Source organism: Bacillota bacterium (assembly GCA_013178415.1).
GTDB lineage: Bacteria > Bacillota > SHA-98 > Ch115 > Ch115 > Ch115.
This window is the reverse complement of record JABLXA010000004.1, coordinates 57,672-115,342: the sequence shown is the minus strand read 5'-3', so window position 1 is coordinate 115,342 and position 57,671 is coordinate 57,672. Positions and strand designations below refer to the sequence as shown.

General features: G+C 51.7%; 50 protein-coding genes, 2 pseudogenes and 1 other annotated feature (2 of these 53 cut by a window edge). Of the genes and pseudogenes, 29 read left to right on the top strand and 23 right to left on the bottom strand.

What is annotated here, in order from left to right; all coding sequences use genetic code 11:
• On the bottom strand, positions 1 to 917 hold the beginning of the coding sequence (locus HPY52_04670; GenBank protein ID NPV79557.1) for a cation-translocating P-type ATPase. 1,972 nt of this gene lie to the left of the window's left edge; only the first 917 of its 2,889 coding nucleotides appear in the window; it begins with the start codon at positions 915 to 917; the stop codon falls past the left edge of the window.
• A gap of 671 nt (positions 918 to 1,588) precedes the next feature.
• Here HPY52_04670 and HPY52_04665 point away from each other — a divergent pair.
• From HPY52_04665 to HPY52_04620, 10 genes and pseudogenes are all read left to right on the top strand, one after another.
• A complete protein-coding gene (locus HPY52_04665; GenBank protein NPV79556.1) occupies positions 1,589 to 3,475 on the top strand; it encodes a family 20 glycosylhydrolase in 1,887 nt (628 codons plus the stop codon).
• A 154-nt stretch (positions 3,476 to 3,629) separates the two neighbouring features.
• On the top strand, positions 3,630 to 3,878 hold the full coding sequence (locus HPY52_04660) for a toxin-antitoxin system protein (GenBank protein NPV79555.1): 249 nt from the start codon (positions 3,630 to 3,632) through the stop codon (positions 3,876 to 3,878).
• Positions 3,872 to 4,225 (top strand): type II toxin-antitoxin system PemK/MazF family toxin, encoded by a 354-nt coding sequence (locus HPY52_04655; protein NPV79554.1) that lies wholly within the window; start codon positions 3,872 to 3,874, stop codon positions 4,223 to 4,225. The genes HPY52_04660 and HPY52_04655 overlap by 7 nt, the downstream gene beginning before the upstream one ends.
• Before the next feature lie 156 nt (positions 4,226 to 4,381).
• Positions 4,382 to 4,746: a binding site (T-box leader), on the top strand.
• Positions 4,747 to 5,351: 605 nt separating this feature from the next.
• Positions 5,352 to 6,572: an anthranilate synthase component I family protein gene (locus HPY52_04650; protein ID NPV79553.1), complete on the top strand. Its 1,221-nt coding sequence runs from the start codon at positions 5,352 to 5,354 to the stop codon at positions 6,570 to 6,572.
• Positions 6,553 to 7,173 carry an aminodeoxychorismate/anthranilate synthase component II gene (locus HPY52_04645; GenBank protein ID NPV79552.1) on the top strand — a complete coding sequence of 207 codons (621 nt, stop codon included), beginning with the start codon at positions 6,553 to 6,555 and terminating at the stop codon, positions 7,171 to 7,173. Before HPY52_04650 ends, HPY52_04645 begins: the two co-directional genes overlap by 20 nt.
• A complete protein-coding gene (trpD, locus tag HPY52_04640; protein NPV79551.1) occupies positions 7,170 to 8,219 on the top strand; it encodes an anthranilate phosphoribosyltransferase in 1,050 nt (349 codons plus the stop codon). Before HPY52_04645 ends, trpD begins: the two co-directional genes overlap by 4 nt.
• 132 nt (positions 8,220 to 8,351) lie before the next feature.
• Complete coding sequence (gene trpC / locus HPY52_04635) at positions 8,352 to 9,173, top strand: indole-3-glycerol phosphate synthase TrpC (protein ID NPV79550.1); 822 nt, start codon at positions 8,352 to 8,354, stop codon at positions 9,171 to 9,173.
• 358 nt (positions 9,174 to 9,531) lie between these two features.
• Positions 9,532 to 10,128 carry a hypothetical protein gene (locus HPY52_04630; GenBank protein ID NPV79549.1) on the top strand — a complete coding sequence of 199 codons (597 nt, stop codon included), beginning with the start codon at positions 9,532 to 9,534 and terminating at the stop codon, positions 10,126 to 10,128.
• Positions 10,091 to 11,296 (top strand): annotated as a pseudogene (gene trpB / locus HPY52_04625) (tryptophan synthase subunit beta). Before HPY52_04630 ends, trpB begins: the two are co-directional and overlap by 38 nt.
• A gap of 3 nt (positions 11,297 to 11,299) precedes the next feature.
• Positions 11,300 to 12,313 carry a tryptophan synthase subunit alpha gene (locus HPY52_04620; protein ID NPV79548.1) on the top strand — a complete coding sequence of 338 codons (1,014 nt, stop codon included), beginning with the start codon at positions 11,300 to 11,302 and terminating at the stop codon, positions 12,311 to 12,313.
• 93 nt (positions 12,314 to 12,406) lie between these two features.
• On the opposite strand, the gene HPY52_04615 is transcribed toward HPY52_04620, so the two are convergent.
• Entirely contained in the window at positions 12,407 to 12,808 is a 402-nt protein-coding gene (locus HPY52_04615) for a divergent PAP2 family protein (GenBank protein NPV79547.1), read from the bottom strand.
• Between the two features lie 352 nt (positions 12,809 to 13,160).
• Between HPY52_04615 and HPY52_04610 the strand changes: the two genes are divergently transcribed.
• Complete coding sequence (locus HPY52_04610) at positions 13,161 to 14,495, top strand: MFS transporter (protein NPV79546.1); 1,335 nt, start codon at positions 13,161 to 13,163, stop codon at positions 14,493 to 14,495.
• On the opposite strand, the gene HPY52_04605 is transcribed toward HPY52_04610, so the two are convergent.
• From HPY52_04605 to HPY52_04580, 6 genes are all read right to left on the bottom strand, one after another.
• Positions 14,443 to 15,393, bottom strand: coding sequence for a hypothetical protein (locus HPY52_04605; GenBank protein NPV79545.1), 951 nt, complete (start codon positions 15,391 to 15,393; stop codon positions 14,443 to 14,445). The two genes, HPY52_04610 and HPY52_04605, sit on opposite strands and share 53 nt — an antisense overlap.
• Before the next feature lie 101 nt (positions 15,394 to 15,494).
• On the bottom strand, positions 15,495 to 16,466 hold the full coding sequence (locus tag HPY52_04600; protein NPV79544.1) for a transketolase family protein: 972 nt from the start codon (positions 16,464 to 16,466) through the stop codon (positions 15,495 to 15,497).
• Between the two features lie 2 nt (positions 16,467 to 16,468).
• Entirely contained in the window at positions 16,469 to 17,296 is an 828-nt protein-coding gene (locus HPY52_04595; protein NPV79543.1) for a transketolase, read from the bottom strand.
• A gap of 8 nt (positions 17,297 to 17,304) precedes the next feature.
• Positions 17,305 to 18,654: a DUF2088 domain-containing protein gene (locus HPY52_04590; GenBank protein ID NPV79542.1), complete on the bottom strand. Its 1,350-nt coding sequence runs from the start codon at positions 18,652 to 18,654 to the stop codon at positions 17,305 to 17,307.
• Between the two features lie 49 nt (positions 18,655 to 18,703).
• Positions 18,704 to 19,735: a zinc-binding dehydrogenase gene (locus HPY52_04585; GenBank protein ID NPV79541.1), complete on the bottom strand. Its 1,032-nt coding sequence runs from the start codon at positions 19,733 to 19,735 to the stop codon at positions 18,704 to 18,706.
• A 71-nt stretch (positions 19,736 to 19,806) separates the two neighbouring features.
• A complete protein-coding gene (locus HPY52_04580; protein ID NPV79540.1) occupies positions 19,807 to 22,161 on the bottom strand; it encodes a DEAD/DEAH box helicase in 2,355 nt (784 codons plus the stop codon).
• Between the two features lie 304 nt (positions 22,162 to 22,465).
• Here HPY52_04580 and HPY52_04575 point away from each other — a divergent pair, with 304 nt between their 5' ends.
• Both HPY52_04575 and HPY52_04570 read left to right on the top strand, forming a co-directional pair.
• Positions 22,466 to 23,521, top strand: a complete 1,056-nt coding sequence (locus HPY52_04575) for a hypothetical protein (GenBank protein ID NPV79539.1) — start codon at positions 22,466 to 22,468, stop codon at positions 23,519 to 23,521.
• A gap of 304 nt (positions 23,522 to 23,825) precedes the next feature.
• Positions 23,826 to 25,406: a bifunctional metallophosphatase/5'-nucleotidase gene (locus HPY52_04570; protein NPV79538.1), complete on the top strand. Its 1,581-nt coding sequence runs from the start codon at positions 23,826 to 23,828 to the stop codon at positions 25,404 to 25,406.
• A 1,945-nt stretch (positions 25,407 to 27,351) separates the two neighbouring features.
• On the opposite strand, the gene HPY52_04565 is transcribed toward HPY52_04570, so the two are convergent.
• A complete protein-coding gene (locus tag HPY52_04565) occupies positions 27,352 to 27,891 on the bottom strand; it encodes an ECF transporter S component (GenBank protein NPV79537.1) in 540 nt (179 codons plus the stop codon).
• A gap of 223 nt (positions 27,892 to 28,114) precedes the next feature.
• On the bottom strand, positions 28,115 to 28,534 hold the full coding sequence (locus tag HPY52_04560) for a DUF3842 family protein (protein ID NPV79536.1): 420 nt from the start codon (positions 28,532 to 28,534) through the stop codon (positions 28,115 to 28,117).
• A 591-nt stretch (positions 28,535 to 29,125) separates the two neighbouring features.
• Between HPY52_04560 and HPY52_04555 the strand changes: the two genes are divergently transcribed.
• From HPY52_04555 to HPY52_04490, 14 genes are all read left to right on the top strand, one after another.
• Positions 29,126 to 30,574: a DUF1015 domain-containing protein gene (locus tag HPY52_04555; protein ID NPV79535.1), complete on the top strand. Its 1,449-nt coding sequence runs from the start codon at positions 29,126 to 29,128 to the stop codon at positions 30,572 to 30,574.
• Between the two features lie 386 nt (positions 30,575 to 30,960).
• Complete coding sequence (locus HPY52_04550) at positions 30,961 to 31,851, top strand: LysM peptidoglycan-binding domain-containing protein (protein ID NPV79534.1); 891 nt, start codon at positions 30,961 to 30,963, stop codon at positions 31,849 to 31,851.
• Between the two features lie 194 nt (positions 31,852 to 32,045).
• Positions 32,046 to 32,270, top strand: a complete 225-nt coding sequence (locus HPY52_04545; protein NPV79533.1) for a NifU family protein — start codon at positions 32,046 to 32,048, stop codon at positions 32,268 to 32,270.
• A gap of 213 nt (positions 32,271 to 32,483) precedes the next feature.
• Positions 32,484 to 32,750 carry an RNA-binding protein gene (locus tag HPY52_04540; protein ID NPV79532.1) on the top strand — a complete coding sequence of 89 codons (267 nt, stop codon included), beginning with the start codon at positions 32,484 to 32,486 and terminating at the stop codon, positions 32,748 to 32,750.
• A gap of 453 nt (positions 32,751 to 33,203) precedes the next feature.
• On the top strand, positions 33,204 to 33,773 hold the full coding sequence (locus HPY52_04535) for a hypothetical protein (protein NPV79531.1): 570 nt from the start codon (positions 33,204 to 33,206) through the stop codon (positions 33,771 to 33,773).
• Positions 33,774 to 33,910: 137 nt separating this feature from the next.
• On the top strand, positions 33,911 to 34,249 hold the full coding sequence (locus HPY52_04530; protein NPV79530.1) for a helix-turn-helix domain-containing protein: 339 nt from the start codon (positions 33,911 to 33,913) through the stop codon (positions 34,247 to 34,249).
• 249 nt (positions 34,250 to 34,498) lie between these two features.
• Positions 34,499 to 35,479 (top strand): hypothetical protein, encoded by a 981-nt coding sequence (locus HPY52_04525; GenBank protein NPV79529.1) that lies wholly within the window; start codon positions 34,499 to 34,501, stop codon positions 35,477 to 35,479.
• A 2-nt stretch (positions 35,480 to 35,481) separates the two neighbouring features.
• On the top strand, positions 35,482 to 36,309 hold the full coding sequence (locus HPY52_04520; protein NPV79528.1) for an ATP phosphoribosyltransferase: 828 nt from the start codon (positions 35,482 to 35,484) through the stop codon (positions 36,307 to 36,309).
• Positions 36,309 to 37,736, top strand: a complete 1,428-nt coding sequence (hisD, locus tag HPY52_04515; protein NPV79527.1) for a histidinol dehydrogenase — start codon at positions 36,309 to 36,311, stop codon at positions 37,734 to 37,736. The genes HPY52_04520 and hisD overlap by 1 nt, the downstream gene beginning before the upstream one ends.
• Before the next feature lies 1 nt (position 37,737).
• The gene (hisC, locus tag HPY52_04510) at positions 37,738 to 38,865 is read left to right on the top strand and encodes a histidinol-phosphate transaminase (GenBank protein ID NPV79526.1); all 1,128 of its coding nucleotides are present in this window, start codon (positions 37,738 to 37,740) and stop codon (positions 38,863 to 38,865) included.
• Positions 38,866 to 39,009: 144 nt separating this feature from the next.
• The gene (hisB, locus tag HPY52_04505; GenBank protein ID NPV79525.1) at positions 39,010 to 39,603 is read left to right on the top strand and encodes an imidazoleglycerol-phosphate dehydratase HisB; all 594 of its coding nucleotides are present in this window, start codon (positions 39,010 to 39,012) and stop codon (positions 39,601 to 39,603) included.
• A 32-nt stretch (positions 39,604 to 39,635) separates the two neighbouring features.
• Positions 39,636 to 41,366: an imidazole glycerol phosphate synthase subunit HisH gene (hisH, locus tag HPY52_04500; GenBank protein ID NPV79524.1), complete on the top strand. Its 1,731-nt coding sequence runs from the start codon at positions 39,636 to 39,638 to the stop codon at positions 41,364 to 41,366.
• A gap of 172 nt (positions 41,367 to 41,538) precedes the next feature.
• Positions 41,539 to 42,294 (top strand): imidazole glycerol phosphate synthase subunit HisF, encoded by a 756-nt coding sequence (gene hisF, locus HPY52_04495; GenBank protein ID NPV79523.1) that lies wholly within the window; start codon positions 41,539 to 41,541, stop codon positions 42,292 to 42,294.
• A 39-nt stretch (positions 42,295 to 42,333) separates the two neighbouring features.
• The gene (locus HPY52_04490) at positions 42,334 to 43,059 is read left to right on the top strand and encodes a bifunctional phosphoribosyl-AMP cyclohydrolase/phosphoribosyl-ATP diphosphatase HisIE (protein NPV79522.1); all 726 of its coding nucleotides are present in this window, start codon (positions 42,334 to 42,336) and stop codon (positions 43,057 to 43,059) included.
• 104 nt (positions 43,060 to 43,163) lie between these two features.
• Here the strand turns inward: HPY52_04490 and HPY52_04485 are convergent, their stop codons facing one another.
• The 5 genes from HPY52_04485 to HPY52_04465 all read right to left on the bottom strand — a co-directional run bounded on the left by HPY52_04485 (position 43,164) and on the right by HPY52_04465 (position 46,254).
• Positions 43,164 to 43,358 carry a hypothetical protein gene (locus tag HPY52_04485; GenBank protein NPV79521.1) on the bottom strand — a complete coding sequence of 65 codons (195 nt, stop codon included), beginning with the start codon at positions 43,356 to 43,358 and terminating at the stop codon, positions 43,164 to 43,166.
• Positions 43,355 to 43,600 carry a hypothetical protein gene (locus tag HPY52_04480; protein NPV79520.1) on the bottom strand — a complete coding sequence of 82 codons (246 nt, stop codon included), beginning with the start codon at positions 43,598 to 43,600 and terminating at the stop codon, positions 43,355 to 43,357. Before HPY52_04480 ends, HPY52_04485 begins: the two co-directional genes overlap by 4 nt.
• Positions 43,601 to 43,706: 106 nt before the next feature.
• Positions 43,707 to 44,711, bottom strand: coding sequence for an ABC transporter ATP-binding protein (locus HPY52_04475; protein ID NPV79519.1), 1,005 nt, complete (start codon positions 44,709 to 44,711; stop codon positions 43,707 to 43,709).
• Positions 44,711 to 45,694: an ABC transporter ATP-binding protein gene (locus HPY52_04470; GenBank protein ID NPV79518.1), complete on the bottom strand. Its 984-nt coding sequence runs from the start codon at positions 45,692 to 45,694 to the stop codon at positions 44,711 to 44,713. Before HPY52_04470 ends, HPY52_04475 begins: the two co-directional genes overlap by 1 nt.
• Positions 45,695 to 45,729: 35 nt before the next feature.
• Positions 45,730 to 46,254, bottom strand: a complete 525-nt coding sequence (locus HPY52_04465; protein NPV79517.1) for an ABC transporter permease — start codon at positions 46,252 to 46,254, stop codon at positions 45,730 to 45,732.
• A gap of 1,607 nt (positions 46,255 to 47,861) precedes the next feature.
• Here HPY52_04465 and HPY52_04460 point away from each other — a divergent pair.
• Complete coding sequence (locus HPY52_04460) at positions 47,862 to 48,041, top strand: hypothetical protein (protein NPV79516.1); 180 nt, start codon at positions 47,862 to 47,864, stop codon at positions 48,039 to 48,041.
• 311 nt (positions 48,042 to 48,352) lie between these two features.
• On the opposite strand, the gene HPY52_04455 is transcribed toward HPY52_04460, so the two are convergent.
• The 4 genes from HPY52_04455 to HPY52_04440 all read right to left on the bottom strand — a co-directional run bounded on the left by HPY52_04455 (position 48,353) and on the right by HPY52_04440 (position 50,617).
• A complete protein-coding gene (locus HPY52_04455; GenBank protein NPV79515.1) occupies positions 48,353 to 48,787 on the bottom strand; it encodes a fused MFS/spermidine synthase in 435 nt (144 codons plus the stop codon).
• 332 nt (positions 48,788 to 49,119) lie between these two features.
• Positions 49,120 to 49,515, bottom strand: a complete 396-nt coding sequence (locus HPY52_04450; protein NPV79514.1) for a PIN domain-containing protein — start codon at positions 49,513 to 49,515, stop codon at positions 49,120 to 49,122.
• Positions 49,503 to 49,775: an AbrB/MazE/SpoVT family DNA-binding domain-containing protein gene (locus HPY52_04445; protein ID NPV79513.1), complete on the bottom strand. Its 273-nt coding sequence runs from the start codon at positions 49,773 to 49,775 to the stop codon at positions 49,503 to 49,505. Before HPY52_04445 ends, HPY52_04450 begins: the two co-directional genes overlap by 13 nt.
• 257 nt (positions 49,776 to 50,032) lie before the next feature.
• Positions 50,033 to 50,617 (bottom strand): Spy/CpxP family protein refolding chaperone, encoded by a 585-nt coding sequence (locus tag HPY52_04440; protein ID NPV79512.1) that lies wholly within the window; start codon positions 50,615 to 50,617, stop codon positions 50,033 to 50,035.
• Between the two features lie 1,270 nt (positions 50,618 to 51,887).
• Here HPY52_04440 and HPY52_04435 point away from each other — a divergent pair.
• Positions 51,888 to 52,184: a hypothetical protein gene (locus HPY52_04435; GenBank protein ID NPV79511.1), complete on the top strand. Its 297-nt coding sequence runs from the start codon at positions 51,888 to 51,890 to the stop codon at positions 52,182 to 52,184.
• A gap of 647 nt (positions 52,185 to 52,831) precedes the next feature.
• On the opposite strand, the pseudogene HPY52_04430 reads toward HPY52_04435, so the two are convergent.
• The 4 genes and pseudogenes from HPY52_04430 to HPY52_04415 form a co-directional block, all read right to left on the bottom strand.
• Positions 52,832 to 54,112 (bottom strand): annotated as a pseudogene (locus HPY52_04430) (IS256 family transposase).
• A gap of 363 nt (positions 54,113 to 54,475) precedes the next feature.
• Positions 54,476 to 56,257 carry a glycoside hydrolase family 2 gene (locus HPY52_04425; protein ID NPV79510.1) on the bottom strand — a complete coding sequence of 594 codons (1,782 nt, stop codon included), beginning with the start codon at positions 56,255 to 56,257 and terminating at the stop codon, positions 54,476 to 54,478.
• 72 nt (positions 56,258 to 56,329) lie between these two features.
• Positions 56,330 to 57,439, bottom strand: coding sequence for a TolC family protein (locus HPY52_04420; protein ID NPV79509.1), 1,110 nt, complete (start codon positions 57,437 to 57,439; stop codon positions 56,330 to 56,332).
• A 15-nt stretch (positions 57,440 to 57,454) separates the two neighbouring features.
• Positions 57,455 to 57,671: the end of a TolC family protein gene (locus HPY52_04415; protein NPV79508.1), read on the bottom strand. The gene runs 1,142 nt beyond the window's last position; the window shows 217 of its 1,359 coding nt (coding positions 1,143–1,359); its start codon lies off the right edge, out of view — the gene reads right to left on this strand; its stop codon occupies positions 57,455 to 57,457.

Sequence of the window (57,671 nt, the reverse complement as noted above, 5' to 3'; positions counted from 1 at the left end):
GCTACCGCGAGGCTTACGGCTGTCATGAACATCTCAAAAGGCGCCTCGCCCCTGAGGAGCCCAAGGCTAAACACCAGCGCGCAGATGGCAAGACAGGCTACCCCAAGCCACTTGCCGAAGGCCCCGAGTTTTCGCTGGAGAGGAGTTTCTTCCTGCTCATAGGTTGAAATAAGCTTTGCTATCTTGCCGATCTCAGTGGCCATACCTATGGAGGTGACAATCCCACTGCCACGGCCGTAGGTTACTACAGTCCCCATATACGCCATGTTGATCCTATCGCCCAGCGGGCTCTTAGGCTCGAGCAACGCCCTTGCGTCTTTTTCAACCGGCACCGATTCCCCTGTCAATGGCGCTTCGTCGACTTTCAAGTTGACTGCCTCAAAAAGACGAATATCTGCGGGGATCAAATCACCGGCCTGCAACACCACCACATCGCCCGGCGTGAGATCCGCCGCGGGGACCTTCAGCGTTTTCCCATCCCTAATCACTGTGGCTATGGGGGCGGCCATCTTCTTAAGGGCGCTCAAAGCCCTCTCTGCCCTTCTCTCCTGCACGAGTCCCATTATGGCATTTAGTATAACTATCACCAGAATGACCCCGGCATCCAGGATCTCCCCGAGCAGGGCGGCAATAAAAGTGGAAGCTATAAGGATCAAAACTAAAAAATCCTTGAACTGCTCAAAAAGCATTTCAAGGATGCTTCTGGGCTTTTCCTCCTGAAGAGCATTCGGCCCATACCTGGCCAGTCTCTTGGCAGCTTCTTCGGAGGGAAGCCCATGCTCGAGATTCACCCCCATAATTCGCGCAACTTCCTCAAACTCCATTGTATGCGCCTCAGCCAGAGATCGCTCCCTATCTCTTGCGTCATATGGTTCGACCTCGGCGCCGATGCCTGATATAGCCCTGACACCTGACAACAAAGACACCCTCCTGATCTTGAAGATAGGCCCTCTGAATGGTTACTAGACCAATCAATCAAAGTATTCACCAAGTCGCCAGAATTCTTCCGCGCCCCACACTTCTGCCCATATTGCTGCCTGGCATGGGATTCAGCGAAATAAACTCTAGCAGGGCAAAACCCTGTGGCAACAAAACCCTGTGGCAAAAGATTGGCCCGGCTAGCCAGGAGATCCTATCTGGCAAAAATAGAATCCAATCCCTAGACTACCCAAACTAGGGTGAATAGTCAAGGTTGCGCTTACTGGAATATCGGCAGATTTTACCCCTGAAATCCATCCCGTAATCACCTATTCACCCATACATAAGTGTCACCCTGTGACCATCCATGCGCAGCCTCAAGCTGTCACGCCATGACACTTTGCTCTTTGCGCACAATTGTCATTGTGTGACAATCCACCCATGATCTCAACCTATCATATTTTAACAATCTGCTTTCCGACCTCAGTTGTCACCCCGTGATAATATGTTCACAACCTGAACCCGTCACGCCGTGACAATCTGCCATCTGCAAACAGTTGTTACGTCGTGACCACTCACATAAAACTTTAACTTGTCGCACCATTGCAAGAGGAATCCTCGTCCCTTCGTAGAAAATCTGCTTCGGATAGAGAAATAGGAGGTGTTATCTGTGGAGGAGATCTTGTTGGCCCCTTTCCCCAGGAAAATCCAGCGTCTAGAAGGAACCGCAGACCTGAGCCCTGTGACGTTCATACTGATACCATACGAAATATCCAAGGAGATGCTTTTTATCGCAAACCGGTTGAAATGCGCTTTATCAGAATATACCAACGTGACAGGCAAGATCGTGATAAACGACTATGGGGCCGCAAATGGACCTCGGATCAGGCTTGTGCTGGATCCCGAGATCTCTTGCGGCAAAACGGGAAGCTACAGATTGGCTATCAAACCCGAAGAAATAGCCATAATATCAAATCTACCGGAAGGAATCTTCTATGGAGTTGCAACATTGAAGCAACTTCTCATGCAATTCAAAGCCACTCTGCCATGCCTCGATATTTCCGATGAGCCAGATTTCCCCAATCGCGGAGTCATGCTGGATATAAGCAGGGGCAAGGTCCCCAAGATGGATACATTGTTCGCCTTGGTTGACTGGTTCGCGGATCTGAAGATAAACCAGATCCAGCTATACACTGAACACACCTTTGAATACCTCCGGCATCCGATTCCCTGGCGCGGAGCCTCTCCCTTCACCGGCGAAGAAATACTCGCGCTGGATGCATTCTGCAAGGAAAGGTTCATTGAATTGGTACCGAACCAGAACTCCTTCGCTCACCTCACCCCATGGCTCAAACATCCAGAATACATTCACATGGCCGAATGCCCTGAGGGTTTTGATACCCCATGGGGAGGCAGGCACGATGAGCCATTCTCATTGAGCCCCGCGGTTCCCGATAGTCTAGAATTCCTAGACAGCTTGTATGACGAATTCCTTCCCTATTTCTCAAGCAAGCAGTTCAATGTTGGCTGTGATGAAACATTTGAGTTGGGACAAGGGAGGAGCAAAGCACTGGTTGAATCCAAAGGCAAGCATCGGGTATATTTCGACTTCCTGATGAAAATCCATGAACTGGTGGTAAAGCATAATCGCATAATGATGTTCTGGGGCGATATCATAATGGAAGCGCCAGAGCTTATCCCAGAGCTTCCGAAGGATGTCATCGCCCTCGAATGGGGATATGAGGCCGGACATCCTTTCGATGCGCATGGCGAGAAATTCGCCAAATCTGGCCTCCCCTTCTATGTTTGTCCCGGAACGTCTGCATGGAACACAATTGGAGGGCGCACTGAAAACGCCCTGGGAAATCTGAGAAATGCCGCGGAGAATGGGAAAAAACATGGGGCTATGGGATATCTGAATACTGATTGGGGAGATAATGGGCATATCAATTACCAGCCGGTCAGCTATCTCGGCTTCCTTTACGGCGCTGCTGTATCCTGGAATTACGAAAACAATAAGGACCTGGATGTCGCAAAGGCCCTCTCGCGCTTCGCTTTCCAGGATGATACTGGACTTTCTGGCAAGGCGTTCTATGATCTGGGAAATGTCTACAAGGCTGTCGGGCTAACCACAGCCAATGCCAGCGTCCTGGCGAGGATTCTCATGGAGGATCTTGACAAGACGCGGTTTGTCGAAGGAATCGAACCGGAGGGATTCGATGCGGCCGTGGCGGCTATAAGAAGCGCAGTGGACACTTTCAGAAACAGCCAGCCGTTGTGCAAGGATGCAGATATCATAAGACGAGAATTCTATAATGCAGCGAGGTTGCTCCTTCATGCATGCAAACTGGGCAAGATAAAGCTTCATCTCTCCTCAGAGCATGGGGGCCCGACCCCCGAAGTCAGGCGCAAGATGAGGGAGCTATCTTTGGATCTCGCAGAGATCATTGACGAACATCGAGAGCTCTGGCTTGCGCGCAATCGCGTCGGCGGACTGGAGGACGTGAGCCTCAGGAACTTGAACAAGCTTTACGCCGCTTATCGGAAATTATCCTGATACCGGCGGGACGGCGGCGCGCAAAAAAAAGCTGTACGACAGAAGAAGGTTGCGCGGTATAAGGGGATCGGATTTCCGGCAGAGACCATTGACATTGGAGTATACTATTTGGTATACTAAATTGTAGAATTCGCAAGACAAGGAGGGTATTTTTGTGCCGGGCACAACAGTCAGAATCAATTATGAAACCTGGAAGGCCCTCAAAGAGCTTGCAACTCGCACTGGGGAATCAATGCAATCCCTTCTTGATAAGGCGATTGAGGAGTATAGGACCAAATGCTTCCTGGAAGAAGCTAACAGGGCTTTTGCTGCGCTAAAGGAAGATTCGGAAGCTTGGAAGGCTGAGATTGAGGAACGCAAGGCATGGGATATTGCCTCAACCGACGGACTGGAGAGATGGTAGTCATGCCTGAGCCTTCCCGGGGCGATATATGGCTCGTTGACCTAGATCCTGCTCGAGGTCACGAGCAGGCAGGCAAGAGGCCGGGCCTCGTTGTCTCTGTAGATCCTTTCAATTATGGTCCGGCGGAGCTTGTCGTTGTCTTGCCAATAACCACAAGAAAAAAGGACATCCCTTTCCACGTTGAGGTCAACCCTCCAGAAGGGGGCCTGAAGGAAAAGAGCTTTGTAAAATGTGAAGATATCCGATCTATGGCGAAGGAAAGGCTCACAGCGCGACTAGGCGCAGTATCTCCATCCACTATGGCGGCAGTAGAATATAGACTTCGCATTCTTTTAGGGTTAAGGTAGGGATCGAGACATCAAAGAAGCCCGTCTTATCCTCTCGGGCCAGGGCCTGGAGGCTTACGGCGGCCATTGATGGGCAGATGCGAAGATTCGAAAAAGGCTATTGACACCGCGCGCTCGCCCTGATATATTAGATTTCAAACATACGGCATATGGCTAGATAAACCGGTGATGGGGAGAAGTAGCCACCCTGCCGCCTGCAAGAGAGCCGGCGCCTGGTGTGAGTCCGGTCAGGACGCGGATGGTGAATGGGCCCCTGAGGGTGGATCTGAGGGCGATAGCGCCGGTAGGATTCAACGGATTTCTCCGCCGTTAACAGGAGAGGGTATCGGCAGAAATATAGCCTCACTGCCTGTACCTTATGACGAGTGGAGGATTGTATCCTCTAGTTGGGTGGCACCACGGAAGTTTACCTTTCGTCCCAGTTGGGATGAAAGGTTTTTTGTTTCATGATGGTGTGGCTGAGGATATGAGGATATTGATCCTCAAATTGGGTGGCACCGCGGAATACTCCCGTCCCATGTGGGGCGGGTTTTTTGTTATGTAGATATGGTCTCTCGCGGTCAAACAAAGCAGAGCATCCTGTAAAGGGTAATACAGGGAGGAAACCCCAATGGAAATAGTGACAGTTCAACGTAGATTCTTGGCCGATTATGAAACCCCTACGAGCGCATTTCAAAAGCTGAAGGCTGAGGGGGCCTGTTACCTCCTGGAAAGCGCTGAGGATCCCAGGGGCTCGGGAAGGTATTCGTTCCTCGGCGTGGGTCCTAGAGTGATAGTATCATCCAGCAACGAGGGGATTTTCCTCTATAGAAAGGGCCCATCCCCACATCCTCTAAAGGGCGACGATAGATCCTCTGGGCATCGCGGGCTGGCTCTTGCCGAGTCGCCATGCGCGGCATCATCGTGGCCCTGGGACATGTCAACTCTCTGGTCCAGGACGCGGCTTGACGCCAGGTCTCCTCTCCAGGCTCTAAGCCAGATCATGGGCGGCTATCGCATTGCCGGGCTCCAGGCATCTGATGCCCCGAGATTCACCGGCGGGGCTGTTGGTTATCTCTCATATGATGTCGTACGATACATAGAAAGGCTCCCATCGCGCCCCCCTGATGCCTTAGGTCTGCCTGAAATGCTCTTTGTCATCACTGATGTGGTGGTGATCTTCGACCATTTGAGACATACCATCACCATTATATCTTTCGGCCTCGATGAGGTCGATGTGAAGGCGGCCAGGTCCAGATGTCATGAACAGGTGGAGCGCATCGCATCAATACTGGCCCGTCCACTGGATGATGGTCTCACTTCGCCGCGATTCATTCCCGGGGGTGAATTCAATCCCGCGCAGTCTCCAGGAAGGAAGGAATCCGCAGGTCCAGCGCAATACGCAGATGTAACGCAATCCGCAGGCGCAGCGCAATCCGCAGGTAAGGTGCGACACGCAGCTAAGACGCAGGGCGCAGATGTGCCACAACTTCCAAGAGATGAGCAAAACTGCGAGACCGCAAGCCTTGATGAAGCACAGTTCTGTCGTGCCGTAGAAATCGCCAAATCGTACATTGAGAAGGGGGACATCTTCCAGGTAGTCTTATCCCGCCGGGTTACATGCCCGCTAGATGTTGAACCCTTTGAAGTCTATCGAGCTCTGAGAAGTCTAAACCCATCCCCATACCTTTATTACCTGGACTTCGGATGTCTGCAAGTCATCGGTTCCTCTCCTGAGACGCTGGTGCGCGCGGAAAATGGCATTGTGGAAACACGACCGATCGCCGGGACACGCCCGCGCGGGCATAGTGAATCCGAAGATAAGAGACTAGCGCAGGATCTTCTTTCTGATGAAAAGGAGCGCGCTGAACATGTTATGCTCGTAGATCTTGCCAGAAATGACATAGGGCGCGTCGCCGCTCCAGGCACTGTCACTGTCCCCACATTCATGGAGATTCAATGCTATAGCGATGTGATGCACATCGTCTCTACTGTGCGGGGGAAATTGCGAGACGGGTATGACGCTTTTGACGTGCTAGCCGCATGTTTCCCTGCAGGCACCGTAAGTGGCGCTCCCAAGGTGAGGGCAATGGAGATAATCGACGAGCTAGAGCCTGTTGCCCGCGGGATTTACGCAGGAGCTGTAGGCTACTTTGGCTTCAATGGCAATATGGACATGGCCATCGCGATTCGCACCCTAGTGACGGCAAACGGCCAGGCCCATGTGCAGGCGGGCGCCGGAATAGTGGCCGATTCGGTGCCCGAGCGTGAATTCCTGGAAAGCCAGCATAAGGCCCGTGCCATATTCAGAGCCATGAAGCTGGCGAGAGGAAGGGAGGAATGCGACTTTGTGGCTGCTGCTCGATAATTACGATTCCTTTACTTACAATCTAGCCCAATATCTTGAAGAGCTTGACCTCGATGTGAAAGTGGTCAGGAACGACGCAATAACCATATCCGACATATACGACATGGCTCCTGAGGCGATAGTCATCTCCCCGGGGCCTGGAAGGCCCGAGCAGTCTGGGATCTCGCTTCCAACGATCGACGAATTTGGGGCCAGGATACCCATTCTGGGGGTATGTTTGGGCCACCAAGCCATCGCCGCCGCTTACGGGGGCAAGATCATCCAGGCGCCCATGCTCATGCATGGCAAAGTATCTTCCATATACCATGAGGGACATCCGCTGTTCCATGGTGTGCCAAATCCATTCTCAGCCACCAGGTACCATTCCCTTATCGTAAGAAGAGAATCTATGCCAAAATGCCTGAATGTCATAGCTCAGACCTCGGATGGTCTAATCATGGCTATAGCCCATTCCGTCTATCCAGTCTTTGGAGTTCAGTTCCATCCGGAATCAGCGCTCACACGTGACGGAAAGACGATCTTGAGCAATTTCAAGAGCCTTGTAGAAGAGATACAAGAGAAAAGAGCCGGAAGGCCGAGACAGGAGGTTACCAAACAATGACAACAGTGGCACATGAAACCGGTCCTTTCTTCAAGGAGTTGATCGGAAGGATATTGAGCCGTGAAAATCTTATGCCGGAGCAGGCATATCAGGCCATGATCTCTATCATGACCGGCCAGGTCAGCGAAGTGCAAACAGCAGGTTTTTTGATAGCCTTGAGGGCAAAAGGTGAAACGCCCCATGAAATCGAAGGTTGCGCCCGGGCCATGAGAGACCTAGCAACTCCTGTAAAATCACGATATTCACTTCTGGTTGACACATGCGGCACAGGAGGGGATGGCAAGTCTACTTTCAACATCTCCACTACAGCCGCCTTCGTAGTCGCCGGGGCCGGGGTTCCGGTGGCGAAACACGGCAATCGTTCGGTATCCAGTCGATGCGGCAGCGCCGATGTTCTTGAGGCGCTCGGCGTGAAGGTGGATCTTGGCCCTGCGGAGGTAGAAAGGTGCCTTGATACTGTAGGAATTGCATTCCTGTTCGCGCCTCGCTTCCATCCATCCATGAGAAACGCCGCAAAGGTTCGCAAGGATCTGGGGGTCAGGACGATATTCAATATCTTGGGTCCCCTAACGAATCCAGCATTCACAAAAGCTCAGGTCGTAGGCGTATACCAACCGGAGCTCACCCCCATCCTGGCACAAGTATTATCAGCTTTGGGCACGAAAAGATCCCTGGTTGTGCATGGGCATGGAGGAGTGGATGAATTCTCGATAACTGGGCCGACTCAGGTGACTGAGGTAGAAGATGGGATAATAAGGAATTACCAAGTCCACCCGCAAGACCTGGGGTTCGCCCTTGGGAAGCCAGAGGATGTAGCCGGGAGCACGCCTGAGGAAAACGCGATGATAACAAGGTCGATCCTTTCAGGCGAAAAGGGCCCAAGGCGTGATGTGGTATTACTCAATGCCGCGGCAGCTCTCCTTGCGGCGGGGGCTGTAAGGGATCTAAAGGACGGAGTAAGGCTTGCGGCAGAGTCAATCGACTCGCGGAAGGCCCTTGCGACACTGGACGCCTTGGTTGAGACCACATTGGCTCTGGCAAGCTAGGCGGAACCTCCCGGCGGCCAGCCATTATCATCAGGTTTTCCCCAGCTGCCGCCGGGGATGCGCCTGAAGTCACAGCATCTCTGGAAGGAGGGAGCGGCGGCGCAACAGCTGCTGCTGCCGCCGCAAGCATCGTTGATACTGGATGATATTGTAAAAAAGCGTAAAGTACGCATTGAAGAGAAGAAAAGCCATGTCTCGCTTGAGGAAATAATGGAGCGCGTGGCAAGAAGTGCTCCTCCCGCACGGGATTTTAAGGCCTCCCTGAGGCACAAAGGCCGGGTTTCCTTGATCGCCGAGATCAAGCCCGCCTCACCTGTCAAGGGAAAAATGCGGGAAAACTTTGATCCCATGGCTATCGCGGGGGCTTATGAGGAGGGTGGAGCTTCAGCATTGTCGGTGCTCACTGAGCCTGATTTCTTCCTGGGCAGCACGGCAACCCTGCAGGAACTCCGCCAAAAGTCATCGCTTCCCCTGCTCTGCAAAGATTTCTTCATAGATCCATATCAAGTCTACGAGGCTAGGGCTCTTGGCGCTGACGCAATTCTCCTGATCGCGGCCATCCTTGATGACAGATCGCTCAACGAGCTTCTGGAACTCAGTCACCAGCTCGGTATGACCGCCCTTGTGGAAGTACATAACCAGGATGAGCTTGCAAGAGCGATATCAGCCGGCGCCGGACTCATAGGGATAAACAACAGAAACCTCAGGACCTTTCATACTGACATCTCCACCACAATGGAACTCATGCCCATGGTCCCGCCGGGGGCGACCATCGTATCTGAAAGCGGCATAAAGTGCGGTCATGATATGAAGGTGTTGAGGGAATTGGGAGTTCATGCCGCCCTCGTAGGAGAAGCCCTGGTAACGAGTCCTGATATCGTTGCCAAAACAAGGGAACTGGTCGCCGGAGGCAATGCCGGAGTTATAGATCAAAGAATTATTGCTCAGGGATGAAGCGACGATTTTTCATGTAACCCCCCATGCTGCTGTCGCAGCGCCATCAGATGGAATAAACTCCCACAAAGAGGGCGCTACTATTTTGGGGGTAGATGAGCGGGCATATGGATGGTGAATATTCATGTGGATCAAGATCTGTGGGATCAGAGACGTTGTCGCTCTGGAGGCTGCCCTTGAAGCCGGAGTGAATGCAATAGGATTTGTCATGGTTCCGAATAGCCGCCGCTATGTGACGCCTTCCAAAGTGAAAGAACTCTCGTCTGATATACCCACGGGAATATGGAAGGTGGGGGTTTTCCGCGGGCAACCGGAGGAGGAGATATTGGAAGCCCTTGAAGAGTCTCATCTAGATACCATTCAACTTCATGATTATGGGGATCTTGACCTATGCCGCAGGCTCCGGGCCTCGGGTTTCAGAGTGATCAGGTCATTTGGGATTCCCTCGGGGTCTGAGCCCTATAGTCAGATCGTATCTAACGGAGCCTTGGCGCGGGCCATCGAAGAATTCGCTGCGACGCCATGTTTTCTGCGCTCCCCAGGGACGCGAGCTTCCTGGGGCCGCGGATCTGGCTCAGGATCTAGTTCAGGATCTGGTGCGTCAGGATCTGGTGCGGATAACGAGGGAATTCTGATTCTCCTTGATACATGGAGCCCGGCTGGAAGCGGAGGGCTTGGCATTTCAGCCGATCACGACATAGCCGCTACAATCGTAAGAAGGTTTCATGACAAAAAGATCATCCTGGCAGGCGGCCTTAAACCTTCTAATGTAGCGGATGCTATAGCAAAGGTGAAGCCTTGGGGCGTGGATGTATCCTCGGGGGTGGAAATAGACGGGCGCAAAGATCCCGGCTTGATACGGGATTTTGTTGCGACGGCGAAAAAAGCGTTTAAAGATCTTGAAGGAGAGAATGAAAATGGCAATACCCAAGATGAAGACTGCTGTTCCCGATAGTTCGGGACGTTTTGGACCCTACGGGGGAAGATTTGTGCCGGAGACATTGATGGCGGCACTGGCGGAATTAGAGGCCGCCTATGAAAAGGCAATCAATGATCCTGATTTCCAGCAGCAACTCCGTGTGTATGAGCAGGATTATAGCGGCCGCCCGACTCCCCTCTATCATGCTCGCCGGCTAGGGGAACGTCTAGGGCTGAAAAACGTGTATCTCAAGAGAGAAGATCTGAATCATACCGGTGCTCATAAGATCAACAATGCCCTAGGTCAGGTGTTGCTTGCAGTGAGGATGGGAAAGAAGCGCATAATCGCAGAAACTGGCGCAGGACAACACGGAGTCGCAGTGGCAACGGTTGCCGCGGCCTTTGGGCTCAAATGCAGGGTATATATGGGAGAAGAAGATATGAAGCGTCAATCTCTCAATGTCTTCAGGATGCGCCTCCTGGGGGCTGAGGTGACGCCGGTCTCTTCAGGTTCGAAGACCCTCAAGGATGCCACCAACGAAGCGATCCGCGATTGGGTTACCAATGTGGAAACCACCCATTATGTAATAGGTTCAGTTGTAGGGCCGCACCCCTATCCACGTATGGTCAGGGATTTTCAATCGGTGATCGGAATAGAGGCGCGGGAACAGATCTTGAAAGAGAGAGGATGTCTGCCTGACTACCTCGTGGCTTGCGTTGGCGGAGGGTCCAATGCGATAGGCTTGTTCTACCCATTCTTGCATGACGAGGGCGTGCAGATGATCGGAGTGGAAGCAGCGGGTGAAGGAATAGACACAAAGAGACATGCTGCGAGCCTCACCGCCGGGACAAAGGGAATTCTCCATGGTTCCCTTTCATTTCTGCTGCAAGATGATGACGGCCAGGTACAGATTGCCCATTCGATTTCAGCAGGCCTGGACTATCCCGGGGTAGGGCCGGAACATGCATATCTCAAAGAGACAGGGCGCGCCCAATATGTAGCTGTCACCGATGAAGAGGCTCTCATGGCATTTCGCTTGCTTACAGAGACGGAGGGAATCATACCGGCTCTGGAGAGCGCGCATGCACTGGCCTACCTTCCCGGACTCGCAAGGTATATCGATAAGAACGCCATCATAATCGTCAACCTGTCAGGGCGCGGAGATAAGGATGTCGAGACAGTGGCTGCGATCCTGGAGAGAAAAGAAATGGACCGACTCGGGTCCTCCCAGGGGGCTTCGGGAGCTGTGGGGGCTTCGGGGGCTTCAGGGGCTTTCCAACTCTCCGGCGGAGCCGTCCCGACGGCATGGACGTCCGCCCCATATACCTCGATCTCTCGCATAACCAGTCCCCCTGCTTCACTCGAAAAGCCGGAAGAATCGCGGATTGCGACAGCCTCACATTCATCTGATCTTCCTGGGGCGAGGCTAGAAAGGCACCTGCGTAAACTCAGGGAAACCGGTGGCAAGGGAGTGATCCCATTCATCACAGCAGGAGATCCTGATCCTTCCACCACCATCGCGGTTGCGGTGGCCGTTGCAAATGCTGGTGCAGATGCCATCGAAATTGGCTTCCCATTCTCCGACCCCCTGGCAGATGGCCCTGTTATCCAAGCTGCGAGCCAGAGAGCCCTGGCAGGCGGGTTTCACATTGAACAAGCATGGGAGATAGGACGCGCAATACGGCAAAAAGCCGATGTTCCCCTTATAGCGTTCACCTACTATAATCCCGTATTCCACCGGGGAATTGCCAAATTCGCCAAGGAGGCGGCGGATTCAGGATATAATGGGATCTTGGTGCCCGATCTTCCGAGGGAAGAGGCGGGTGAACTCTTGGATATGTGCGAAATATACGGACTTGCCTGGATACCTCTTGTGGCGCCTACGACGCCGGAAATGCGGCTGGCCCTGGCTCTTTCCGGCGGAAGCGGTTTTGTTTACTGCATAAGCGTAACAGGGGTGACCGGCGCACGGGCTCAATTATCTGATGGATTGATCCCGCTGGTGGAGCGAGTGAGGAAACATACAGACCTTCCACTCGCGGTAGGGTTCGGGATCTCCAATCCTGACCAAGCTCGGGAAGTAGCCCGATTTGCAGATGCGGTCATAATGGGAAGCGCCCTCATCAGTCAACTGGCGAAGGCAAATGGTTCGGGTGAAGCTGCACAGAGAGCGGCAGAGATCATCTCCGAGTTGAAAGAAGCGGTAAACGCATATAAGTAACGCGTCATGACGCCTTATTGCGGGACGGCATACCTGGAATCAGGCCTGCATTGATGCATGGTGACGATGTTAGACCACCATGCAGGAAACTCCTCACCCGATAGGCCAGATAAAGGCTATCGCCGTCCCCAGCGCCATCCCGACAAATACCTCTAGCGGGGTATGGCCCAGGAGCTCCCGAAGTCTCTCTTCACTAAAGCTTCGCTTTTTATAAAAATCGTCTACAATCTTGTTTATCGCCCGGGCTTGCTTGCCAGCTGCGCGCCGGATGCCAGCCGCATCGTAAAGAACGATCATAGAAAGAATGGCCGCTACGGCAAAGATGTCTGAGTCCCAGCCGGCAGTCCTCCCTATAGCTACGGACATGCACGAAACCAGAGTCGAATGCGAGCTTGGCATGCCGCCAGGATTCACGAGGCGGGTAAAGTCGGGTCTGCCATGCTCCACGTAAGCTATGATAAACTTGATTAGTTGGGCGAAGACCCAGGCAACCATGGGTGCAATCAGAGGCTCATTATGCCAGACCAACTGTGTCACCTCTCAGGGATGTTTCCGAGATACCTGCATGAATTATACAGGTCCGGACCATAAAGCGCAATATCCATAATAGCCTGAGGGTCGAGGACCACTGAGCAGCCCCGCAGCAAGGCTGCGTCCGACGGGAGGAGTATCCATTCCCCTGGCTATGCTGCGCCCATCAGAGGGGGATCGCTGGCCTCTCATCAGGCCTGATGATGAGACTTATGGGTGATACATATGGCTTTAGCCATGAGAGGATGTCAGAATCAGTAGAAAATGTTAGAATCAGTACTTGGTGCGACTCGGTTATATCCACAGAATCTTTAATGTGGTGACTATAAAGAAGCGAGGCGGGATTGCATTGAATCGTACACAGGTCTCGATAGGTCCTAAGGATGTCAGGCGCAATTATCTGCTCATGATGATTGATTCCATCGGCTTTCCCCTGGGAATCAGCTTCCTTTCATTTACTACGATTCTGCCGATGTTCCTGAGGCAGCTCACTGCATCCGACGTATTAGTTGGACTGATCCCAGCGATAAACAACCTGGGAGTCTTTCTTCCCCAGATTATCATAGCGCCAATGATAAGCCGCCTGCGGGTAACCAAATACTACGTGGTGACAGTGGGTATGTTCGAAAGAGGACCCATCCTCCTGCTCGCCATCGCCGCATGGATCTGGGGCGGATCCAATAAGCCCCTGGTCCTGTGGCTATTTTTCCTGTTCTTTGCGATCCATAGCCTATCCATGGGGCTTAACATGCCCGCTTACTATTCGCTTCTGTCTAAGGCCCTTCCTTCAGAACGACGTGGAAGCCTCTTTGGAGTAGGCGGATGCATCGGAGGAATCCTCGGAGTCCTGGGCGCTACCATGGCAGGGAGGGTGCTCTCATCCTACCCTTTCCCCATTGGCTATGTTTTCTGTTTCACCATTGGCTTTATAATCCTGACGATAAGTGTCATGCCGCTGGCCATGGTAAGAGAATACGCGCAGGAGGTCCAAACTAACAAAACAACTCTCGAGGCCCTGCGGGAGCTCCCGTCCGTCCTCCGCAAGGACAAGATCTTCCTCAACTTCATTCTGAGCCAAATCCTGTGGGCCATCGGGGCAATGGCTCAGGCGTTCTTTACGGTATATGCCATCAACAGGTTGTCTGCCAGCGCGTCCGATGTAGCCGTCTTCACCGGCATCACCATGGGCGGTGGAGCGCTGGCAAACCTGGTCATCGGATATATCGCAGACCGCGACGGACACAAGATCATCCTTGAGGCAACTGCCATTCTCGGCGCACTTGCCTCATTTGCGCCCCTTATTTCCCCAACCATACCCGCAATGTGGCTCACCTTTGCCCTGACGGCCATATGGGCTGCGGGCTATGGGGTGAGCAGCGGGAATATAATCCTGGATTTCGCGCCAACAGAAGATGTCCCCAAATATGTAGGGCTTGTGAGCATTCTCACAGTTCCATTTCGCACCTTGACCCCAATCCTTGCCGGCCTCATGATAGCCAGGTGGGGTTACTACCCCGTTTTCGCTGCATCAGGAATCTCCATGCTCCTAGCTTGGGCTATTCTGAGGCGTGGGGTTCCCGAACCCCGGAGATTCCGCGCTACCGGCCTTCAACCACAGGCAAGATCGTGCTCTGAACGATCTCTTCCGTGATAGATCGGGAATCATCAGGCAGACCTATATCTTTGTGTAGGCTCCAGACTTCCACATGCTCTACCGTGTCGCCCGGGTCAAGGAGAACCATCGGGCTTAAAGTCTCGAGCTCGAGCATCCGGTCATTGGCGTACATCTCAACGGAAGCCCCACCATCAGGGTACAGGGCTTCGTCCATATATTCGAAGCTCTTCACGAAGAGATGCCCTTTGTTGGCATAGGCCGCCCAACCGTCAGTTACGGATGCGCCAATTTTGCAGGGCTGTGCGGCGGAGCTATCCTGCCTCAAGAAGATGAACCTCTTCCCAAGATATAGCCTTGAATCAGTGAGGTCTGTGTAAGGCCAAACCACCAGCCATCTATTGGGGAGCAGTCCCTCGGGATCAGCTTCCGTCGTCTGCGGAGCGATTCCCACGCCACCCGGAGCCATAACGCTAAGGCCCCACGCTGCAAGCTCCACCGGCCAGACCCCATCGTTGGTCATCTTATGAGTTACGATCACCTGTCCCCCGCTGCCATCAACCTCAGCATTCTCACCGGCAAAGACAATCTCGATACACTTGGCTATGTGCGTGGTAGGTTCTGTATATTGTCTGAGCCTGATGCCGCCCTCGATCTCTTCGATGTGTATCGGCCGGTTGTCAGGATAGTAGCTCCTCGCCCTCGATTCAGGACTATGCCAAAGCCTATGTCCACCATAGATCCTCCACTCATCTCCGCCAATTTTTCCCATCTGTTCGGTGAATTCGCAGAACTCATTAGGCCCCCCGACGAAACCGAAACGAATGATTCGAGGGCCAACATCGGTGGTGGCGATAAACTCAATTGTTCCATCAGATACCCTGTAACAATTAGGCCATCCTCCATAATTTACCTTTAATATGGAAACCTGAGCCATTTGCTCACCCCCATAGAGGAACTTCTAGATTCGCCCATATGCCCGTGATTACCCGGGCCTGCCCCAGACCACGAGATTATTCGCGCCTGACATAGGCAATTCTATCGCGCGACATGCTCCCTCTTTCTCTCCATTACATTTTTCACTGCCTGGTAAACATTATCGCTTGTAAGGCCGTACTTCTTCAGAAGGTCCGAATACTTTCCGGACTCAGCAAAGGTATCATTGATTCCCACCCTTTCCATTGGAACAGGGTAAGTCTTGCTCAAAGCTTCAGCTACGGCGCCGCCCAGGCCTCCATATATGTTGTGCTCTTCTACTGTCACAATGGCCCCCGTCTCCCTGGCAGCCCTTTCGATCATCTCTTCGTCCAGAGGCTTTATGGTATGCATGTTGATAACCCTTGCACCGATCCCTTCAGTGGATAGTCTCTCGGCAGCATCGAGGGCAGCGCTCAGCATGGTCCCGGTGGAGATGATAGAGACATCCTTGCCATCCCTCGCAATATTGGCACGTCCAAGAACAAAGGGGGTATCTTCGTCGGTCACGATTGGCACCTCGGCGCGGCTGAGCCGGAGATATACAGGTCCATCATGCCTGGCGACGGCAAACACGGCCTTCTTTGTCTCAACGGCATCTGCGGGCGCAACTACCATCATGTTGGGCATCGCGCGCATAACAGCTATATCCATGACATCCTGGTGCGTAGCTCCATCATATGAATCTGACAGCCCTGCGTAGGCCCCGCAGATCTTTACGTTGAGCTTTGGATACGCTATGCTGGTCCTCACCTGCTCACCGGCCCTGAGCGTGGCGAGAAAGCTAAAAGTCGTGGCAAATGGTATCTTGCCGGCAGTCGCCAGTCCGGCTGCAATGCACATCATATTTGCTTCAGCTATCCCCACATTGAAAAATCTATCAGGAAATTCTTTGCCGAATAATATGGTACGGGATGAATGAGCCACATCCGCATCCAGAACCACTACATCAGCGTTCTGGCGTCCTAATTCAGCCAATGCTTCGCCAAACGCATCCCTCAAGGCCTTTTTTGCTCTTATCTCAACTTGCGGCATCGTCATCTGACCCCCTCGAGTTCCTTCATGGCAGCTTCGTATTCAGCATCGTTGATATTCTTTCCATGCCACGCATAGTTGTTCTCCATGAAGGAGACGCCTTTGCCCTTTATCGTCCTTGCTATTATGATGGTAGGCCCTCCGGCATATGCTTTTGCCTGGTCAATTGCATCAGAAATCTGTTTTATGTCATGGCCATCTATCTCCAGTACATTCCAACCAAAAGCTCTCCACCTATCCGGAATTCCCTCCATGGGCATGATCTCTTCCGTAGGCCCATCCAGCTGCAACCTATTCCAATCGCATATGGCAGTCAGATTGGAAACCTTGAATTTCACGGCAGACATGGCAGCTTCCCATATCTGCCCTTCATTGAGCTCGCCGTCGCCCAAGAGAACATAAACATGATAGTCCTTACCTGAGAGACGCCCTGCCAGAGCCATTCCGATTCCTACAGAAAGCCCCTGGCCAAGAGAGCCTGAAGACATATCGATGCCAGGTGTTTTGATCCTATCAGGGTGTCCTTGGAGGATGCTATTTACTTGGCGCAACGTCCAGAGTTCCTCACGCGGGAAGTATCCGAGGCGCGCGAGGGCCGCATAGACAATGGGGGCGGCATGCCCCTTGGAAGCCACAAACCTGTCTCGATCTTCCCATTCTGGCCTTGAAGGATCTACCCGCATCTTTTCAAAATATAGCGTCGTCACAATATCAGCGGCTGAGAGCGAGCCTCCTGGGTGACCAGAAGTCGCCTTATGGATCATGGTAACAACGTCTTTCCTGAGATCATTGGCGATTTTGGAGAGTTCTTCGACCCTTTCCTGCGACATTCCCATGACTATTCCAATACCCCTTTCCAACTCGGGCTGCTCAATCTACCCTGATGGTCAAATTCAAATCTTACATGGCTATCCAGTATTTCAATGGGATAGTCAGCAGACAATTCTTCCATAAGTGGTTCAGAAACCCAAATCCTGGATATCTTGAGAGTGTTTTTGATGTACACGATGCGAGCGCGCGAAGGGTCCATGTCCCAGCATACAGAGAGAGCTGATATTATCGCGTCGCGATCATTGGCGCAGACGATGGGAAGCTTGCCTCGCTCAACAAACGTCGAGGTGATCACATTGACGTACATAGCTTCCCAATCGATCTGATCAGCAAGCCTTTTCGTGCAGAAGTCCGCGAGCCCGATCCCAATGGCGTTCCCATGGGCTCCCGGAGTAAGATCCAGGACGACTATCATTTGAAATACCGGGCGTTCAAGATCCGGCTCGCCTGCGATCTTGACCCTGCCAATGATATTCGTGTCCATCCCGCTCCCACTAATATCCTTCCCCATCTCCTGGACAATCAGAAGATCTGCCTTTTCAACAGGAAGCCTGGCCATTCTCCTCTTGGCCTCTATAAGGAGATCCGGTTCCACAACGAATAATTGGTCAGATGGAATGGCCCGGATCAAGGAGGTTTCATCATAGGCATTCTCAATGATCCCGATGCCGAATGCTACGGGGAGCTTATCCAGGATGACCCGCGCCGCTTGAGGAATTCCGTCTCGGAGCCCTGCTATTCCTTCGGAATGGATCATCGAAGCGCCCTTTTCATTCCCCAGGCCAATGACAAGCATCTTGATGATGCCGCTCTCGATCCTGCCGTGGAAATCGGTATGGGCCTTGATTCGATTGACAACTACGATCTTATCCGCCGATGCAGCCACCTTATCTACATATACCGGTTTATTTCCCGCCCTTACGCCGATTTGAACCACATCAGTGCCTGGTATTATTGGAACGCCCATTGACTCAGATGTGATGCCATATCCTGCGAGCACCTCCAGCTGGCCTTCCGGCGTAGAACCGCCATGACTCCCCATGGACGGGATGATAAAGGGTGAAGCGCCCAGGTCCTTCAAATATGAAACCACGGCTTTGACGATACGCGCAATGTTGGCGATCCCGCGGCTGCCTACTGTGATCGCGACCCTCTCACCGGGTGAGATGCGGTCCTTCGCGCTGATCCTTGCAAGCTCGGATGCTACCTCCCCTTCGATATCTGGGATAGTCTCTCTTGGGAATTGTTGTTCAACTAGAACCATCGCGGGCAACTCTGATATTAAGACTCCCACCATCATCCCCCCGATAGCATAAAACACAAAAAGAACAGAAAATGGCATAGTATACTGTGGCATGGCGAGGATTTCCGGTTCCTTGCCTGACCATACGCCATCGACCTTATGTCTAGGGTCTAAAGATGATTTTCAATCCTCTTTTCTCTTCGAACCGTTTAAATCCTTCCTGCCAATCTGTAAGAGAGAGAATGTCCCCGATAAGGGGTTTCAGCTGCACACCGCCATCTTCCATGAACTTGAGCGCTTTCTCCCATGAACTCCAAATCGAGCCAAGGCTTCCTGTAACTTTGAGTTCTTTGTAGCATATTCTCTCAAAATCTACCTCTATCCTCTTGCCATGGAGGCCGATCTGGGTGAATTGACCCATCCGCCTCACAAGATCAAGCCCAAGAGCGGTGCCGCCAGCTGATCCAGAACACTCGAGAACTACATCTGCTCCCAACCCGCCTGTGATCTTTCCCATGAAGCCAATAGCATCCACATCCTGGATGCTTGCAGTCTCCAGCGCGCCCAATTCCTTTGCCATCTTCAACCTTGCCTCATCTGTGGAGGTGCCAAAGACTATCACATCAGCTCCTTCAAGGCGGGAAAGCTGCAACGCCAAGAGTCCTATAGGCCCGGGGCCAACCACGGCCACAACATCGCCGGCCTTGATGCTGGTGAGTTCATTCACCGCGTGGACCACGCAGGCGAGGGGTTCAGTCATGGCGCCTTCTTCAAATGAGATATTCTCCGGGAGCCTGTGCAGCCTGGAAGCCGGGACCACAGTGTACGGAGCAAATGCGCCGTTCACCCAATAGCCCAGCGTCCTGCGTTCCGGACAAAGATTGTAGAATCCGGTGCGGCAATAAAGGCATTTGCCGCAATAGATAACAGCCGTCTCTGACGTCACTCTTTCGCCGATCTCCCAGCCCGAGACACCTTCGCCGACTGCGGCAATTACCCCGGAAAACTCATGCCCAGTGATAACCGGCGGTCTCAAAGGGATCTTGATATCGCTGTGATAGATGTGAATATCAGAGCCGCAGATACCAGCAGCCTTCACTTCAATGAGCACTTCACCCGGCCCGGGTGATGGGACAGAAACCTCCCTGATCTCCATATTTCCCGGAGCCATATCTAATTTCATGAGTCCTTTCATTGCATACGCCGTACCCGTAAACCTCTCGCGAACAAACGGCGCCTCCCTCCCTCCGTCCCGTTTTCACCTTATCAAAGGTCAACCCTCACCACATCACGATCCATCTTGTCCATGCATCTGTTGATCTTTTGTATCAGCTCCTCATCCTCTGGGCAAGCAAGTTTTACCTGCCGCAGGAGATCGATGGCCCTCCTGAGAGCCAGAACAATGTCTCCCTCGGCAGACATATCATTGATATAGACCCGTCTCAAGCTGTTGCGGTTCAAATTGAGGGATTTCTCCAGGCGAGAGGCAAGAGCCGATGGGATCGGCCCCGCTTTCGCCACAGCCATGAGATCAATGAATTCTATCCCTTTGCTCCACAGGTATGCCAGGGTAGAAAGGCTCGGGTCAAAGATCACGGTTGAGTGACCGAGAATCTCCATCTCGGTCCTGCGTATTCTGTTAACGATGTCCTGGATTGCATCCATATCAAATGGCGCGCGTTTTATTCCAAAACTCTCTCTGCGGGGTTCATAGTCTATGGCGACTGCAAGGGCATTTATCTGATCCTCGTCCAGCCTATGAAAAAAACCTCCCCACAAGAGCTCCGTCACCAGAAGCTCCTGCACGTTTATACGCGAGGCCATCAGCCCCTTGAGGGTGAGCTCGGGGCTCGCGGGTTCGCCCTTGCGATGTCGCTTGGATCGTATGGACGCTATGCCCCCTCCGACTATATAATCAAGATATCTCAAAACCTGTACCTTTCTTTCGAATTCATCCATCAAGAAAGCTGCAGAATAACTTCCCGCAAGCTCCCGTGACAGGAAATCAATCCTGTTGTTCAGGCGACGCAATCTCCTTGCGTCAGATCTGGGGAGTCTCCTGTTTTCGTCGAGCCCCAGCTCCGAGGCCAGGTCATCCCTCTTTTCCTTGAGCCTCTCTATTTCTTCTGCGATATTAGTGATTTTCCTGCGCCTTTGATAGGCTGCAAAGCTCTTATCAAGGAGGACTCTGATTTCATTTTCATCATATTTCGTTATCAGATTCAGGCAAGTATTGTAGGATAGCTTGAACTGGCTTTCGAGATCCTCCACCCTCTTCTCCTCGTAGATTGGGTATTGCTCTTTGCGGAAAAAGTTAAGATCCACTAGAGTGAAAACATATCCCTGAGAATCAATGCCGCGGCGCCCCGCCCGTCCCGCCATCTGGAAATATTCCTGGTGAGTCATCGGCCGGTATCCGATACCGTCGAATTTCTCTGGAGAATCAAAGCATACAGTCTTGACGGGAAGGTTTACCCCCAAAGCAAAGGTTTCTGTGCAATAAAGCACATAAATCTTCCTTTGCGCGAACAGATCCTCTACAATCCCTTTCAGAACCGGTAGCAGGCCCGCATGGTGGAATCCTATCCCCCGTGTCAATACCCGACGCAGCGCCTGTGTCGTCGGGAGGTCTGACACCGAGAATCCCTCGATCCTTTCATCGAAGAATCTGCCGACTTCCTCTATTTCGGGACCAGACAGGAAAGAATGGTGCCTGGCCAATTCCGCTGCCCTAACCTCACATTGCTGCCGGCTGAAAAGGAAATATAGACATGGAAGGAAATCTGGATTGAGATAGTCAATGAGGTCGATATGGGTAGTCGCGGGAAAAATGTCATGGCCATCAGCACCATGATCATCATCGTAATCGCAGTCTCTGAAAGGATCATCAGAACCAAGGTCAAAATCCTGATTCGACCTTCGCCTATTCCCTCCAAATCGCCTCAACCCACGGTGCATGGCCTTCCGCCTTTGCTTATTGTAATACTTTACAACATCATGAAGCGTGCACGGGCCCAGATTCTTTTCAAACAAGGAATGAACAAGAGGAACGGGCCGCTCCAGATGCCAGACCACATCAACCTTCTCTCCTCGCGCTTCGCTCATCCAATCAGCGAGTTCGCGCGCATTTGGTATAGTTGCAGAAAGCCCTAATATTTTAATGGTCCCCGGAAGGAAGATTATGGCTTCTTCCCATACACTCCCCCGTTCTTTATCACCCAGGTAGTGGATTTCATCGAAAACCACATGGGATACCCCTTCAAGACGGTTGATGTCGGTATGCAGGATATTCCTCAATATCTCCGTCGTCATTACCAGGATAGGAGCAGTATCGTTAATCACAACATCCCCGGTCACTATGCCTACATTCTCAGCCCCATGCACAGCCTTGAAATCTTTATATTTCTGGTTGCTGAGCGCCTTGATGGGAGCAGTATATATTGCCTTACCCATTCTCGCGAGGACCTCGTCTATCAGAAAATCCGCTATCAGAGTCTTCCCTGCGCCCGTTGGCGCCGAGACCAGGACCGATCTGCCTTTGAGAATGCTGTCGATTGCTTCGCGCTGGAATCTGTCTAGAATAATCCCTTTGTATTGATAGATCTCTGATGCTTCAATCAACTAACTACTTCCTTCCCCGGTGCCTGATGGTATGTTTTGCATCCCCATATGTGCTGATTATAACACTATAAGGAAGAACTGCCAAGGCAAGGATAGAGAATTCACCCTCTCATGAAAGCTCGCTTCTCTTCGTGAAAAAACCTGTTCCCCTTTAGGATAAGAGATTTATCCCTATCCTACTATCACCCAAAAGAATGAATTTAAGTATTATTTTGTAATATATGGTTGAAATTTGATTAAAAGGCAGGTAGAATTATCCATGATTCCATGACGAACCAAAATAGGGTGTGTGGAGGTGGAAATCATGCCTCGTCAATTTCTCATCAGTATTGGTCTTCTTTGCCTTTTGCTCGGTTTCATGGCTGGATGCTCCATGGGAGGGGTGACGCCTAGAGTACAGCAGGGCACCGGGTCAGTGAGGGTTGTTATCTCAACACCGGAGTCTCAGACCACAAGGTCACCTGGTTCGAAGCATGGCGATATGCTACATCCAAACCGCCAGTTGAACCTGTCTCAAGTAGAGGTCACTCTCACCAATGGCACCATAGTCCTCTCCCAAAATGCTGCCCTGCAGAATGGCGCGGCTGAGGTGATCTTCACCGGGGTGCTCGTAGGTCCGTGGACTGTCACTGTGTCCATGAAAGATGAGGCGGGCAACATAATGTATCAAGGAACTTCGCGCGTCGCAGTGCTGAAGGGCCAGGAAGCTCGCTCCAACATAGTCCTCAAGCCTGCTACCGGAACCCTGGAGCTTCATGCAGACCTCAGAGCTATACCAAACCAGCAAAATGTTCATAAATTGCGCCTGTATAAGGATTCCACCAACCTCCGCAGTCAGGTGGATATCGAACGTGAACCGGGAACGGATACGATTCACGCCACAATACCTGGCATATTACCCAAAACTTATGATATGATGATCAAGCTTTACGACGCAGAGGGAGTCATGATCTATGAAAGCCTTTGGACAAGTATTGATATAAACCCGGGTAAAACAACAACAGTCAACTGGGACTTCTCATCCGGCGGCATTACAGTGGGAACCGAATATAATGAGGCGCCAGCCCCTCCTTCCGGGCTTATGGTGACCGCGGGACCGGACGCTATGGAATTGTCCTGGCAAGCTCCACCTACCCCTGAAAATGATCTTGCCAATTACAAAGTCTACAGGCGCGATCTGCCATTTGGCGGCTATAAGGTCATCGCGACGATAGGAACAGATACAGCATTCCAGGATGCCCGGGTCGAGGAGGGCTGCACATATTCGTATGTGGTAACAGCGGTTGACGCAGCTGGCAACGAGAGCACTAGAAGCAATGAGGTTACAGTAATCTATCAAGGGCAGTCAACAGGGGTATAGCTAGCTGCCCCGAAAATAGCGGCGCCCTCCTCGGGAGATTTTCATCCCCCTGATGGTGCCGCCGGAGCGGCATGGGGGTCTACTTTGAGAACAGCCAAGAGGTCCGGTGATCTCGACGCAATCATGGAAATCTATAGCAGGCTTTTTACCACCAGTTGATCTATCCGCAAGAATTCCTTAAAGATGAAATCTTAAAATGAAAAGGAGGGAAAATGGGATCCGAGTATAAAAATAGAGTCGGATCCCATATAGACATGCAGAAGGAGTTGATATCCAGGTGTTAAGGAGAAAAACTGGTGGTTTTCTGGCTGCGGTGTTATTGGTATTGATATGTGCCAGCTTCTCTATTACCGGGCCGTCCCTTGCTGATGATGGGACCCTTGAAGTCCAGATCTTGAGCATCAACGATTTTCATGGCAGTCTAACTCAAACCTCCAATGTGTCAAACCGGCCGGCTGGCGGGGTAGCTTATCTTGCCTCGTATCTGCTGGAGCGAGAGGCGTCAAATCCTCTTACTCTTATGGTTCATGCTGGGGATATGGTCGGAGGAAGCCCACCGATCTCTGCCCTGTTTCAGGACGAGCCTACTCTGGAAGTCTTGCAACTCCTGGGGTTTGATGTGGGTGTCCCTGGCAACCACGAGTTCGATGAGGGTGTGTCAGAACTCTTGAGATTGCAATATGGGGGTCGCCACCAGGCAACAGGTTACTGGCCCGGGACATCTTTCCCCTTAGTGCTTGCTAACGTGGTGAGCAAGGATACTGGCGATCCGATTTTGCCGCCATATGTAATAAAGACTGTAGGTGGCATTCCTATAGGTTTCATTGGAGTCGTGACAACGGAGACCCCAACCATCGTCATGCCGACAGGTGTTGCTGGTGTGGAATTCCTCGATCCTGTCGAGAGCATAAATAAGTATGTTCCCGAACTCCGTGCCAAAGGAGTCGAGGCCATAGTGGTCTTGGCCCATGAGGGCGGGATCCAGGATAGCAAAACAGGCGAAATAACGGGGCCGATCAGGATGATCGCGGAGAATATCGATGATGCCGTAGATGTGATAATAAGTGGACATACACATACTTATCTGAATGGCGAGGTGGACGGAAAGCTTGTAGTCCAAGCCTACAGCAAGGGCACAGCTTTCGCTGATGTGGATCTAATCATCAACCGGCGGACAGGCGATGTGACACGGGCAACTGGCGAAATCGTCACAGTATGGGCAGACGAAAAGAAGCCAGAACCGCGATTTGAACAACTAATAGCAAAGTATGCGGCTGATATAAAGCCGCGCATCGAGGCCGTCATTGGCACGGCTGCCGGAGATATAACGCGGGAGCAGACCCCTGCCGGGGAATCCGCCCTGGGCAATCTGATAGCAGACGCGCAACGCTGGAAGGCCGGGACCCAAATGGCATTCATGAACCCGGGCGGCATCCGGGCAGACATCCAGCAAGGCCCTGTCACCTGGGGGAGACTTTATGAGATTCAGCCTTTCGGAAATAACCTGGTGACCATGAAGATGACCGGAGAGCAGATCTATACCCTGCTCAACCAGCAATGGCAGAAGCAGGGAGATCAAATACGGACTCGCTTCCTCCAGATCTCAGGCCTCAAGTACAGCTGGGACGACCGCCGTCCTTTCGGCGACAAAGTTGTCGAGATATGGCTGGAGAACGATGAACCCATTGATAAAGCCGCAACATATACAGTCGTGGCCAACTCGTTCCTCGCAGCAGGAGGAGATAACTTCATAGTCTTCAAAGAGGCGAAAGATCAAGAGACCGGGCCGATTGACCTGGATGCCCTAGTAGACTACATAAAAACGCTACCTCAGCGGTTCAAATGCGAACTATCTGATCGAGTGATACGTCTCGACAAGCAATAAGATCACCATAATAAGATCATCCATAGGATCACCCCTTGACAAGACTTAGAACATCATCCATCCGCAGTATCCGATTCGCCGGGCGCATAATGGCGCCGCTCAGCGGCATGGGGATCTGCCATATTATCATGCACAGTTTCTCGGTAGACCCCCATGCTACCTCGGCACCACCAGCAGAAGGATGAAAATCCCCCGAAGCGGCCCCCGCTATTTTCAGTGGCAGACCCTCATGCTGCCATGGCGGCACCATCAGGAGCGTAAAAACAGCGGCAGCTCATTTTAAGCCCATATTTTGCATGTAGAATATTCCAGTCTACAATTACCGATGCTACCTAGGTTCGAAAGTTTGCATAAAATTTCGACTTAACCCTTTCACAATTTTCTGATCGGCCATAAACCGCGCTACGACGCCATTTGGTAAACTATACATGCGGAAAGTGGGTTTAAGGGTAGCTCATTTTAAGGGTAGACCCCCATGCCGCCACGGCGGCACCAACGAAAAATGAAAATGGCGCTCAGCTATTTTCAAAGTAGACCCCCATGCCGCTGCGGCGGCACCATCGGACGGATGAAAATGGCCACCATCGATTTTCAGGGTAGAGAACGGGACCTGGGTCAGCCGGCGATATTTCGGCCAGTTCCTCGAAACATGTGGCGATTTTCCGGTCACATCAAATCGCCGATGATGAGTCTCTAGCCAGGTCCCGCGCGCAGTTAGCTGAAGATTCGTCAGCTTAAACCGGGGGTGGCAAGCTTTTAGGCAGGTTGCGCGCGGGAGTGACTGAGAATTCGTCAGCTTAAACCGGGGGTGGCAAGCTTTTAGGCAGGTTGCGCGCGGGAGTGACTAAAAATCCGTCAGCCTAGACCGAAGGTGACGAGACTGCAGGCAGGTCCCCCGCAGAAGTGGCTAAAAATCTGTCAGCTTCCTTATCGGGATGGTGATATTCTCGTCAGGTCGGGATGATTTTGGCAAAGTCTGGATCAAGTTCGTCTTGAGCTGGCTAGGATTTAGGCAGGTTTTGCTCAAGGGTGGCCAAGATTTCGCCAGCCCCTGGACCTGAGTGGCGAATTTCTAGCCACCCTGCCCTCGAATTGGAAGATTATAAGTTATGATTATCCATAAGAAGGAACTTTATGGTATATCTTAGCTGGAGGTGGCGAGATTTTAGCCGACTTGGATGCAGAGGTGGCTGGAATTTCGGCGGCCTCTACCCTCAGGTGCCGAAAATTATGCCACTCATCTTAATGTTTTAAGACTAACTCTCTCGATCTCGCCTTTTCTCTGTTTTTCAATAAATCAGATCGGCGTCGTCGGGGCTGTGGATATTGTGGATATGTAGTCAACGCGAAGCGTTGTCCAAGCATCTGTGGACCCTTTGAGTAACCCCGAAGGGGTTATCCATAAGTCCACAGATGCTTCATATCCACAGCCTTCCTTTTTCCCTCAAATTCAACACCCCCGTCTCAAATGGAGTATTCTGGAGGCAAGTATCCGGAATGAGAGATTTTATGGAATATGCTAGGTCTAAAGTGACGATATCTTCGCCAGTGTAATCCCTAATGCCGGCCCGACCGGCGCTCTCGCTTCAGAGTGCGTCATTGGCAGCCTGCCTGTTTTATAGACAGCAAACGCAGTAGATTGTCTATCTCGTAGACAGTCTCTTTACATGTACTTCCAGCGGCATCATCCCGGCAACGTTGATCTATAGCCGGTAGACTCGGGGTTGTGGTGCTCATCCCATCGGCATTGGTCTGAACGGTGGCGACTCGGATATAGGCGGTATCGTCCCAGCGGCTTTGATCCGAGGCCATATAGCCCGAGGGCCTCGGATCACAGAGCGACCTGCAGCAAGGTCGCGTCCGACGGGACGGCATCACCATCCCCGGCTATACTGCGTCCGCCGGGAGGAGTATCCATACCCCTGTCATGCTGCGTCCGCTGCCCCTAGCTCCGGCTCACCGAACTCTCCTTTTTCGCATGCCTTTCCAGGAGCCAGACGATCGATGGCACAAAGATCAGTTGTATCACGATTCCCGGCAAGCTGGACACTATACCCCCGGTAATTGGATAGAAAACCGGCACAGCCTTGAACCCGAAAAGCGGCAGCAAGTATGCTCCTAGGATTCCATATGCGATACGCCCGCCTAACATGGCGACTACGAGGGATGGTATCAGATTCCATTTCACAGTCCTATAGAGGAGTCCTGTAAGCATTCCATAGATGCCGAGTTCCACCATCATCATCTGGGCTTTCGGCGGCATAAGAGGTGGCATTCCCGTGAGGAACGCGCTCAGAATAGGCGTCAATATTCCTACCAAGGTTCCGGTCGCGGGCCCCGCAATGAATCCTGCCAACAGTACCGGCACATGCATCGGCAAGAAAACCGGACCAGCGCCGATGGAATGAAAGGCTATTGGAAGAACGATACCAAGGGCGATAAAAAGCCCGCCACGAATAAGGCTTCGCAATTCTGGTCGAACCATGATGAAATAACCCCCTTTGATATATTCAAGGAATTATTCTGCTCGCGGTGGTCGGCCTCGCCTGATTTCATATGCCGTAAAGGGCACCTTTTGAAGATCAGGCAATAAAAAAGACCGCGAAGTAGTCTCTGCCTTCAGACTGAGACTCAAAGACCTTCGTGGTCTGAAATCCATTCTTCGATATTTGGCGACATTTGGCGACGCGGACTGCTAGATCGTCGCGCTACAGCATTGCCTTCACTTTCTCAACTAGGATCTCCAGCTGCCTGGGCATGGACTCGGTCTGAATACCCACGACTTCCACCCCACACCGGTTCATAGGGATGAGCAGCTTTCGGGCTCTGCTGGTGGTGATGGCCTTGGCCATCCTGGGAGTAAGCTCACCGAGCATCGAATTTGCCAGGACAATACCGAGAGGCCCCAATATGAGATCAACGGTTTCAACCGTATGAACCACAGCGTTCTCGCCGGTAGCCCCCTCATCAGCTCCTGCCTTCAGCATCGCCCCGGTGGCGAGGGCATTTGTCCCTAGCGCTATAATTCTCACCCGAGCTAACTCCTCCGGAGTGAGATCGCGTCTCAGACGCTCAATGATGCTCCTGCCTATTCCCCCTCCCTGACCATCAACTACAGCAATCTTCACCCGAAAATAAATCCCCCTGCCCTATCCTTTGGAGGCCCCATACTTCCAGGATATGCCTCCTCGAATTCCTTCGCAGATCTCCCATTCCGCATTATTCTAGCCTCATTATAAAAATCCTTCCACGGATAAACAAGATATAGGCAAACTCAGATTTAAAACATACAACGTGCGGGGTCTGCCGATAATAGGGCCTTGCCACAGGTCTTGGCATGAAAAGATCTTGCTGGGATACATATAACTTTCATAGGTAAACGAAGCCGGGAATCTTAGCAGTGCTTTATGATAAGGGCTAGATAGATGACCACTTGCCGCCGGGTGGTAAGTGTTTTATCATCCTGGCTGGCGAGTGATTGACATCAAGGATTGGGCCGGATGCATAAATCGGCCTCCATATATCGACATTGACCTCCGCATGTCATTGCGATAAAATTGGCACGAAAAAACCCCCAGTGCGTATGAGGCGCGGGATAAACAAGATGGCACAAAAAACCGCCTGGGCCATGCAGGGCCATAGCATTTCCTTAAACCACGAAAGGAGAGAAGCCGCGACAGATCTATATCCCATCATGCACATTCCCTTGCGGCGATAATATGGCAGAAATCATACCGTTTGAGGGCATTCATTATAACCAAGAGCGCATCGCGGATTTGTCCAAGGTCATAGCTCCGCCCTATGATGTCATCAGCCCTGAAATGCAAAACATCTTATATGAGAGGCACCCCCAGAACGTTATAAGGCTGATCCTAGGGAAGGATAGGCCAGGGGATGGGGCGCACGAAAATAAATACATACGCGCGGGCGAGGCGTTCCGTCGGTGGCTGACCGAAGGGATTCTCGTGGCGGATTCAGAACCTTCTTTATACATTTATGAAGAAGAATATTCCCTTGAGGCCTTCCCTACATATGGCAAGAAACAAACATCGGGCAGAGCTCAGTTTTCTGACAGCTCCGCTTCCGATGATGAACATTCGGGGAGAAGGTCAGGGCCTTCAAGTGTGAAAAGTGCGCCAAAGTCTTCCCTCATCCAGCGCGGTATAATTGCAGCTGTCAAGATAGAGGAATACGAGAAGGGGATCATCCTGCCTCATGAGGATACTATGCCAGGCCCCAAGCAGGATAGACTGGCCCTTATGCGGTCCTGCAAGGCAAATCTCAGCCCGATTTTCGGTATGTATACAGACCCCTCTGGAGGGGCTGACAGTATTGTTTCAGAGATCATTTCTTCAAATAGACCGGCTATGGAACTCACCGATGACAATGGCATTTCCCATAGAGTATGGTCATTTTGCGATAAAGACCTTGTGAGATCATTGGAGCGATATTTTCTAGACAAGCAGATCTACATAGCAGATGGCCATCATCGTTATGAAACAGCAATGGTCTACCGGGATGAAATAAGATCAGCCAAGGTGGCCAGTGAGGGCATGGCGCCCAATTATGTTGCTGGAAATAATATACCAGCCGATTATGTCATGATGTGGCTGGTTAATATGGATACCCAAGACCTTACGGTCTTCCCTACCCACCGCATGCTAGAGAACTTCAAAGCCCTTGATAAATCTCGATTTCTCCAGGCCGCCGAAAGATTCTTCACGATAGAAGAAATGGGGGACCTTATGCCAGAATCATTGCCTGGAGAGGAACACTCATTTCTTGTTCTCATCGATAAGGCGGGGTACTTCAGTCTCATCATGAAGGACGACCCTGCTACCAGGACCCAAGTCGAGAAGCTATTAGGCAAAGAAGCATCATCTCCGCGGGGGAACCTGGATGTCACCCTGCTTCATGAAATCTTGATAAATCACATCATGATGCGAGAATTGGGCGAAACAGATCTAAATCTATCATATACGCGAGACCCCGGCGAAGCGCAAGCTAGGGTAATGAACGGCAGGTGTCAGATGGCCTTTTTCCTCAGCCCTACCCGGCTCGATGATATTCGCAGTGTAGTGAAGGCAGGCCAGAGAATGCCACAAAAGTCTACATACTTTTATCCTAAACCATTGAGTGGCTTGATATTCCGCGATCTTTCTCTCTAATTTCGTTCTGAGCGACCCGATATTCCGCGACCTTTCGCCCTAAATGGTTTGATATTCTGCGATTTTTCGCTCTGAGCAGCATGACGTTCCATGATCTTTTTCTTTTATTCTGAGCGGCCTGATATTCCATGACCTTTCACTCTGAGCGGCCTCATATCCGCGATCTCCCACTTGCGGTGGACTGGGGCAAATCCAGGCGCCGGACATATCTATCATTTCTCCAGATACAAGGTAATCCGAAATTGACGAATCAGCGGATCAGAGTGTCATGCTTTCATAGACTTTAATAATGTGATATAAGCAGGCCCAGAAGCGTATTCATAGGACCAGATGAGGTATTCAGATTGCTGAAGGAAGAAAGCCTCTTCCTGAGGAGGTAAATGGCCATGATCAGCTATGTTGTTCAGGCCGGGGATACTATCTGGCGCATAGCCCAACAATATGGTGTTACGCCAGAGGCGATCATCAGAGCAAATGATCTTCCCGACCCGAACCTGATCTTTCCTGGACAAGTTTTAATGATACCCGTCGCCGGCGTCCCTCCAGGACCACCGGCGCCAAGACCCACCCCACCCAGACCGCCCGGGCCGCCGGCACCAGTGCCCCCCGTAACCGTCGTCCCAGGATTCAGGGTCTACATTGTCCAGCCCGGCGACACATTGGCGGAGATCGCCGCCAGGTACGGAACAACAATTGAAGCGATTGCAGCAGCCAATAACATCACCAACCCCGACCTCATTTACGCTGGCCAAATGATCTTGATCCCTGTAACCGGTCCCCCGCCGGCACCCCCAACACCGCCGCCAGCACCGCCAGTGCCACCACCGCGACCGCCCGTTGTACCCCCCACGGTGCCACCAGTTGTCCCTCCAGGACGACGTGGGAACTACGCGACTCGCCTGGAAGGCGGCATCCTCTATATGCTTTATACAAATCAGCGTATTTATAACCCGGGCGAACCTGTGCGAATCATATTCTCCAAGACTAACGTCTCGGGGGCTCCAATTTCGCTGCAATATGGCACAGGCCAGCAATTTGACATCCTCATCATGAGCGGGGGCGAGGAGATTTGGCGCTGGTCACACGGAAAGGTGTTCATAATGATGATCACCGAGGTGACGCTTTCTCCCGGTGAATCCCAGGTGTTCAGAGAGGTCTGGAATCAGGTGGACAATCAGGGAAGAAGGGTTCCTCAAGGGAGACGCTATACTATCACCGCCTGGAATACTTCCACGAATGTAGAGGTATCCTTAGACATTGAGATCAGCTCATCTTGAGATATTCTTGGCACAGCTATTGGGCGTCAACTTTTGCGGTGGCGGGGGTTGATCGGTTGATCCAACTATATAGACCCAAAAAGGATGAAACTATATAATTGAGATGGCGACAAAATAATGCTGCATGGGGAAATAAACCGCCCTGCTCCTCATGGATATGGGTTCTCACGGGCGGGGAAACGAGGGTGAAGGACTTGTTAAAAGAAAAAGTCGAAGAAGTGCTGAATCAGATCAAGGTTGCTCTGCAAGCCCATGGCGGAGACGTCGAGCTTGTAGGTATCGACGGTGGGATTGTAAAAGTTAGACTGACCGGAGCATGCGTGGGTTGTCCTATGTCCAGGCTTACCCTGAAAAATGGGGTAGAGCGGGCTTTAAAGGCTGAAATACCTGAGGTAGAGAGCGTGGAAGCCGTGGACTAACCGGACGGGATACGACCGCGCGTCGCACCAACCGCCGGTATGGGCGCTGATGCTGCCACATGGGCACAGACGCCACAACAATGGCCGGAATAATATCGGGGAAGCACAGGGCATACTTTAAAAGAACCAGCTCTCTTGAGACGGTGATGCGGGACGGAGACGGAGCTGGCAAATTCAGACATGATCTAATGATATGGAAATGGGGAATAATTGATGACATTGAAAAGCCTATATGTAGGGAATCTGCCCTACCACACTACTGAATCAGAGCTCCGCGGCTTGTTCGCGGATTATGACCCGGCTGAAGTGCGCGTTATCCCTGATAAGGGTTTCGGCTTCGTCGAAGTGGCCGAGGATAGAGCTGCCGATGCGATTGCAGCCCTGAACGGAATCGATTTCCAGGGACGGAGCCTTACTGTAAATGAAGCCCGTCCGCGGCCCGAGCGAACAGGCGGAGGCGGCCACCATTACAGACGGTAGCGTATATAGTATCCTGACCGGGCAGGAGGGGGAAAATCACCCCCTCCTTATCTTATCCCCCCATAGATCTGGAGCGTGCGGTCGAGAGTGTGCTGACCCCGCTCCGCTAGTCCGCATTTTTTATTATGATTGAAGAAGGATTTTGGACAGGCATGTCGAAAAATATAGCAATGTGGAGAATGTCACTTAGCAGCTCCACAGGCTGACGCCGCAACGGATTTAATGAGCCATATTTGTTGATTCTTTTCCGCAGCAGGTGACATGGTTTATATAGATTCAACAGTCTATCACGGCGCTATCTTGAACAAAAGATAAGTAATATTTGAGGTTACAGAATCTGGACAACCGAATATCACTTTCCCCAAATCTGGTATGATCTGTTGCAGCTATACAACACGATAACACGCAAGTTTCGCAGCAATATTCGCAGCAAGAGAGGTATCAACTGTAGCAATGCACAACGACACCCTTACCATCGCTCTTATTCTTGCTCTCGTTGTGGCAGTAGCCACAGGGATTGGAGGAAATGCCCACGGAGTGCCTCCCTCGGGGGCAATCTCTCCCCCCGAAGGCACTCCACCTCCAGTATCCCCTGGAACCCCTGGTGACGGTTACGACGTCCCACCAAGCGAACCTCCAATCAATGAGCCCGGGATCTCCCAGGAAGATAAACTGCTTCTTGCGCGCCTTATCAGGGCTGAAGCTGAAGGAGAGCCTTTTTTATGCCAGGTGGCAGTGGGAGCCACTGTGCTTAATAGAGTGAAGAGCCCGCTCTATCCTGATACTATTCCTGAGGTCATATACCAGGTTGAAAGTGGTTACTGGCAGTATGAGGTGGTTCAGAATGGGCGGATCAATATTCCCCCTGACAGCACTTCGCTCGCGGCCGCAGATGAAGCTATTCGAGGAGAAGATCCTTCGTATGGCGCCATAGGGTTCTATAACCCATCGCAGACATCGAATGCATGGGTGCTGAGCCGCCCGGTGACTACGGCCATTGGAAATCTTGTCTTTTACAGATGAAAGATAAGATGATATGTTCTGCTCATCTCGAATTGAGAGGAATTGATCCTTTGATTTCGTGAAGGGGAATCGCCGATTACGTTGAAACCACTAATTATGACCGATCCTCTCTATCACAAGATATGAGGTGGTTATCAATGCCTTCCAGCGAGAAACTGATGGACGACCGTACTACCCTTCTATTCAAGGCGATGATGTCCCTCAGGACCGTAGACGAATGCTATAAGTTCTTCGAGGATCTATGTACTGTGGCCGAAATAAAGTCGCTAGCGGAGAGATTTCAGGTAGCCTTGATGCTGGACGAAGGGCGCACCTATACAGAAATCGCCGAAAAGACGGGCGCAAGCACTGCCACTATAAGCCGCGTAAAGAGATTTCTCCAATATGGAGCGGATGGCTACCGGCTTATCATCGACAGGATGCGTGAAGAAGGGATTCTGCCGCCAAAATCCAGTCCGCCCAAATCAGGGTCTTGACAGGGTGTATATCAGGTGGTAGACTCTTCTTGATCTTTTAATTTAACACTTTACCTTATTAACGCGGTAACAAACCAATGATAGATTTCAAGATTAAGGCGATGGCAAATCAACAACAAATCTCATGATTAACGCGATAACAAACCGGAGAAAGATTTCGTGATTAGCGCGATGACAAACCAATGATAGATTTCGCGATTAAAGCGGTAATAGACCGATGACGGATTTCGTGGGAGAGGTTGGAGTGCATTGAATTCCTTTTCTGAAGGCCGCAGTTATCTTTTGCCGCCTGAAAGCGTCTCAAAGCGAGAGATTGAAGCTCGTCTCGCAGGGATATTATCAGCCTCCGGTTACCAGGAAGTAGTCATACCTCTTGTGCAAGAATATGCTTCTAATGGGCCACGGCCACTGAAAAAGCTCATGGATTCGGCTTACAAATTCATTGACTACCGCGGCCGGGTCATGATCTTGAGGCCTGACATGACCGAAGTCGTAGCAAGTCTTGCCGCAAAGGAATTGCGAGAGCTCCCGAGGCCGCTCCGCCTTTTCTATTCAGGTAGCATCTTCAAAGCCCGCAGGCCCGGAGAGGCAGACGGCCTTGAATCGCACCAGATAGGGGCAGAGTTGGTGGGAGACGGCGAGCCAGAGGCGGACATAGAGATATTGACCCTTGCCTCGAGGTGTCTCGAAGAAGCTGGCATCTCGAGCTGCCAAATTCGGCTCGGCCATGTAGGCCTCATCGAGGCCGTCATGGAAATCGCCGGCATGGAAGAAGCTGAAAAGACCCGCGTAAGGGAAGCCCTGCTGGTCAGAGATCTCGTGTCCCTGGAGAGATTTATACAAGGGAGCCGGATTCCAGAGGGGTCAAGGGATTTCTTGATGGAGATCCTGGAGCTGCCAGATGGGGAAAAGCTGCTGGAAAGCGCAGAAGCGCTGGCGGCATATGATCCTTCTGGTCGAATCTCATGTGTCGTCTCAAGCCTGCGGAGGGTTATCAAGGAGGCAAAGATAAACAGGCCTTCCATCCAGATCCAACTGGATCTAGGCTTGGTCAGGGATTTGGAATACTATACAGGAATGGTTTTTGAAGCTTATGCCCCTGGCCATGGCGGCCCCGTCTGCGGTGGGGGACGATACGACGGCCTGCTCAGACTTCTCGGTCGTTCAGAAGGAGCTGTGGGCTTTGCCCTTCATATTGAGCACATATTGATGGCAGGGGGGCGCATTTAGGGTTGTTAGAAGAGAACCTCTTTACCATAGCGATTCCCAAGGGAAGACTCCTGCCTGACTGTCAGAGGGTGCTGAGCGGGGCGGGGTTCCAATGTGGTGAACTGCAGGAAGACACCAGGAAGCTTGTATTCGATGTGGATGATGCGCGATTCATCCTCGCTCGTCCCACAGATGTGCCTGTGTATGTAGAATATGGCGCGGCTGATGTAGGGATTGTCGGGAAAGACGTGCTTATGGAAGAGGCAAGGGACGTATATGAACTCGTCGACCTTGGGTTTGGTTTTTGTCGCTTTGTAGTGGCAGCTCCCAGCACTCTCGCGGCAGAAATGTCCCGTATCCTAGACACTCCCGGTGGAAGCAGCCATAGAGCCCTAAGGGTCGCTACCAAATTTCCCCGTGTCGCTGAGACATATTTCAATGCCAGGGGTATTAACGTAAAGATCATTCCCCTACATGGAGCGACGGAGCTCGCGCCGCAGGCGGGTCTATCAGATCTCATAGTGGACATAGTCTCGACCGGGAGGACTCTTGCTGAGAATGATCTCGTAGTTGTATCTGAAATCGCCACTGCGACTGCTAGGCTGATAGCGAACCGCGCGAGCTTCGGGCTCAAAATCGCGAGGATACGCGCTCTGCTTGACGCTATCCGGCCTCTGGCAAATGGAAATAAAAATGAAAGGAAACCTGCGGCAGATGATAGAGGGCGGATCTCACAGGACGGGAAGATAAGAGAGCCAGCGATGAAACAGGACAGGAAGATGAGAGAGCCCACGATGGAACAGGATGGAAAAACAGGAGAGCCCGAAATTGAAGCAGGTGATGGCGCATGATGATCCCCAGGCTTTCCGCCAGCGAACTCCTGTCACGAAGACAGAATCGCTTTGATCTGCAGGAAACTGTCGCCCGGCAGATAATAGATCGGGTCAGAACCTATAAGGACCGGGCTCTGATTGAGCTTTCCCATGAGATTGATGGCATCTCACTGGATATGGAAGGGCTCCAGGTATCAAGAGATGAGATCATGCGTGCCCGCGCCGTTGTCGACAGGGAATTCATGGATGCGGCGATGTTCGCTTTCGAAAACATCAAGGCTTTCCATGAACGCCAGCCCATCGCCTCCTGGACAATGGAACTTGATGGCGATGGATTCCTTGGACAGAGAATGGCGCCGCTGAAGCGGGTAGGCATCTATACACCTGGCGGCAAAGCCGCCTACCCTTCCACTGTTATGATGACGGCTATACCGGCTCGAGTCGCCGGGGTCGAGGAAATAATAATGTGCACCCCGCCCGGCAAAAATGGGGAAATCAATCCTTTCGTGTTGGTGGCCGCCGATATTTGCGGTGTAGATAAGATTTTCAAGGTGGGCGGGGCTCAGGCTATCGCGGCGATGGCATATGGGACTGACATCGTGCCGAGGGTCGACAAGATCGTAGGTCCAGGCAACGCGTTTGTAACCTCTGCCAAAAAGCTCGTATATGGAGACGTCGGAATCGATATGCTGGCCGGGCCGAGCGAGATTCTCATACTGGCCGACGATACCGCCGATCCAGCTTTTGTGGCGGCGGACATGCTCTCCCAGGCGGAGCATGACGAACTCGCTTCAGCTGTTCTTATCACTACTGCAGCCGGCCTTTCGGATCTCGTGGACGCGGAAGTCGAAAAGCAGACGCGGAATGCGCCAAGGCGTGAAGTCATCATCAAGGCTCTCACGCAAAATGGCGGGGCAGTTGAGGTCTCGTCGATGGGTGAGGCTATTGAGATTTCAAATGAATACGCCCCGGAGCATCTGGAGCTTTTGGTAGCCGACCCCATGGCACTTCTAGAGAAGATCAGGAACGCGGGGACGATATTCCTTGGACATTATAGTCCCGAACCTATTGGAGATTACGTCGCCGGTCCGAATCATGTGCTGCCGACGTTGGGCTGCGCCAGGTACCGGGGGACACTGGGGTGCCTGGACTTTTTGAAACCAATAAATGTGGTGAAGTATAGCCCCAGAAATCTAGCGAAGGCAAGCCCCTATGCCATAAAGCTTGCTGAAACCGAGGGCCTGTTTGCCCATGCGAATTCAATGAGAATACGGCTCGATTCCATAGGCGCGATTCAATGCCAGGACAATTCAGCGAAAGATACAAAGCAGGATCCACGCTCAGATGAGTCTATGATGCAGGGTTCACGCCCCGATGAGTCTATGACGCAAGATTCACACCCTGATGAATCTATGGCGGGCAGCAGAGGAAATGAGGCGAGTTAGCATGTCTTCCTATGCATTTGGCAAGGCTGCGGATGCGGCCCTTGAATATAGCCGGACACCTCTCATAAGGCTCAACGCCAATGAGAGTCCATACGACGTTCCATTACACATCAAACGCGAAATCGCCGAGGCGATCTTGAGGCTCCCATTCAACAGGTACCCGTCTGAGAACGCAGATGAACTCAGACGCGACCTGTCGCAAAGGCTCGGAGTCACTGAGAATATGGTAGTCGTCGGGGTAGGTTCTGATGAGCTGCTCCAGATGATCATACTCGCCTGGAGACAAAGAGCCAGGAAGGTGATCACACTTTATCCTTCCTTCACCATGTATCGCCGGATTGCGGAATCCGTTGGCATACCAGTGGTGGAGGTCCCGTTTGGCGAAGGCTTCACACTCGATATGAAAAGGCTCCAGGAGGAACTCTCTGATGATGCCTCGCTTGCGTTCCTCTGCAATCCCAATAACCCAAATGGCGGCGCCTACACCGAGGAATTCAGGACGCTTGCCCGCGAAGCCAAGGGACTCGTGGTGATCGATGAGGCATATTACGATTTTTGCGGTGAAACCCTCCTTGATGAGGTTGCGAGGCCAGGGGGTGAAGGCGGGGCCCTCCTCAATGAGGCTGCGAGGCCAGGAGACGAAGAAAATATATCGAGCGGCAATATCATCATTCTCCGCACCTTCTCAAAGGCTCTGAGGCTTGCTGGTCTACGGATGGGTTACGGGATCATGGCGCCAGCGGTGGCGGAACAGCTGGACCTGGTGAAATTGCCGTATAACTGCAGTTCTATTTCCATACTGGCAGCCCAGATGATCTTGCGTCACCAGGATGAGCTCTTGAGAGTCGTGGAAGAGATAAAGAAGGAAAGGCAACGATTATATGCCGGCCTTCTCCAGATTGGGATCGAGGTATTCCCTTCCTCCTCCAATTTCCTTCTCCTCCGGCCTCCCCTTCCGGCGGACGAGGCTTATAGGAGATTGCTCGATTCCGGAGTCTGGGTGCGAAAGTTTGCAAGGCCGCATGATCTGGCCCCTGGAGCTCTTGACATATCGCAGTACCTGAGGGTGACCATAGGGAGACCAGAGGACAATGATGTATTTCTCGAGGCTCTATCCAGATTGAGATAAGCGAAAGGTCTCTAATCCGATCACGAATCCCATATGTCCAAAAGCAATGACATTTGCTTGGCAAGAAGATGGCGAAAGGAGAGGTAGGGCGCGGCCTCCTTGAACAAACCGGAGGACATCTTGCGCCGAATGCCAATGGAAGCCATGGAAATCTGTCGTTCGGCAAAAGTACGACGTGAAACTTCCGAGACCAAGGTGGGAGTTGAGATCGACCTGGATGGATCAGGCGTGGTCTCAATTGATACCCAGTGCGGTTTTTTGAACCATATGCTGACTTTGATGGGCGCCCATGGCCTGTTTGATCTGTCTATTAAAGCGGAAGGAGATGTGGAGGTTGACTTCCATCATCTCGTCGAGGATGTCGGCATCTGTCTCGGACAGGCCGTTGATAAGGCTCTCTCAGATCGAGCTGGAATAAGGAGATTCAGCAGCGTCCAGATTCCCATGGACGAGGCCCTTGTAAGTGAGGCCATCGATATAAGTGGAAGGAGTCATCTTGTCTACAACGTTCCCCTGCAAAGAGAAAAGGTGGGCGACATGGATACAGAGGTCATCGAGGAATTTTTCATGGGTTTCGTCCGGAATGCAAGGGTTACGCTGCATATCAATCTAATATACGGAAAGAATACGCATCACATCATCGAGGCCATATTCAAGGGTTTTGGAAGGGCGCTGGCGGAGGCCGTATCTCTAGATACCCGCAGAACATCCATACCGTCAACTAAAGGCGTGCTTTGAGGTTGACCCCAATACCACGTTCTTGCCCATGCATGAAACAAGAGGGGCGTCTACGTGGAGGATCTCCACGCGTGGCCCTTACATGGGGCGCCTCCGCGCGGCAAAAGGATGGTGAGATGATCATGATAGCCATTTTAGATTACGGGATAGGGAATGTCACCAGCGTCAAGAAGGCGCTGCAAAGCCTTGGGGCTGAAGCTACCATCACCAGTGATCCGGAACAGGTGGCCGCGGCGGACGGGCTCATCCTCCCTGGCGTCGGAGCGTTCGGGGAAGCCATGGACTTCCTGCATAATAGCGGACTTAATGAAACAGTCAGATCATTTCTGGCGAGCGGCAAGCCTGTCCTTGGGATATGCCTTGGAATGCAGCTGCTGTTTGAAAGAAGCGAAGAGTCTCAATGGACTGAGGGTCTCGGAGTTATAAAGGGTTCGGTGAGGAGATTTGAATTCGATGATGCCATAACTCACATCTTGCCGGTAAAGGCGCCCAAAGTCCCCCATATGGGCTGGAATCAAGTAAAGATCCGGAGAGAATGTAAGCTATTGGATACAATCCCGGACGATTCCTATTTCTATTTCGCTCACTCATACTATGCTGTGCCGGATGAAGCCGATGTTGAAGTTGGGATGACTACATATGGATTTGAAATCTCTGGGGAAACACGCTGCTCACAGGATCTCTCCTCCACCAGTGTGGCGCTTCCAGCTGTGAATTTCCCTTCGGCGGTCTGCAAGGGGTCTGTATTCGGTGTCCAATTCCACCCAGAGAAAAGTGGCAGCGTGGGGCTATCTCTTTTGTCCAATTTCATCGGATTGTGCAAGGCCCCTGCCTCAATCGGATTGTGCAAAGCGCCTGTCTCAGTTAAATCGCCTCCCTCAGTTTCGGTACACTGCGCCGGGAGCGATTTCAAGAAAATCCATAAAGGCGCTCCTGAAGATGGATACCTTGAAGTCATCCCTGCCATTGATATCAGGCGGAGGAAATGTGTGCGCCTGTTTCAGGGGGATTTCTCCAAAGAGACGGTATTCTCGGAAGATCCTGTTGCAATAGCGTCATTCTGGGCCTCTCAAGGGGCGTCAAGAATTCATATAGTAGATCTAGACGGCGCAGCGGCCGGGGAGCCGGTCAACCTTCCGCTGATAAAAGAAATGGCCAGCGCTGTGCCGGGCGTCAAGATAGAATTAGGCGGCGGGTTGAGGACTTTTGAGAGTGTGGCGAAGGCATTTGAAGCAGGCGTTTCATGGGCCATCGTCGGCACCGCCGCTCTCAATTCGCCAGAATTGATAAGCCAGCTGGTCGACCGGTTCGACGGCAAGATCATCGCCGCAATAGATGTCAGAGATGGCCAAGTGGCGGTGGACGGATGGCAGCGTGACACAGGCCGGACCATCGAGGACGTTGTCAGGGCTCTAAAGCTTCTGGGTATACGGCAGACGATAGTGACGGATATACGGCGAGATGGGGCAATGCAGGGACCAAATCTCGATCATGCCATGGCTGTCGCGCGAATGGGCGTCGACACGATAGTATCTGGGGGTATAGCAAACCTTGCGCATGTAAAACAAATAGCATTGGCCGCAAGGGAATCAGAAGCGCTCCCCGGGAGGATCACTGGTATGATCATAGGGCGGGCACTCTATACGAAGGATCTGACCCTCCAGGATGTTCTTGCGGCTACCCAGAAAATAGTGGGGTCCGCTTCGGGGGATTTCCATCCTTCTGACGGCGCTGCGACAGCAGCATGGGGGTCTATCCAGTAAATAGCGGGCGTTATTTTGCGGCCCCGATGGTGCCGCCATGGCGGCACGGGTGTCCATCCAGCGATAGGGCCACATCCCAGCTGCTGTGCTGCAGCTTCCAATGCCCAGTGGCGGGGCGACATTCCAGCTGCTGCGTCTGCGGCTCCCGATGATGGTTTTCAGGGGTGAGAACATGCTTGCAAGGAGAATCATAGCCTGCCTGGATGTCCAAGATGGTAGAGTAGTAAAAGGCATACATTTCCAGAAATTGAGAGACGCAGGTTCGCCCACGGAACTTGCGAAATTTTACAATGATGAGTCCGTGGACGAGCTGGTCTTTTTAGATATTTCAGCCTCCTGGAGGGACCGGAGCACCATTGTAGATGTGGCAAGAGATGTCGCTTCCCAAGTCTTCATTCCATTCACTGTTGGAGGAGGTATCCGAAACACCGATGACATCGGAACTCTCCTCCGGGCTGGGGCAGACAAAGTCTCCATCAATACCGCGGCAGTGCGCGATCCCAGCCTTATTTCCGAGGGAGCCCGTAAATTCGGAAGCCAGTGCATTGTCGTAGCCATAGATGCCAAACGGGTGAATGACCATTGGGAAGTCTTCACACATGGGGGCCGGAACGCGACAGGAATAGATGCTGTGAAATGGGCTCGAAAAGTTGAAGAATTGGGCGCTGGTGAAATACTTCTCACCAGTATGGACACAGATGGAGTCAAGGAAGGTTATGACATTGCCATAACCAGGGAAGTGGCGGAAGCAGTGGATATTCCGGTTATTGCATCTGGAGGGGCCGGGAAGCTGGAAGATTTCTATCAGGTACTTACCCAAGGACTGGCAGACGCGGCCCTGGCTGCCTCGGTCTTTCACTACGGCATGTTTCGGGTCCGCCAGGTTAAGGAGTATTTGAGAGATAAGGGCATACCAGTGAGGCTCTGAGCGAAGGAAGGATGATATGCAGTGGAGAATTCGAAACCATTGCGCGATGAGATCTTGTCTCAGCTGGTCTTTTCGCCGGACGGGCTGATTCCGGCTGTGATTCAGGATCATAAGACCGGATGCGTGCTCATGGTAGCATATATGAACAAGGAGGCGCTGCGGAGAACTCTGGAGACCGGCAAGACGTGGTTTTGGAGCCGCAAACGCCAGAGCCTCTGGCTCAAAGGCGAGACCTCCGGGCATTACCAGCTGGTAAAAGAGATTCGCGCGGACTGCGATAGAGATACCCTGCTCATCAATGTCGAACAGGCCGGGGTGGCATGCCATGATGGCTTCTTTTCCTGCTTTTATAGGAGATTGAATGAACGTGGTGAATTCGAAATAGAGGAAAATGAGGCGGTCGGCGCCGCCGCACATCCTTTGGATTCACCTGCCCATTCGGATTCGCCTGTCTATCCGGATTCGCCTGCCCGGATACTCGATGAGCTTTACGACGTGATCAAGGACAGAAAAGAAAATCCGCTCGAGGGGTCCTACACCTCGCGGCTTATGGCATCTGGCCTCGACCGGATCCTGAGGAAGGTCGGGGAAGAATCCGGGGAGTTCATCATCGCAGCGAAAAACGGGATATCCAGCGACATCGTTGCCGAGCTGGCTGACCTTTGGTATCATTCCCTGGTGGCGCTGGCGTCCCAAGATATACCATTTTCCGCCCTTTGCGAAGAGCTAAAGAAAAGAAGAGCCGCGCATGGGGGACGTAAATAGCGCGATCGCTCTGCAAGGATTCTCGACCGCTCTGTAAGGATTCACAACAATCCGCGCGCGAAGTCTCCGTCAGGCTTGTTCAGACCTCACGACCAACGCCTGTTTTAACCGGGCCTAAATGATTCTGCCACTTCTGCCACGAGGAATTCTCCCTTCATGAATAGAATGTCGAAGTCTTCCATATCGCCCCGCTGGGGCGCTTCGTGCGATGCCCGATCCAATACTGAATTCTTGGCAAGGCTTCCAAATGATTCACCCAATATTCCATTTTCGGCAAGGCTTCCGAATGTCCTTCTCACCGCCTCCGTTCTTTCCCATTTCCTGCCCTCAACAGGCGCGTGAGGTAAATGAGAAAACCGGTGTTTAGCCCAACTGCCATGATGTCCACCACAAATTCGGCGGAGTTGGCCTCCAGATAAGGGATGCATATGAGACTCATCATAAGCAGGCATGCGCTCGAAGCAAAGAGCATTCGCCCTACCTCAGGGGTCATGATCCCCTCACCCTCCTCCAAAATCATGACATCAGCGATGCTCCGCATTTCTGATCTACGGGAAGCCGGGGTAGTCCGAATCCGCCGTGGCGGACGACTACCGCCGCCATCGCAGGATGAAAATGGGAGCGATTGCCTTTTTCAAAATAGATAACTACCCTATTTCATCAGCTCTAATACACGCTACGTGCCTTCCCGGCATAATCTCCCGGAGAACAGGAGCGCCTTCTTTGCAGGCATCCGTGGCATAGATGCACCTGGGCTCGAACCTGCATCTATTGGATGGCATGAAATGACCTGAAATCTCTGCTTCTTTCAGTGGAAGTGGTCTCTCGACGCGGGCTCTTCGCGGATCAGGGACAGGAACCGCGGTGAGAAGAGCTCTCGTATAAGGATGTATGGGAGAATTGATCACTTCCTCCGTGGGCCCGGCCTCCATGATGCTGCCAAGATACATTATGGCAATCCTGTTCCCTTGGGCGAAGTAGCGCGCAATTCCAAGATCATGAGTGATGAATAGATATGCTATGCCTAATTCTTCACGCAGCTTCATCATGAGATTGAGAATCCCGACTCTCAGTGAGACATCTATCATAGAAACAGCTTCATCAGCCACAATCGCCGATGGATTCAAAGAGATGGACCGGGCAATGACCACGCGTTGCCTCTGCCCACCACTCAACTGATGTGGATACTTACCCAGAATGTCACCAGGCGGTTCGAGCCCCACCACCCTCAAAAGCTCCTCGGCTTTATGAAGTACGCCGCTGCGTCCGGATGCCAGCTTGTATTGCTCTATGGGCGCGCTTAAGGTCTGAAGAATTGTCCGCATGGGATTCAATGCCGCGTACGGATCTTGATGGATCATCTGCACACTGCGACGATACTTCAGATACCTGGACTTCCTGAAACCATAGATACTTTCTCCCTCAAACAGGACATCTCCACCATCAGGGCGGACAAGATCCACCGCGATCTTCCCCAGAGTTGTCTTCCCACAGCCGCTTTCACCCACCAGCGCCAGGATTTCACCTTTATAGAGATCCAAAGAAACCCCATCCAGGGCCGTTATTATGCCCTTCCTATTCTCTTTGCTCTTTGGGGTCTGAAAACGCTTTGTAACCCGTCTAAATTGCAGCAAAGGCATGTTAGAATTCATCAGCGTCCCGCTCCCTTCCAGTTGAAACATGCTATTTGATGTGATTCATTTATACGAATCAGTTCTGGCTCGCCTTTCTTACAGGCTTTCGTGGCGAAATTGCATCGAGGCCTGAAACGACAACCCGGGGGCGGTTCGATGAGATCCGGGAGTGAGCCTGGAATAGGTTCAAGTTTGCGGAGATCGCCTACTGTAGAAGGTATCGCTTTCAAGAGGCCCATTGTATAAGGGTGCCTGGGGGAATAGAATACCTCCTCTGAGGTCCCTATCTCCACTATCTTTCCCGCATACATCACTGCGACCCTCTCCGCTACTCGCGCAACCAAAGAAAGATCATGGGTGATGAATATCATGGAGATGTTCATCTCACGGTGAATCCTGGTGAGAATCCTGAGGATGATCTCCTGGCTGATCACATCGAGAGCCGTGGTAGGTTCATCCAGGACTACCACTTTGGGATCCAGTATCAGGCTGAGAGCTATGGCAACCCTCTGCCGCATCCCACCGCTCAATTCATGAGGATATGCCCTCCAGACTCTGGTAGGATTCAAATATACCCATTCCAGAAGACGAGCGGCCTTATCATATATTTCGGCCTGGGAAAGGCGAAGGTGCGCCTGGACCACGTCCTGTATCTGCTCCCCTATTCTCATAACAGGATTGAGGGTGTTCAGTGCCGATTGAAACACCATTGAAATCTCCTGCCACCGGAATTTTCGCAGAGATGGGCCGTCCATCCCGGAGATGATGTCCTTGCCGCCATAGAATATCTGCCCTGATTCAATTCGGGCCGAGGAAGGCAGCAGCTTTATCAGCGCAAAAGCCAGCGATGATTTCCCGCACCCACTCTCGCCTACGATCCCCAGGACCTCCCCGGAATAAACATCAACGGCGACATGATCAACAGCGCGGAGAGCCCCCCTCGGAGTCATATATGCCAGCGTTAGATCCTTAACCTGAAGAACGACATCTTTCTTAGCCATAGGCCCGAACCTCCATATCGTCGGATTCCCCCACGTCATCGAACCCTAAGACGCGGGTTGAATAATATCTCCATTGCCCGGGCGAAAAGGACGGCACCGGTCTGCAAAAGGACGATACATACAATTGGCGCCAGCAGGTAATGTACGCTCCTCAATGTGTACAGGGCCCCGCCCTGAGATACGGCGAAATTCAGCATGACTCCCCAATTGAGAGAAGAAAATGGCACCACACCCAGGAAAAACAGCCCCACTTGGGCATACATGGCCCCCGTAAAGGCAAGTATGGCGTTGGTGGCTATATATGAACCCATATTGGGCAAGAGTTCCCTGAATATAATGTGGCTCTTGCGCAGCCCCAGGACCTTGGCGGCTTCTATGAATTCCCTTTCTTTCAGAGAAAGCACCTGTGCGCGGATCGCCCTTGAAAGTCCTGCCCATGCCGTTATGCTCAGAATCAAGGCCATGGTGGGGGCGCTATCCACTCTCACATAGGCTGCAAGCACTATCATGAGTGGAAGGCTCGGGATAGTCAGGAAAAAGTCTGCGATGCGCATCAGCAAGGTAGCGCCCCCCAGCTAACCATTCTCCGGGCCCGCTGTCTGCAAGGGCCTTTGTCGCATATATACCTGTGCTAAAATCTGGCAGCCCAAGCAGGCGAGGCAGACCGAACAATTGGCGTTTTATTAACCCAGACCTAGGAATCTGCTCGGAAACCCTACCAAAGAAGCTATATCCCACAATATATAGAGGTCGTCAGAGTTTTCGAGCAATCTCCTAGGTTCTGGCCATCGGAGAGTAGAGCCTGGTAGGATTTTCGCACTTGAGAGCAGATGCTGCCGAAATTCCAGCCACTTCCGCGTCCAAACTGGCCAAAATCTCGCCACTCCAGGCCAATATATGCTACAAAATCCCTTATTATGGATAATCATAACCTATAATCTTCCAATTTGAGGGCAAGGTGGCGAGAAATCTGCCGGCACGGACCAGAGGCCGACGAAATCTTGGCCACCTTTGAGAAAAACCTGCCTAAATTCTAGCTAGCTCAAGATGAGATAGACCCAGACTTTTCCAAAATCATCCCAACCTGACGGGAATGTCGCCACCTTGGCGGGGAAGCTGACGGATTTTTAGCCACTTCCGTGCGGGACCTGCCTACAGTCTCGTCACCCTCGGTCTAAGCTGACGAATTCTCAGTCACTTCCGCGCGCAACCTGCCCAGAGACTCGCCACCATCGGTCTAGGGTGACCGAAAACTCGTCACCAGCGGTTTGGGATGACCAATAACTCGCCACCCACCTTAGAGATCTGGCCAAGAGCTTGTCACCCGTGCTTTTAGTGGAGATAATGTAGTCGCCACATATATTTCTCGGTTTTTATCATCCAAGAAGAAGGATTTTGAGCCTCCCTGTAGAAATAGATCATCAACAACTTAATCAATCAGTTTTACAATCACTTTATAGCCTCTTTTACAGATAAATGTAAATTGAACGAGCCGAGTTTTCGAGTTTACTACTAGCTGCATTTTAAGCAGTACGCTATGTTAATCTGTCCGTCGCGTGATAGGTCATTTCAGATAGTACATTAGCAAATGATTAGCAAAACCCAACCCATCAATAGGGTGATTATCTACCATCTGGGCTATCTTTGATGATCCACTCAAAATCTTCCCCGGTAGATAAATGGCTTTTACGCCATACATCAACCCTACCAAAATTGGGACTTCAAGACACTCCAGAAACCGCTCTGGCCAAATGTACCGCCTCCTTAAGGATAATAGATGTACCCGGGATTTTTATTGCTATCCTACCTCGCTCAAGAAGGTCCTCATACATGGCAATTCGATGTTCCTCCTCCTGCCGAAGTTCTCCTTATTAAGCATCTTTGACATGTTGTCGTCCAGCTCACCGCTATGGCTCACGACGATATAAACCTATCTTGGTCTGGCATGCCTTAAAAACATGTGAGATTGCGCTTAATACCCCACAGAATAGCAGATTTTTCTCTGGGGCCCTACGTAATCCAGCCTTATTTCCAATATTCTCTCGGAGCCCCACCCCTTGCATATAAGAAGCTACATAGGCCTCAATCTTGTCACAGTTTATGTCTTGCCCCATGCGGCATGAGAGAGCCTGCATCAAAACGATTCGAAGAGAAGGGAGAGTTGTCTATGAAGCCTTGGCGTGAGCCCGACGTGTCCGGCCCGGGCGATTATGCCATATGGCATGGACCCGAGGGACGAGAGGGCGAGTGTGCCTTTGAGGTGGAAGGTCCATACGTCCGTCAGTACCAGTCCGTGATCGGCTACCTCGATAACCATGATGGGCCCTCGATAAGAGGAAGGAAATGAATTCGATTCGGATAGCCTTCTGACCACGACCAAAGCAATTCAATATGGTAGGGTAGGGCTAATTAGACGATTTTCTCACAAAACCCATCGATTGGAGTAAAGCTCTTACTATACGTCCAAAGCTCGTCATTTCAGTATGTGGGAACCCTTCTGTAGTGTGCCGCGAGGAGAGAGTGCATGCATTGATATATCATGCCTTCAAGCCTATCACCCTTATACCGAATAGGGAATTCTCATCGCTTTTTCCGGTATCATCTGCGCCTTGAGGATGCGAGGAAATTGGATTCACTGGCGGCAAAAGCCACACTCAGTTAAGATCCACTGATCAATCCTTCCCAACAAATAGGACGCCGACCAAAGTGATTATGTGCTTTCTCCAGACAGCATGGCAGCACTCTATTGGTCCGCCGCAATGGAGAAAAGAAGAAGGCGAACGCAGCCACAAGCGAGCCGCTGCGCGGTCCAAGCATCGCAAGGGAGTAGCTAACTGGGATGTACCAGAATGGGAGGAATCCTACTAATAACCCGGCAACGCCTAGGATCAGTACCATGGCTCGAGAGTCTGGTCGCCGGTCGGCAGCTTTTCCCCCCAGATAATAGCCAAGCGTAAGGGCTGTCATGACGACGGTGATCAGGGCACCCCATACATAAATGGATGTGCCGAAAGTAGGGGCTAGAAGCCTGCTCCCGATCATTTCCAAAGACATCAAAACCGCACCACTCATAAAGACGATTACATAGAGCATGCGTATTCCCCTCTCTGATGATTGGACCAAGGAGTTGTCGACATCCTCCCCGGAATTTGTTCCGGGGCTTTCGCCTTTGGTTTCCTGTAAGTCATGTTGAACACGCGAAGAATCGCTTTTTTACGTTATCCATCGCTTGGGTTACTCAGAGCCTCATATTTCCCCTGCAAGGCCACGAAAGAGGTCGGGTAATAGTTCCGCCCGGCCTTTCGTTCTGCAGGGCTTCTCGAAGCCCCTGCGGTTTTATGAGTTCCCTCCTCTCCGAATGGTATATTATAGGGGGTTTTGTCGCGAAACTAAAAGGGGGTGGCGGCCGGGTTTCGGTCAAGAAACTACGAATACAGGGAGAACCCAAACTGGGCGAAATGCTTGTCAAAAGCAAAGGCCCTCTTGATCTCCATTCGCTCCATTACAGCGAAGGTCGTTGCATCCGTGTAAGAAAAGGTTTTGTCTTCGTAGGTATAAATGATTTCCCTTGCCCGCTCCTCGTCCTCCGCCGTCACTCTTTCTACAGGCCAACATAATCCTTTGAGCCATGACCGCGCTAGGCCGTGTCCGAGCTTTGCCAGAATCAGGGCGTGCGCCTCGGCGACGATGAAATTGGTCAGGAGAACATTGCAGCCGGCGACCCTCATATTCTTCAGCAGCATAACAGCCCTGTTATGGTTAGCATCGGAGCGGTCGAGGAGAGCATAGACCGCGCTCGTATCGACCATCACGCGTTCCACTGCTTAATCTCCTCCGCGGCGAGATAGTGATTATGCCTCTCCGAGACATCACTATCCCCACTTTTCCCGGCTCCGATCAGTTTCCAGATTGGATCGGCGTCATCCAGCGGGCGAAAGGCTTCAATCTTCCGTAGGCGAATCTCGTTTCCTTCAAGGGTCACCACAAGGGGATCGCCCTTGCGGATACCGAGCGCACGTCGGATTTCAACCGGGATCGTCATCTGCCCTTTGCTTGTTACGCGCGTGATCTCGTAAGTCATGGTATACCTCCTGTAAGATGTTCCTACTTAAAGTATACCTCTGCCGCAGGCTATATTCAAGCATCGATAATGGCTGTCTTAATAAATAAAAAGGCCATGAGGTTTCCCCCCATGGCCACCTCACCTGACCACTCCCTCAGCTTTTTATAAGCCGCGGAATTTTTTATCTACTCTACGGGCCTCTTAGGGCCTCCCTAAGAGCCTGAGAGAAGAATGGCATTAACCAGACCGAACCTGTATTACCCGGGAAGCCGGTGTCACATCCAGGGACAAACCCTGGTCCAATGGCGCGTTCCCGGGCGGAAACCGCCGTGTGCTCCGCCCCAGCGGCCGAAAACGCCCTTGCGGAAGCCCCGGCGGATCTCCTGGGTCCCAGAATTGAGCTTATCGAGCTTTTTCTGCTGCTCTGGAGTAAGGATTTGCTTTACTTTGTCTAGCTGGGCCTTCCTCTCCTCGAGAAGCCTCGCACGGAGCCCTGCTACCTCTCCTGACTTCTGGGAGATGGCAGCCTCGTCCAATTTATCCTGGCTCCAAAGCTGGCGGAGTTCGAGCATCTTCTGCTGGAGCGCAAACCGCAGGTCCTGGGTCTTTGCGATGAAATCCTGCTGGAGCTGGAGCAGCTTCTGCTGCTGTTCAGCCGAAAGCCCCAGGTACCTGGCGAACCGCTCGAGCGTCCCGTTAAAACCAAGAAGAGTGTTTACGGTTGGCCCAGATGAAAGGAACGGGGCAGATCTCGGGACAGGACGTAGTTTGGGGATGGGTGCTGCGGATGCGATCCCCATGGTCCCAAGGAAGAGCGCCGCCACCAGGGTGATGCCCATAAGTCGTTTCATAGAGAACATCTCGAGAACACCTCCTCATATAGCATATCGTCCTGACAGCACAGGCTTGCTGCCAATGTGTGGTTCTAAATTCACAGCCTGCCTGTGCCGTCTTAATTCCCATTGTAACAGTGAGATTATGAAGAGAGTATGAAGCCAGAAGGAGTTACGATGAAGTTTTTGCGGTCAAAATAACGAAGGCCTTGAATCTCATTGGTTTTACCATCCCCTCCATCTTACTCCTTTACTTCCCCTCCATCTTACTTAAAACGTATTTCGTCCCGATTTTGTTCCGATCCCCCTTTAACTTTTCTGGAGGCCTTCCTAGCCGATGTCCCCCTCCTCTTTGAGCAAAAATGCAGCAACTACGGGCATTAGGGGGATTTTTTGCCTAAAGCCTAGTCTATAGAGATTTTTGATTTTCCTTGTCGACTTTGGAAATTCTCCCTCGGCACAGGCATAAGCGCCTCAAAGCCTCCTTCCCTATACATGGATAAATAGCACTGAATTGTCCTTTCCCCAACATTTATGCGGGCGCTGCCTGGAATCACATAATGCCTCGATGCTGCCTGCCGGATCAATGCCGTAGTCTCCCCTGGAGAGACATTCCCTCGCTATAGAAGCTATGGAAAGTTGAGAGAAACGTTGGCGAGAGTTTAGGTTTGTTTAGAAAGGCTTGATCTGAAGCTGCTATAATCAATGCCAGTGGATGTAGATCCATGGGGCCAGTTCTGTGCATCGTGGTAGGCAGTAAGTCCGATGCATCTGCCAGGTTTGTGTTAGGGTCAACGATACGGCTAGAGCTGCTCGTCAAAAGGAGAGGTCAGAATGGGTAGTTCTTGGTCTTAATTACGAGGCCCAGTATCGGCAGAATGAGGGTAATTCCTCGGGTCTATCTGCCACTGCCTTTACTCTAGGCAGTAGATATTATCTCAAGAAAGAGCATCCATTTGATGTGTTCTTATGGGGTAGCATCGGGTTTATTTCTGCCAGAGCTGCATCCGATGGAGCAGAACAAGTAACATACGCAAAATCACACAGAATTGGGCTGGGTTTGGCCCATAGTGTGACCAGGAATTGGGCTGTTATGGCTGTAACTGGCTATCGTTGGATAACCATGGAATATGACAGCCACAGGAAGACTATAGGAAAGACGTTCAATTCGCTCGGTGTGAGATTTGGCTGGTAGCAGTAACGCTGTAGGTGTAGCACACGTAGAAAATGGGGTGATGAGAAGGAATAGACATACGGATGCGGTAATGTACGGCAAATGGATGCGGAGGTGATAGCTATGGGTCGCCCCGTATTCTACCAGCGCATCCATAGTCAGGCAGCCTCAGTGCAGGCGAAATCACTTATTAGCCACCTCACGGCGGAGATTCGGAGCCGCCGGGAAGTGTCAGCTGAAGAAGCGCACCTTATCGCCCTGGATGCATATCGTTTCCTTGTGAGAGGTCTTATGGGCCGAGAGTCCGGGCAGGTGGAGATGCCTTGCATAGATGGGCAGGGAACCCATGCAGACGATTGTTGCAATCTTTCATGGACATTGACCCGATGGCCTCAAAAAAGGCTGAACTCACCGGCATAAAGGGGAGAAACCTAATGACAATAGGTGGCGCTCCAATTTGCATAGTCTGTAAGCATCTAGAAAAAGGTAAGCTCAAGTGCAAGGCTTTTCCCGATAAGGTCCCAGAAGATATCATCTGGGGAAGGTCACTTCATATGGAGCCCTATCCTGGCGATAATAGCATTCAGTTCGAGCCACGAAGTGAAGAAGACCTTGCGCGCTGGGCAGATGCATACCAGATTAGGCTATGATAGATGAAAAGCTGAAGACACCGACTTAATTATGGGGGTACCAAAAGATATTGGCTGCGACAAGATGCTACTGGTATGATCTGATTCCAATGATATGGAGAGGTTGCATGTAGGGTCCGAGATGAATAAATACGACTGGGATCGATTGAATCATCTGCAATTGGGGCGATATGCCGAGTATTATGCCAAGATGGAATTCACTCTATTTGGTTTTGATGTCTATTCCGCCGAGGTGGATGACCATGGGATTGATTTTGTTATCCGAAAAGGCGAGAACACCCATTATGATGTGCAGGTCAAGTCCGCCCGGGGGTTGAACTATATTTTCTTTCACAAGGACAAGTTCAAATTGTGGAAGACTCTCCGAGCTTGTCCCACTCTTCGTAGAATTTCGCTGACGCTCCCGGACGCGTTATTTCACGTCCTAGCGACGTCAGGCTCCACTGGCACCTCTATCTCCCCTGACATTCCCACCTCCTTGCGAATCGCAGCCTGAAGCATGCCCAGAAGCTTATACCCACGGATGCGATGGAATTTCCGCTCTGCCTCCAGTAGCCCCGCCCCAACCCACTGCAACGCCTGCTGGCCATTTTGCCAGCGCTTGACGTTGTGTGCCTTAGACGCAGCCACGGAGAATGCCGACTCAATCAGGTTAGTGGACGCCAGCGTCTCCTCCAAGCCCTCCCTGAGACTGCTCGCAGCGCCAGGGTACTCCACCTCCAACTAGTCAGCCAGAGCTTCCAGAGACTGCTTGGCAATGGCATAGTTTGGTTCCATGTATGCATTCTGGATCTTGCGACCTACCCAGTCCTTGGCGGATTCAGGCAGGTGATCGAGTACATTACGCTTCTTGTGCACCTGGCAGCGCTGCACTACGGCTTTGCCAAATACAGCCCTCACAGCAGCCCTAAGGGCCTTCGACCCATCGATGACTACCAAAAGCCCTTGGTCACACCGTAGACCTCGGGAGACTAGATCCTGCAGCAAGGCCTTACCAGCCGCCTCATTCTCGGTAGCGCCCTCTTGCAGACCCAGGACATGCTTGTGACCGTCCATGTCTATCCCAATGGCTACTAAAATCATGTGATCTCCAGCCCTGATGCCGTCCACCACCAAAACAACGATGTCCAGGCCGTCTAAGGGCTGGCTGAGCCGCTCTTGAAGCGCTATCTGCATCTGACGGATGAAACGGACGCTAACACGGCTCTTTGAAGTCCCATACCCTTCCAGGGACTCTCCATCCAAGGTTTCGGCATATCCCCGCATAGAGACCCCATTTAGAATCCGAGCTAGCATTGCCTCCGATATGCTGCCCTCTTCTTGAGCCCAGGCATAGGTGTCCAGCTGCACTTCCCCCTTGGGGCTCTTAGAACGCACCCGAGGCCGCTCAATGTGCACCTTTTGTCCCATCATCGCCACCCAGCCCGACTCGTAGCTGTGGCGGTAATACGCCCGCTCATCACTTGGGAGATGCTTACCTCTTGGCCCCACCAAATTCGTGACCTCTGCCTCCATTAGGGCTGCCACGACCGCAATCCCTACTTGCATTGTGAATTCATTTAGCCCCTTGGCGACATACTGGGCAATTCGTCGTAATGGTATCTCAATGTTCTCCGGGAGAAATGGCAGTTTGCGAATTTCCCCACGGCGAACTCTTTTTATCTCCCCATTCTGGGGGTTTGTATGATACAATTTCATTGGCGGCTCCCTCCTTTTGTTGTCTACCTCTGTTTTACCACAGAGGGCCGGGAGTCGCCAGTTCAATTTCTACAAAATTCGGGACATCCTCTGGAAGAGGTCCGGACTGAAGTAAAGGGCCGCATCTCTCAGCTGGGGCCGGGGTATGGGTATCTAATGTCGTCTTCAAATAGTGTAACTCGCTACTGTAAGCCGGAGAATGTGGCCGCGATGATCCAGACTCTACACGAGTTTGGCGCCTATCCTTTACCCGACTCAGAATATAAGACTAACAGATGAGCTATATAAGCTATACCCCGGACCAATGCCTGCTTGAGGGATACCGTTACCGCCCGCCGCATTTAAGTCCGGGGTAAATGCCGCCTAACGACCCCGGAACACTTTTTTGAGGTCATCGGGGTCGCATTTGGGCCTGCGATCGTATGTCATCAGGCCATTTACTTCCTGCTCTACATCGGTCAGCTGAGTATAGCAATAACCAGCGATTCCCTCCTCACCCAGGATAGCCTCAACGAGTCCTCGAATTCGCTCAATCATCTCCGAGTAAGTGGCGGCGTCTTCCCCATAGCCCCACCCGGTCGTTCCCTGTTCTGAGACTTTTACCCCGCCAAATTCAGTGATCATCATGGGCTGGCCATTATAGGGCCGGCCTGGCAACAAGATGGGAACTTTATGGGAAAATGGCGCAGAATATGGATCTTCCTTGAATTTTTGAAACCGGCGGGAAAGATCGTCATGATCCTGCGTGTATTCATGGATCGTGACAAGGTCAGTTGTCGCATGCTGCCATCCGTCATTGCTGATTACAAGGCGCGTAGGGTCCAGGGATTTCGTCAGATGATACAGCATATCCAGATGATTGGCTAGACGGGGATCGACCTTCTGATTCAACTTGAGTTGATCTACTCCCCAGCTCTCGTTGACAGGCACCCATGCCATGATGCATGGGTGATTGTAATCCCGGATTATGGCCCTTCGCCATTCTTCGGCGACGTTTCTGGCGCTCTCTTCGGTATAATAATAGGCTGCAGGCATTTCACTCCACACCAAAAGCCCGAGTTTGTCACAGTAATAATAGTAGTAGGGGTCTTCAATCTTCTGGTGCTTTCGCGCTCCATTGAAGCCGAAGGCCTTTGTCATCTCTATATCTTTCTTGAAATCTTCCGCACTTGATGGAGTATAGATGCCATCAGGCCAGAACCCCTGGTCAAGGATCATCCTGAGGTAATATGGCCGCCCATTGAGGTAGATACGGCCATTTTCCGCCTTGATCTCGCGCATCCCGAAATATGTCTTCACTTCATCTACTATGGTGCCATCCTGGGTTACCCTGATGGTGAGGTCGTAGAGATTTGGTTCCTCCGGGCTCCACAATTTCGGATCATTGATGGGAATAGATGTTGTGCCATCCCGCCTCGGAACCATATCCGTGAAATGGTTGAATCGTTCTGCAAAAGGGACCTCTACTTTTGCTATGCTACTCCCGTTGAAAGAGGCTTCAAAGAGAAGGGCCACATTACCTTCATATTTACTCAGCTCATACTCAAGTCTAAGAACTTGGCTATCAATTTCAGGCGTGAGTCTGACCTTTTTAAGATGGACCTCGGATACAGGCTCAAGCCAGACGGATTGCCAGATCCCACTCACCCTCGTATACCAGCATCCCCACGGATGATTTCTGGCGCTTTGCTTTCCCCTGGGTTGGTCGGTAGCCTCATCATCTACGACTCTTATCGTAATGACATTTGCGCCTTCCCTGGTCAACTCCGTGATATCAAGGGCGAATGGCACATATCCTCCACTATTAGAACCAGCATACCGGCCATTTATCCAGATTGTAGATGAGAAGTCCACTGCCCCAAAATTGAGGAGGATCCTTTTCCCAGCCCATTCAGAGGGAATGGTGAATTCCCTCTTATACCAGATCACTGGATGTGAGGAAGGATCCCCTATGCCACTCAGTTTGGACTGAAAAGGGAAAGGTACTATGATCTTTCGATCAAAAGGGTTGGCGCCAAGAGGCCAATTCTGGGCAAGGCCTTGATTCTCATCGTCAAATGCAAAATCCCATTCTCCGTTGAGGCTAATCCATTCATCACGAACGAAGTCCGGACGAGGGTATTCATCGCGCAAGATGATATTCATGAGTTATCCCTCCACATCTAGTCTATATCGGCCTAACTGCATAACAGGCGAAAACAGGCTAAAATGCGGCATTCAATGACCCTTTTGGACCAACTGCTCAAAGGCCTGGGCTCTTCTCTCCAGTGATATCCCCAGTGATTTGTAAAACTTAGTTAAGGCCACATTATAATCGAACATGGCTTGAAGATAAGCTGTCTCGGCTTGATATACCGCCCGTTGCGCATCTCTTAGTTCGATTGCCGTTATGACGCCGGCTTCGTATCGGGCCTTTGCTATACGCAGACTCTCCTTTGCGCGCAGGAGAGACTTCTCCTGCAGAGGCACCTGTCTTTTGGCATCTTCGAAGCTTTCGAGGTTTTGCCGCACTTCCAGCGCTATGCCAGTCTTAACGTCCTCCAGCCCAGCCTCGGCGTAGCTGAGGCCAGCTTTGGCCTTCTCAAGCACAAGAGGGGGAGTAAAATCATTCGTGTAGACTTCAACTTCCTTCTTCTTAAGGGCGACAGTGTCTTCAGCTCTCTTGATCTCCGGCCGGTTCGACAAGGCATACTGGATCGCCTTTTCACAATTAAATGAAATAGGCGCGTATTTGAATTGACTGGTTAACTTCCTGGTAGAATCCAGAGCTATTCCAATCAGGCGGTTGAGTCTCATCCTGTTTAACGCTAGATTCGATTCGGCCCTGCTCATCTCCGCCTCTGCGCTTGCAAACTCCGCATCCGCAGTGATGACATCGATTTGGGCGACCATACCTAACTTGAATTTGCTCTCCGCCACCTTGAGCTGGTCTTCGGCCTGTGTCAGATTCTCCCGCGCCAGAACCAGTCCCCTTTCAGCCTTGAGTACATCATAATAAGCTTGCTCAACCTGTGTCGCTATATCTGCCCTGGCGATCTCATAATCCCTTTGCGCAGTGACCCATGCCGCTTTGACCGATAATTCAGTGGTGACAGAGGGCCTGAGGATCAGATCAGCCATTGACTGTTTGTATGAGACCTCCGCTTCCTGGAGTTCGAAGAGGGCCAGCCGGGATGCACTACCTTGCTCAAGGGATAGCTTTATAGCTTCCTCCAGAGTCAAGGTATCCTTCTGTTCCTGGGCCAAAAGTTGGCCTGAGAATAAAATCGCGCTTACTAGAACCATAAGAATGCAGCAATACGACTTAAAACGAAACCCCGACACCATTCCAATCCCTCCTGATCATCTAAAGCTTAATTGTTTGCCTATTGCCTGATGCAGCCTCATTTCCGCCAATATGGAATCATATATGGCGAATTCGCGGTCGACTTTCGCCTTATGTAGAGCAAACTCCCCTTGTGTTATATCCCGCTCTGTAGCGGAACCCCTTTCAAGTCGCGCCTTTAGTATCCTCAGGTTTTCCTCCGCGGACCTCATGGAATTCTCGGCGTTCGATATG

Excerpts from the sequence above, each read along its gene's own strand:
- HPY52_04655 (NPV79554.1), top strand. The coding sequence starts at position 3,872 with ATGGTAGTCATGCCTGAGCCTTCCCGGGGCGATATATGGCTCGTTGAC.
- HPY52_04650 (NPV79553.1), top strand. The coding sequence starts at position 5,352 with ATGCTCTTTGTCATCACTGATGTGGTGGTGATCTTCGACCATTTGAGA.
- trpD (NPV79551.1), top strand. The coding sequence starts at position 7,170 with ATGACAACAGTGGCACATGAAACCGGTCCTTTCTTCAAGGAGTTGATC.
- HPY52_04620 (NPV79548.1), top strand. The coding sequence starts at position 11,300 with ATGGACCGACTCGGGTCCTCCCAGGGGGCTTCGGGAGCTGTGGGGGCT.
- HPY52_04615 (NPV79547.1), bottom strand. The coding sequence starts at position 12,808 with ATGGTTGCCTGGGTCTTCGCCCAACTAATCAAGTTTATCATAGCTTAC.
- HPY52_04605 (NPV79545.1), bottom strand. The coding sequence starts at position 15,393 with ATGGCTCAGGTTTCCATATTAAAGGTAAATTATGGAGGATGGCCTAAT.
- HPY52_04600 (NPV79544.1), bottom strand. The coding sequence starts at position 16,466 with ATGCCGCAAGTTGAGATAAGAGCAAAAAAGGCCTTGAGGGATGCGTTT.
- HPY52_04595 (NPV79543.1), bottom strand. The coding sequence starts at position 17,296 with ATGTCGCAGGAAAGGGTCGAAGAACTCTCCAAAATCGCCAATGATCTC.
- HPY52_04590 (NPV79542.1), bottom strand. The coding sequence starts at position 18,654 with ATGCCACAGTATACTATGCCATTTTCTGTTCTTTTTGTGTTTTATGCT.
- HPY52_04585 (NPV79541.1), bottom strand. The coding sequence starts at position 19,735 with ATGAAAGGACTCATGAAATTAGATATGGCTCCGGGAAATATGGAGATC.
- HPY52_04575 (NPV79539.1), top strand. The coding sequence starts at position 22,466 with ATGCCTCGTCAATTTCTCATCAGTATTGGTCTTCTTTGCCTTTTGCTC.
- HPY52_04565 (NPV79537.1), bottom strand. The coding sequence starts at position 27,891 with ATGGTTCGACCAGAATTGCGAAGCCTTATTCGTGGCGGGCTTTTTATC.
- HPY52_04555 (NPV79535.1), top strand. The coding sequence starts at position 29,126 with ATGGCAGAAATCATACCGTTTGAGGGCATTCATTATAACCAAGAGCGC.
- HPY52_04550 (NPV79534.1), top strand. The coding sequence starts at position 30,961 with ATGATCAGCTATGTTGTTCAGGCCGGGGATACTATCTGGCGCATAGCC.
- HPY52_04540 (NPV79532.1), top strand. The coding sequence starts at position 32,484 with ATGACATTGAAAAGCCTATATGTAGGGAATCTGCCCTACCACACTACT.
- HPY52_04535 (NPV79531.1), top strand. The coding sequence starts at position 33,204 with ATGCACAACGACACCCTTACCATCGCTCTTATTCTTGCTCTCGTTGTG.
- HPY52_04530 (NPV79530.1), top strand. The coding sequence starts at position 33,911 with ATGCCTTCCAGCGAGAAACTGATGGACGACCGTACTACCCTTCTATTC.
- hisD (NPV79527.1), top strand. The coding sequence starts at position 36,309 with ATGATCCCCAGGCTTTCCGCCAGCGAACTCCTGTCACGAAGACAGAAT.
- hisC (NPV79526.1), top strand. The coding sequence starts at position 37,738 with ATGTCTTCCTATGCATTTGGCAAGGCTGCGGATGCGGCCCTTGAATAT.
- hisB (NPV79525.1), top strand. The coding sequence starts at position 39,010 with ATGGAAATCTGTCGTTCGGCAAAAGTACGACGTGAAACTTCCGAGACC.
- hisH (NPV79524.1), top strand. The coding sequence starts at position 39,636 with ATGAAACAAGAGGGGCGTCTACGTGGAGGATCTCCACGCGTGGCCCTT.
- hisF (NPV79523.1), top strand. The coding sequence starts at position 41,539 with ATGCTTGCAAGGAGAATCATAGCCTGCCTGGATGTCCAAGATGGTAGA.
- HPY52_04480 (NPV79520.1), bottom strand. The coding sequence starts at position 43,600 with ATGCGGAGCATCGCTGATGTCATGATTTTGGAGGAGGGTGAGGGGATC.
- HPY52_04475 (NPV79519.1), bottom strand. The coding sequence starts at position 44,711 with ATGAATTCTAACATGCCTTTGCTGCAATTTAGACGGGTTACAAAGCGT.
- HPY52_04470 (NPV79518.1), bottom strand. The coding sequence starts at position 45,694 with ATGGCTAAGAAAGATGTCGTTCTTCAGGTTAAGGATCTAACGCTGGCA.
- HPY52_04460 (NPV79516.1), top strand. The coding sequence starts at position 47,862 with ATGAAGCCTTGGCGTGAGCCCGACGTGTCCGGCCCGGGCGATTATGCC.
- HPY52_04455 (NPV79515.1), bottom strand. The coding sequence starts at position 48,787 with ATGCTCTATGTAATCGTCTTTATGAGTGGTGCGGTTTTGATGTCTTTG.
- HPY52_04445 (NPV79513.1), bottom strand. The coding sequence starts at position 49,775 with ATGACTTACGAGATCACGCGCGTAACAAGCAAAGGGCAGATGACGATC.
- HPY52_04440 (NPV79512.1), bottom strand. The coding sequence starts at position 50,617 with ATGTTCTCTATGAAACGACTTATGGGCATCACCCTGGTGGCGGCGCTC.
- HPY52_04435 (NPV79511.1), top strand. The coding sequence starts at position 51,888 with ATGGGTCGCCCCGTATTCTACCAGCGCATCCATAGTCAGGCAGCCTCA.
- HPY52_04425 (NPV79510.1), bottom strand. The coding sequence starts at position 56,257 with ATGAATATCATCTTGCGCGATGAATACCCTCGTCCGGACTTCGTTCGT.
- HPY52_04420 (NPV79509.1), bottom strand. The coding sequence starts at position 57,439 with ATGGTGTCGGGGTTTCGTTTTAAGTCGTATTGCTGCATTCTTATGGTT.